We start from the raw sequence: 57,671 nt of genomic DNA on the forward strand, positions 1-57,671 counted from the left end.
TGCAGCACGGTCGAGCCGGTGGTGGCGGGGTAGGCGCTGCGGGCGCGGTGGAGGTAGGTGGCCAGGGCGTGGTGGTCGATGACCACACCCTTGGGGCGTCCGGTGGAGCCGGAGGTGTAGATCATGTAGGCGGCGTGGCGGACCGACCAGGCCGTCCGCCGCTCGGTGTCGGTGACCTCCGCATCCGGCAGTCCTGCATAGGCGCCGTGCGGCACGGGTTCGGTGAGGGTGAGGGCGGGGGCCGCGTCGCTGAGGATGTGGGTGATGCGCTCCTCGGGGTAGTCGGGGTCGACGGGCAGGTAGGCCGCTCCCGTCTTCAGTACCGCCAGCAGGGTGACGACGGCGTCGAGTGAGCGGGGCAGCACCACGGCGACGAACTGCTCGGCGCGTATGCCCTGGCCGATCAGGTGGCGGGCCAGCTGGTTGGCGCGGCCGTTCAGCTCGCGGTACGTCAGGCTCTGCCCGTCACCGGCCAGCGCCACCGCATCCGGTGTGCGTGCGGCCTGCCGGGCGACGAGCTCGTGCACGGGGACGTCCGGCAGCTCGGTCGCCGTGCCGTTCCACTCCACCAGCACCCGCTCGCGCACCGCTGGTTCCAGTGTGTCGAGGCGGCCGACGGGCAGGTCGCCGTCGGAGACGAGCGCCTCCAGCACCCGCAGCATGCGGTCGGCCAGCGACCGGGCCAGGGTCTCGTCGCAGACGTCGGCCCGGTGGTCGAGCCGCAGGTGCAGGGCCGCGTCCCTCGTGTGTGCCACCAGGTTGGCGACGAAGTCGGTGTGCTCCACGGCCTGGAACCCGGCGACGCGCAGACCGTCGAGGTCGGGGCTCGTCGCCTCGGCGCTGACCGGGTAGTTCTGGAACACCATTGCGGTGTCGAAGAGGTGGGGGTGTCCGGCCCAGGCCTGGATGTCGGCGAGGCCGGGCCACTGGTGGTCCAGGAGAGCGGTCTGTTCGTTCTGCAGGCGGCGGAAGAGGCCGGTGAGGGTTTCGGCGGGGTCCAGGCGCAGGCGGACCGGGAGGGTGTTGATGAACAGGCCGACCATGTGCTCGACGCCGGTGAGCTCGGGCGGGCGGCCGGAGACGGTGGCGCCGAAGACGACGTCGTCGCGGCCGGTGGCCTGGGCCAGGGCGAGGGCCCAGGCCCCTTGGACGACGGTGTTCATGGTCACGCCCCGCGACCTCGCCCACGCCGCCAGCGACTCGGTGGCCGACGGGTCCAGGCCGAACGCGACACTCAGCGGGGCTGCTTCGACCGCGCCGGCGCCGGGTGCGAGCAGGCAGGCCTCCTCCAGGCCGGACAGGGAGTGCCGCCAGGCGTCCCGGGCGGCGTCCCGGTCACGGGTGCCCAGCCAGGCCAGGTAGTCCCCGTAGGGACGCACGCGGGGCAGTGAGGAGGCGTCGCCCGCCGCCGCGTACAGCGTCGTCAGCTCCTGCCACAGCAGCGGCAGGGACCAGCCGTCGAGCAGGATGTGATGGTTGGTCATCACCAGCCGGACGTGGTCGGGCGACAGCCGCAGCGCGGTGAAGCGCAGCAGCGGCGGGCGGCCCAGGTCGAAGCGGCGGTCGCGGTCCTCGGCGGCCAGCCGGGCCGCCTCACGCTGCCGCTCCTCCGCCGGCAGGCCGCTCAGGTCCGCCTCACGCCAGTCGGGCTCGGCGTCGGCGGGGATCGCCTGCACCCATTCGCCCGAGGTGGTCTGGCGGAAGCCGGCCCGCAGGTTGGGGTGGCGGCGCAGCAGCGCGTGGACCGCCGTGCGCATGCGGGCGGCGTCGAAGGCGCCTTCGAGGTCGAAGGAGATCTGGCCGACGTAGACGTCGCGCGCCTCCTGGTCGTACAGGCTGAGGAAGAGGAAGCCCTCCTGGAGCGGGGTCGACGGGAGGACGTCCTGCAAGCCGGGTACGGCGCGCTCCAGCAGTTCGACCTCGTCCTGGCGCAGGCCGGGGTGGGCGAGGTCCGACGGGGTCAGTCCGGCGGCACCGGGCCGTTCGGACTCGGCGACCAGGTCGCGCAGGGCCCGGAACCAGGCGTCGGCGAGACGCCGGGCGTCCTCCGCGGTGACCAGGGAGGGCGCGTACGTCCAGGTCGCCCGCAGGCGAGTGCCCGAACCGGTGTCCAGTGCGACGGCGTTGAGGTCGACGGGGTGGGCCAGGGGCATGGCGCCGTCGATGCCGGCGACGTCGCCCCCGGCGATGGCCCAGGATGCACCGGTGCCGTCGTCCTGGCCGAGCCGCCCGAGGTAGTTGAAACCGAACTGCGGCTCGGGCAGCGCGGCCAGCGCCTGCTGAGTGCGGGCGTTGAGACGGCGCAGCAGACCGTAGCCGAGGCCGTCGCCGGGTACCGCGCGCAGCTGCTCCTTGACCGTCTTCAGCGCCCGGAACATCGGGGCGGTGGTGCCCTCGGCGCGGCGGGCGGCGAGCCGTACGGGGTACAGGGCGGTGAACCAGCCGGCGGTGCGGCTCAGTTCGCTGCCGGGCACGGCGTCCTCGTGGCGGCCGTGGCTCTCCAGGTCGACGACGACCGGGGCGTCCGGGTCGTCACCGCGGCCGCGCCGCCACTCGGCGACCGCCACCGCGAACGCGCTCAGCAGCACGTCGTTGACCGAGGCCCGGCACAACCCGGGGACCCGGGTGAGGAGTGCGCGGGTGGTGTCCGCGTCCAGCTCCGCGGTGATCTCGCCGGCCACCGCGTGCAGGTCGCGGGCACGGTCCAGGCGCGGGGTGTGCGGGGCGTCGCCGAGCACCGACCGCCAGTGATCCAGCTCGGCCTCGGTGCGCGGGTGTTCGGCCAGCTCCGCGAGCGCGCGCGCCCACTGCCGCCAGGGCGTGCCCACCGGGGCGAGGGCGCCGCCCTCGTACGCCGTGACCAGGTCGGGGACGAGGATGCGCCAGCTGACGCCGTCGACGACCAGGTGGTTGGCCACCAGGACGAGCAGTCCTTCGCTGCCGGGGCCGCGGTCGAACCAGACCGCCTGGAGCATCCGGCCGTCCGCCGGGGCCAGCCGGGCCCGTGCCGCGCGGGCCTGTTCCGTGACCGCCGCGTCCAGCGCCGGCGCGTCCAGGCCGGAGGCGTCGACGCGGGTCAGGCAGTCGGCGCCGGTGACGGAGCCGGGTTCGGGGACGGTGACCGTCCAGTCCTCGGTGACCCGCAGGCGCAGGGTGTCATGGTGGTCGAGGAGGATGCCCAGCGCGGCCTCCAGGGCGTCGCCGTCCAGGCCCGCCGGGGCCGTGAGGACGATCGACTGGTTGAACGGGGCGGCGTCCGAGCCGAGTTCGGCGAACCAGCGCATCATCGGGGTCACGGGCGCCGCACCCCACGGCGTACCGGAGACGGCCGCCGGGCCGTTGCCGTCCGCCGGGGTGCCGGTGGCGGACTCGGCGAGCAGGGCCGGCGTCTGATGCTCGAAGACGTCGCGGACCGACAGCGCCAGGCCGGCCGTGCGGGCCCTGCCGATCAACTGGATGGACAGGATGCTGTCGCCGCCCAGGTCGAAGAAGCCGTCGTCGGCGCCCACCTCCGCCACGCCGAGGGTCTGCGCGAACAGGTCGCACAGCAGTCGTTCGCGCGGCGTGGCCGGGCGGCGGCCGGAGCGCTGCGCGGTGTGGTCGGGCGCGGGCAGCGCCTTGCGGTCCAGCTTGCCGTTGATGGTCAGCGGCAGCGCGTCGAGCATGACGAACGCCGTCGGGATCATGTGGTCGGGCAGTGTCTCGCGCAGTGCGGCGCGCAGCCGGGCCGCGTCCGGGGTGTGACCCGGCTCCGGGACGACGTAGGCCACGAGCCGCCGGTCGCCCGGCCGGTCCTCCCGGACGATCACGGCGGCCCGGACGAGCTCCGCGCGTTCGGTCAGGACCGCCTCGATCTCGGTCGGTTCGATGCGCAGTCCGCGGATCTTGACCTGGTCGTCGGCCCGGCCGAGGTACTCCAGTTCGCCGTGCGGCAGCCAGCGCACCAGGTCACCGGTGCGGTACAGCCGGGAGCCCGGGGCGCCGAACGGGGCGGCGACGAAGCGTTCGGCGGTGAGCGCGGCCCGGCCGTGGTAGCCGCGGGCCAGGTGCGGGCCGGCCGCGTACAGCTCGCCGGGCACACCCGGCGGGACCGGGCGCAGCGAGCCGTCCAGGACGTAGACGGCGGTGCCCGCGACGGGGGAGCCGATCGGCGGGGTGACGGCGCCGGACAGCGGGCGGCTCATCGTGGAGCAGACCGTGGTCTCGGTGGGGCCGTAGGAGTTGAGCATGGTGCGGCCCGCGGACCAGCGCTCCACGAGCTCCGGCGGGGTGGTCTCGGCACCGACCACGAGGGTCGTGCCGGCAGGCAGCGAACCCTCGGCCATCAGGCCCAGGACGCCGGGCGTCAGGCTCAGATGGGTCGCGGCGTGGCGCGTCGCCAGTGCGGCCAGCTCCGGCCCGGGCGTGATGTCCTGCGGGGCCACGACCAGGGTGGCGCCGGTGAGCAGGCCCATCGCCAGTTCCCAGAACGCGGCGTCGAAGCCGGGGGAGAGGTGCTGCAGGATCCTGCTGCCCGGCCCGGCCTGGCAGTCGCGGACGAAGATGTCGAGCAGGCCCGGCAGTCCGGTGTGGGTGACGACGACGCCCTTGGGGCGGCCCGTGGTGCCCGAGGTGTAGATCATGTACGCCGGGTGCTCGGGCCGCAGCGGCACCGGTCGCTCGGCGTCGGTGACGTCGTGCGCGGGCAGCCGGTCCAGGACGTCGGCGGTTGCCGGGTCGTCCAGCAGCAGCCGCGGCTCGGGCCCGTCGGGCAGGTTCCCGGCGACGTCGGCGGAGGTCACCACGACGACCGGTGCGGCGTCGGCGAGGACGTGGGCGACGCGTTCGGCCGGGTAGGCCGGGTCGACGGGCAGATAGGCGGCGCCCGCCTTGAAGGCGGCGAGGGCGGCGACGACCAGGTCGGCGCCGCGCGGCAGGGCGGCGGCGACGAACCGCTCCGGTCCGGCGCCCAGGCGCAGCAGCCGGCGGGCCAGCCGGTTGGCGCGCGTGTTGAGCCCGGCGTAGTCGAGCACCTGCCCGGCGAACTCGACGGCGGGCCGCTCCGGCGCCTCGGCGGCGTGCCGTTCCACGTAGGCGGCGAAGGTGAGGGTCTCGGCGGGCCGGGGCGTGTCGTTCCACTCGGTCAGCACCTTTTGGCGCTCCGCCTCGCCGAGCAGGTCGACGTCCCCGATGCGCCGGTCGGGTGCGGTGACGAGCGCGGTGAGCAGGCGCAGGAACCGGTCGGCCAGGGCCCGGACGGTGTCCTCGTCGAAGAGGTCGGCGCTGTACTCGGCGGCGCCCACGAGACCGGCCGGGGCTCCGTCGGTGTCCCGGTGCTCGGCGAGTTCCAGCGCGAGGTCCAGCTTGGCGACGCCCGTCCAGACCGTCAGCGGGGTGGCCCCGAGGCCGGTCGCCGCCAGGGCGCCCAGCGCGTCCTGCTGGGTGGTGTCGAGGCTCAGCAGCACCTGGAAGAGCGGGTTGTGCGACAGCGACCTGGCCGGGGAGAGCACGTCCACCAGGTGCTCGAAGGGGAGGTCCTGGTGGGCGTAGGCGGTCAGGTCGGTCTCCCGGACCCGGTCCAGGAGTTCGCGGAAGGTCGGGTCGCCGCCGGTGTCCGTGCGCAGCACCAGGGTGTTCACGAAGAAGCCGACGAGCTGGTCGACGGCGTCGTCGGCGCGGCCCGCCACGGGCGTGCCGACCGGGATGTCGTCACCGGCGCCCATCCGGGACAGCAGCGCGGCGAGAGCAGCCTGCACCACCATGAACAGAGTGGCCCGGGACTCCGCGGCGAGGGCGACGGCGGCGCGGTGGACCTCCGGCGGCACGGCCAGCGGCACGCGCCCGCCGCGATGCGAGGCGACGGCCGGCCGGGGCCGGTCGGCGGGCAGTTCGAGGTGTTCGGGCAGCCCGTCCAGGGCCTGCCGCCAGTGCGCGAGCTGACGGCCGGCGAGGGACGTCACGTCCCGCGCGTCGCCGAGCGTGGCGCGCTGCCACAGCGCGAAGTCGGCGTACTGGGCGGGCAGCGGTGCCCAGGCGGGCGCCTCGCCGTCGGTCCGCGCGGTGTAGGCGGTGGCCAGGTCGCGCATCAGGGGACCCAGGGACCAGCCGTCACCCGCGATGTGATGGATCATCAGCAGCAGGACGTGCTCGGCCGGGTCCACCCGGAACAGCTCGGCGCGGACGGGCAGGTCGCGCTCCAGGTCGAAGCAGTGCCGGGCGGCCCGTTCCAGCCGGGCGTCCACCTCGTCCGCGGCGGTGTCCACGACCGGCAGCGGGAAGCGGACGCCGGCGGGGTCCAGCACGATCTGCCGGGCCCCCGGCTCTTCCTGCGCGAAGACCGTGCGCAGGCTCTCGTGCCGTGTGACGACGTCGGCGAAGGCGGCCCGCAGCGCCTCGGTGTCGAGCGCGCCGGTCAGCCGGAGCGCGCCGGTGATGTTGTACGTCGGCGCGGGACCGTCGAGCTGGTGCAGGAACCACAGCCGCTGCTGGGCGTACGACAGCGGCAGCCGGTCCGGGCGCGGCCCCGCCGTCAGCGGCTCCCGGGTGTGCTCGGCGTCGTGCAGGGCGGCCGACAGACCGGCCACCGTGGGAGTGTCGAACAGCTGCCGCACCGACAGCTCCGCACCGAGCGCGGCGCGGATCCGGGCGGCGAGCCGGGTGGCGAGCAGGGAGTGGCCGCCCAGATCGAAGAAGCTGTCGTCGACGGTGACCCGGGGCACCGCGAGGACCTCGGCGAACAGCGTGCACAGCATCTCCTCGCGCGGCCCGCGAGGAGCGCGGCCGGCGGCGGTCGCCGCGTAGGCGGGTGCGGGCAGCGCCCGGGTGTCCAGCTTGCCGTTGGGGGTCAGCGGCAGCGCGTCGAGGGCGACGAACGCGGACGGCAGCATGTGCTCCGGCAGCCGGGCGGCGGCGTGGTCGGGCAACGTCCGGTCGGGCAGGGGACCGTCGGTGACCACGTAGGCGACCAGGCGTCGGTCTCCGGGGGTGTCCTCGCGCAGCCGCACGGCCACGTCCCGCACGGTGGGGTGGGCCGCGAGCACGGCCTCGATCTCGCCGGGCTCGATGCGGAAGCCGCGGATCTTGACCTGGTGGTCGGCGCGCCCGAGGTAGTCGAGGCCGCCGTCGGCGCGGCGCCGGGCCAGGTCGCCCGTGCGGTACATACGGGCACCCGCCTCGCCGAACAGCGCGGCGTGCGGGTCGGCGGGGAACCGGTCCGCGGTCAGCCCCGGCCGGCCCAGATAGCCCTGGGCGAGACCGGCCCCGGCGACGTACATCTCACCGGTGACACCGGGCGGCGCGGGCCGCAGCCGGGAGTCCAGGACGTACACGCGCAGGTCGGGGATGTTGACGCCGACGGTGCTCGCCGACGCGACGGCGGCGGTGACGCGGTCCAGCGGGAAGTGGGAGACGTGCACGGTGGTCTCGGTGATGCCGTACATGTTGACCAGCACCGGGGCGTCGTCGGCGTGCCGCTCGTACCAGTCGCCCAGCCGTGACAGGTCCAGCGCCTCTCCGCCGAAGACCACGTACCGCAGGGCGAGTTGCGCGGACCGTTCCCGGTCGGCGGCGGCCAGCTGGTGGAAGGCCGACGGGGTCTGGTTGAGCACCGTGACCCGCTCGCGCTCCAGCAGCGCCAGGAACGCGGCCGGGTCCCGGCTCACGCCGTGCGGGACGACGACGAGCCTGCCGCCGTGCAGCAGGGCGCCCCACAGCTCCCAGACGGAGAAGTCGAATGCGTACGAGTGGAACAGGGTCCACACGTCCCGCTCGTCGAAGCCGAACCAGTGGTCGGTGGCGGAGAACAGCCGCACGACGTTGCGGTGCGGCACGGCCACGCCCTTGGGACGGCCGGTGGAGCCCGACGTGTAGATGACGTACGCGATGTCCTGCCCGTCGAGCGGCCGGGTCCGCTCGCCCGGCGCGAGGTCGTCCGCGGGCCGGCCGTCCGCCTCCCCCGCGCCCATGACAAGCGTCGGCACCTCGTGCGCGGGCAGCCGGGCCGCAGCCTCCTCGGTGGTCAGCAGGACCGCGGGAGCCGAGTCGGACAGCGCGTGCGCCAGCCGTTCGGCCGGGTAGCCCGGGTCGAGCGGCACGTAGGCGGCGCCGGACTTGACCACCGCGAGCAGGGCGACGACCAGCTCCAGCGAGCGCGGCAGGGCCAGCGCGACCAGGTCACCGGGGCCGGTACCGCGCTCCGCGAGCAGCCGGGCGAGCCGGTTGGCGCGGGCGTTGAGCTCGGCGTACGTCAGCGTGGTGTCCTCGTAGGTGACCGCCGGGCGGTGCGCGTGCCGGGCCGCCTGCCGCTCGAACAGCTCCGGCAGCGTCGCCCGCGGCGCGGGGACGGCGACGGGGGAGCGGTTGGCGTCCACCAGCAGGGTCCGCTGCTCGCCCGCCACCAGTACGTCCAGGTCGGCCAGCCGCCGGTCCGGGTCCGCGACGGCCTGGGCCAGCAGGCCCAGCAAACGCTCGGCCAGGGCGCGGGCGGTCGGGGCGTCGAAGAGCCCGGTGCTGAACTCCACGGCGAGGTCGATGCCCGCGGCGGCGCCGTCGGCGTCCCGGCGCTCGTCGAAGGCGAACGCCAGGTCGAACTTGCTCAGACCCGTGTGCACGGGCATCAGCTCGGCGCGCAGGCCGGGCAGCCGGCCCAGCTCGCCCAGGGCGTCCTGCTGGGTGGTGTCGAAGGTCAGCATGACCTGGAACAGCGGGTGGTGGCCGGCGCCGCGGTCGGGGTTGACCGCCTCGACCAGCCGCTCGAACGGCAGGTCCTGGTGAGCGTAGGCGGCCAGGTCGGTGTCGCGGACCCTGCCGAGCAGCGCGCGGAACGTCGGGTCGCCGCCGGTGTCGGTGCGCAGCACCAGCGTGTTGACGAAGAAGCCGACGAGGTTCTCCACGGCCGCGTCGGTGCGTCCGGCGATGGTCGAGCCGATCGGCACGTCCTCCCCGGCGCCGAGCCGGGTCAGCAGTGCGGCGAGCGCGGCCTGCAGCACCATGAACACACTGGTTCGGCTCTCCGCGGCCAGCCCGGCCAGCTCCTGGTGCAGGCCGGCGGGCACGCGCAGGTCCAGCCGGTCGCCGGAGTTGTCGCGGCGGGCCGGACGCGGCCGGTCGGCGGGCAGCTCCAGCCGCTCGGGCAGACCGGCCAGGACCTGCCGCCAGTGCGCCAGTTGCCGGCCGCCCTCGCTGTCGGGGTCCCCGTCGGCGCCCAGGAGTTCGTGCTGCCACAGGGTGTAGTCGGCATACTGCGCGGGCAGCGGCTCCCACGCGGGGGCCGTCCCCGCCAGCCGGGCGCGGTAGGCGGTGCCCAGGTCGCGGGCGAGGGGGGCCAGCGACCAGCCGTCGCCGGCGATGTGGTGCAGCACCAGCATCAGCACGTGCTCGTCCGGGGCGGTGCGCAGCAGGGCGGTGCGCAGCGGCAGGTCGCGGGCCAGGTCGAAGGGGGTGCGGGCGATCCGGGCGACGGCCGCGTCCAGGTGCCCGGCATCGGTGTCGGTGACCGGAAGACGGATCGCCGCGTCGGCCACGGGCAGGACGACCTGGTGGGGCCCGTGTTCGTCCTCGGCGCAGACGGTGCGCAGGCTCTCGTGGCGAGCCACCACGTCCCCGAGCGCCGCCCGCAGGGCCGCGGCGTCCACCGGGCCCGTCAGCCGCAGAGCGGCCGGGATGTTGTACAGCGGCGAGGGTCCCTCGTACTGGTGCAGGAACCACAGCCGTCGCTGGGCGAAGGACAACGGCAGCCGCTCCGGCCGCACCCGGGCCGTCACCGCCGTACGCGCCCGGCCCTCGCCGGCCACGGCGCGGGCCAGCGCCGCCACGGTCGGGGACTCGAACACCTGCCGGATCGGCACCTCGACGCCCAGGGCGGTGCGGATGCGGCTGATCAGCCGGGTGGCGAGCAGGGAGTGGCCGCCCAAGTCGAAGAAGCCGTCGTCGATGCCGACCGCCTCGACGCCGAGGACCTCGGCGAACAGCGCGCACAGCAGCTCCTCGCGCGGGGTGCGCGGGGCGCGCCCGCCGCCGCGCGCGGGCGCGTCCGGGACGGGCAGGGCCTTGCGGTCCAGCTTGCCGTTCGGGGTCACGGGCAGCTGCGGCAGCGTGACGAACGCCGAGGGCACCATGTAGTCGGGCAGCGCCGCGCGCAGCCGAGCGGCCAGTGTGTCCGCGTCGGCGGCGCTCTCGCCGGCCGGCACGGTGTAGGCGACCAGACGCTGGTCGCCGGGCCGGTCCTCGCGCAGCAGCACCGCGGCCCCGGCGACCTCGGGCTGCCGGGTCAGGGCGGCCTCGATCTCGCCGGGTTCGATGCGGAAGCCGCGCAGCTTGACCTGCTGATCGGCGCGGCCCAGGTAGTCCAGGCTGCCGTCCGGGTTCCAGCGCGCCAGGTCGCCGGTGCGGTACATGCGGCTGCCCGGCGCGCCGTGCGGATCCGCGGTGAAACGCTCGGAGCTGAGCCCGGGCCGGCCCAGATAGCCACGGGCCAGCTGGACGCCGGCGATGTACAGCTCGCCGCGCACCCCGGCGGGCACCGGGCGCAGCGCGGAGTCCAGCACGTACATGCGGGTGTTCCACACCGGGCGGCCGATCGGCACCGGCCGCGAGCCGGTGTCCTCGGCGCAGTTCCAGTGGGTGACGTCGACGGCGGCCTCGGTGGGACCGTACAGGTTGTGCAACGGCACGTCGGCCGTCGCCCGGAACCGGGCCCGCAGTTCGGCGGGGAGGGCCTCGCCGCTGCAGAAGACGCGGCGCATCCCGGACAGCGCGCCGGCGGACGGCTCGCGCAGGAACACCTCGAGCATGGACGGCACGAAGTGGGCGGTGGTGATGCGTTCGCGCCGGATCGTCTCGGCCAGGTAGGCCGGGTCGAGGTGCCCCTCGGGCCGGGCGACCACCAGCGTCGCGCCCTGCAGCAGCGGCCAGAAGAACTCCCACACCGACACGTCGAACCCCGACGGCGTCTTCTGCAGCACCCGGTCGTCGGGGCCGAGCCGGTAGGTGTCCTGCATCCAGGCCAGCCGGTTCACGATCGCCCGGTGCGAGACGACCACGCCCTTGGGACGTCCGGTGGAGCCCGAGGTGAAGATGACGTACGCGGGATGGCTCGGGTCGAGGGGCGCGGCGGGCGCGGCGGGCACGGACGGGGCGGTGGCTGCGCCGAGGTCGTCGAGCAGGAGGCGCGCGGTGCCGTCGGCGGGCAGCCGGTCCTCGGTGTCGCGGGTGGTCAGCACCAGCGACGCGCCCGCGTCGCGCAGGACGTGGCCGATGCGGTCCGCCGGGTATCCGGGGTCGACGGGGACGTAGGCGGCGCCCGACTTCAGCACGGCCAGCAGGGCGACGACCAGCTCCACCGAGCGGGGCAGCGCCACGGCCACGAACTTCTCCGGGCCGGCCCCCCGTTCGGCCAGCAGCGCGGCGAGCCGGTCGGCGCGGGCGTGCAGCTCGGCGTAGGTCAGGGAGGTTCCCTCGAAGGCCAGCGCCTCCCGTTCGGGGCTGCGGGCCGCCTGCCGGTCCAGCAGCCCGGTGAGGGTGTCGTCCGGCACGTCCCGGCCGGTGTCGTTCCACTCGCTCAGGACGCGGTGGCGCTCCTCGGCGGTGAGCAGTTCGGAGCGGCCCACCGGAGTGTCCGGGTGGGCGGCGAGGTCCTCCATCAGCCGCACGAAGCGTTCCTGGAGACCGGCCAGCTCCGCGGCGCCGTACACCTGCGGATTGCCCTCGAAGTCGACCCGCAGCCCCGACTCGGGGGTGCCCGTCAGCACGAAGTTCAGATCGGTGGTGGGACCGGACCCCAGGCTGCGCATCCGCCCCAGCGGTCCGCCGAAGTCCACGGGCCGGGTGTAGGGCAGCACGTTCACCGTCGGGCCGAGGGCGCCCGCGCCGCCCAGTTCGCGGTTGAGCTCCTCGCCCCGGTAACGGCTGTGCGCCATCAGGCCGCGCAGCCCGGTGGAGACCTCCTCGACCAGGGCGGCGAAGCTCGCCCCGGGGTCCACCGTCAGGCGCAGCGGCAGCTGGTTGGAGACCATGCTCGGTGTGGTCCGGGCGTTGGCGCCGTGGCGGCCGGTGACCGGGACGGAGACCACGATGTCCCGGGCGTCGGTCATCCGGTGCAGGAACGCCGCCACCGCGGCGATCACCACCCGTGCCCAGGACGAACCGGCCGACTGCGCCGCCTCCTCCAGCACCCGGGTGCGTTCGGGCCCGAGCCGCACGCTGGCCAGGGTCCCGGCCAGGGCGTGCGCGCTGACCCGGCCGGTGAGCGAGACCGGCTCGGGCCGGTCGCCGAACAGCCCGGTCCAGTAGGCCCGGTCGCGCTCGTGCCGGGCCGAGGCGCGGTAGGCCTCCTCACCGGTGACGATCTGGTCCATGCTGCCGAAGGAGCAGTCCGGGGCGTCCTGACCTCGCGTCAGGGCCCGGTAGATCTCGGCGAGCCGCTCGTAGAACAGGGTCATGCTGGTGCCGTCCAGCACGATGTGGTGGACGCCCAGGTAGTACATGTGCCGGCCCGGCGCGAGCGTGAACAGCGCGTGGCGGCTGATGTCCGGCTGGTCCAGGGCCACGGGCGTCGCCCGGTCGCGCTCCATCCAGGCGATCGCCTCGGCCTCGGGGTCCGGGCGCCCGGTCAGGTCGAGGTGCGGCAGCCGCGCCGGGGTGTCCGGGCAGTGTTCCCGGTAGGGCTCACCCCGCTCGTCGGTGAGGAAGCGGGAGCACAGCGTCTCCGTCTCGGCCAGGGTGCGCCGCAGGGCCTCGGTCAGCACGGCGTGGTCCAGCGGGCCGTCGATCTCCAGGCAGGAACCGGTCTTGTAGCTGGTGCCCGCCGGGTCCAGCTGCTGGCCCAGCCACACTTCGCGCTGGGCGGCGGTCAGTTCGTGCCGAAGAATCGAGAGCTCGGACACCTGTCTCCTCACAATCATCCGCCGGAATGCTCCGGCCTTTTCCGTGCCGCGCCGCCGAGAAAACATCGGAGCGTTGGTGAGACGTCGTCGAATTAAAGCCGATCGGGGACGCTAGCAGGGCTCCCGAGGGCCGGTCAATACAGTTATCTGAAAACGGTAGCTGCACGTCAGAGGCTTGATATCGAGCCGATAGCGAGGTTATACGGGTTATTTGTAGAGTGTTCTTCGCTGCCCTTCCCAGCCATCCGTCGGCGTGACCCCGGCATGATTTCCGGGACGGAATTTCCGACGGTGTTTTCCGCCTTCTCCCGTCCCTGTATTGGAGAGCCCCCATGCCGCCCCATGCCATTGCCTACGCCGAGCTGTACGTCGCGGACGACCGGGAGGCCGCGGGGTTCCTCACCGGCAGCCTCGACTTCGAGCCGGTGGCGGTGGCGGGCCCCGCCACCGGCACGCCCGACCGGCGCTCCACCGCGCTGCGCAGCGGCGAGGTCACCCTCGTCGTCACCCAGGCGCTGGCCGGGGGCACCGCCGTGGCCGACTACGTCGAGCGCCACGGCGACTCCATCGCCGACCTCGCCTTCAGCTGCTCGGACGTCCGGTCCGCCTTCGACCGGGCCGTCCTGGCCGGCGCCGCCGCGCTCCGGACACCGGTCCCCTCCCCGGCCGACGAGTCCTGGTACGCCGCGGTGTCCGGCTTCGGCGACCTCCGGCACACCCTCGTCACGGAGGGCGAGGGCCTCCTCCTGCCGCCCGACCGGGAGTGGGCGCTGCTCCCCGCCGCCACCGGCACCGGCGGCCCCCGACCGGCCCTCGACCACGTCGCCGTCTGCCTGGAGCCCGGCACCCTGCGCAAGACCGCCGCGTTCTACGAGGCGGCCTTCGACACGCCCTACTACTCCTCCGAGTACATCGAGGTGGGCGGCCAGGCCATGGACTCCATCGTCGTGCGCAACGCCGACGGCGGCATCACCTTCACGCTGATCGAGCCCGACGACACCCGGCTGCCGGGCCAGATCAACCGCTTCCTGGAGTCCCACGGCGGCCCCGGCGTCCAGCACCTGGCCTTCCTCGTCGACGACATCGTCGGCGCGGTGCGCTCCCTCGGCGACCGCGGCGTGGCCTTCCTGCGCACCCCCGGCACCTACTACGACCTGCTGACCGAACGCGTCAGCGGCCTGTCGGACCGCATCGCCGACCTGCGCGACACCAACGTCCTGGTCGACCGCGACGAGTGGGGCTACCTGCTGCAGATCTTCACCCGCTCCCCGTACCCCCGCGGCACGCTCTTCTACGAGTACATCCAGCGCAACGGCGCCCGCGGTTTCGGCAGTTCCAACATCAAGGCGCTGTACGAGGCCGTCGAGCGGGAGCGGGAAGTGGCCGGCCGATGACGGCTCCCGCCCTCCGGCCCCCGGGCGCGCCGGCCGCGCCGCAGTTGCTCACCGTGGCCGACTTCGCGGCCCGGGCCCGGGAACGACTCCCCGCCGAGGTCTGGGACTTCATCGCCGGCGGGGCCGGGCGGGAGCGGACCCTGGCCGCCAACGAGGCGGTCTTCGAAGCGGCACGGCTGCGCCCCCGGGCCCTGCCCGGCATCGAGGAACCCGACACCTCCGTCGAGGTCCTCGGCTCCCGCTGGCCGGCGCCCGTGGGTATCGCCCCCGTCGCCTACCACGAACTCGTCCACCCCGACGGCGAACCGGGCACCGCGCGCGCCGCCGGAGCCCTCGGCCTGCCCCTGGTGGTGAGCACCTTCTCCAGCCGGCGCCTGGAGGAGGTGGCCGCGGCAGCCACCGCCCCGCTGTGGCTGCAGCTGTACTGCTTCCGCGACACCGCCACCACGCTCGACCTGGCCCGCCGGGCGCGCGCGGGCGGATACCAGGCCCTGGTGCTCACCACCGACACCCCCTTCACCGGCCGCAGGCTGCGCGATCTGCGCAACGGCTTCCGGATCCCCGGGCACATCACCGCGGCCAACCTGAGCGAGACGGCCGCCGCCGGGGCGGCGACCCCGGGTGCGCACAGCCGGCACGCCTTCGACCGCTCGACCGGGTGGTCCGTCGTCGGCCGGCTGCGCGCCGAGAGCGGTCTGCCCGTGCTGGCCAAGGGCGTGCTCACGGCCCGCGACGCCGAGGCGGCCCTCGACGCCGGCGTCGCAGGCATCGTCGTCTCCAATCACGGCGGCCGGCAGCTCGACGGCGCCCCGGCCACCCTGGAGGCCCTGCCCGAGGTGGTCGCCGCCGTCCGCGGGCGCTGCCCCGTCCTGCTGGACGGCGGGATCCGCACCGGCGCGGACGTCCTCGTCGCCCTGGCCCTCGGCGCCCGCGCCGTCCTCGTCGGCCGGCCGGCGCTGTACGCCCTGGCCGCCGACGGCGCCGCCGGGGTGCGCCGGATGCTGACCCTGCTGACCGAGGAGTTCGCCGAGACGATGGTGCTCACCGGTCATGCCGCGCCGGACGCCATCGGCCCGGACACCGTCCTGCCGCCGGTCCCGCCGTACCCAGCCAGGAGCCATGGATGACGATCACCGCGGACACCACGGGCCACGCTGTGGCACTGCCCCGTACCGCCCTGCACCGCAGCCTGTCCGAACCGCTGCTCGACACGATGACCTTCCTCAACGAGGTGACCCTGCGCTACCCGCAGGCGGTCTCCTTCGCCCCCGGGCGCCCCCAGGAGACCGGCTTCGACGTCGCGGACGTGCCCGCGCTCATCGAGACCTACCTCGACCACCTGCGCGAGCGCGGGATGTCCGAGGCGGGCGTGCGCACGGCCCTCTACCAGTACGGCGAGACGGCCGGCCAGATCCGGGACCTCGTGGCCCGCATGCTGCGGGTGGACGAGGACCTGACCGTCGACCCGGCCGCCGTGGTGGTGACCGTCGGCTGCCAGGAAGCCGTCCTGCTCACCCTGCGGGCGCTGTTCACCGGCCCCGAGGACGTGCTGCTCGTCGACAGCCCCTGCTACGTCGGCATCACCGGAGCGGCCCGGCTGCTCGGGATCGACGTCGTCCCGGTGCCCGGCACCGCGCACGGCCCCGACCCGGAAGCCCTCCACCGCATCGTGCGGGAGCTGGGCGAGCGGGGCCGGCGGGCCAAGGCGCTGTACGTGGTGCCCGACTGCTCCAACCCCACCGGCGTCAGCCTGTCCGTGGAGGACCGCACGGCCCTGCTGGACGCCGCCCGGCGGCTCGGGCTGCTGCTCCTGGAGGACAACCCGTACGGCGTCTTCAGCACGGTCCGGCGGCCCACCCTGAAGGCGCTGGACACGACACGGAGCGTCATCTACCTCGGCTCCTTCGCGAAGATCGCCTTCCCGGGCGCCCGGGTCGGATTCGTCGTCGCCGACCAGCCGGTGGAAGGCGCCGACGGCGCGGCGCCCGGTCTGCTCGCCGACGAACTGGCCAAGGTCAAGAGCATGGTCACGGTCAACACCGCCACCCTCAGCCAGGCCGCCGTGGCCGGGCTGCTGCTGCGCGCCGGTGGCGGGCTGAGGGCGGCGAACGAACCGGCGGCCCGGCACTACCAGGCCACCATGCGAGCCCTGCGCGACACCCTCGCGCACGAACTGCCGCCCGGCGCGCCGGAGTCGGCCGGAGTGCGCTGGAACGACCCCGACGGAGGGTTCTTCCTCACCCTCGATGTCCCCTTCGCCGCCGACGAGGCGGCCCTGCACCGGTCGGCGGAGACCTACGGCGTGATCTGGACGCCGATGCGCTACTTCCACCTGGACGACGCGGGGGACCGGCGGATCCGTCTGTCCTGCAGCGCCGTCACCGTCGACCAGGCCGTCGACGGTGCCCGGCGGCTCGCCCGCTTCGTCGAGGACCGGGCGCGCCACGGCGACCGGGGCTGACCGGCGGGCCGTCCGGCCGGGCGAGCACCCGGCCGGACGGCCCCGCGCGTGTCGCGCTACCGCAGGTCGTCCTTGTTCACCAGCCCCGCCTCGTAGGCGATGATCGCCGCCTGCACCCGGTTGCGGACGCCGAGCTGGTTCAGGATCGCGCTGACGTAGGTCTTGATCGTGCCCTCGACCAGATGCAGCCGTTCGGCGATCTGTGCGTTCGACAGACCGGCGCCGAGCATCCCCAGCACCTCCTGCTCCCGCTTGGTCAGCAGTGCGGTCCGGTCGCCGGAGACGTCCGCGCGCGGAGTGGGGGCCCGGCGCAGCTCCGTCATCAGCCGGCGCGCCACCAGAGGGGACAGGCAGGCGCCGCCGGACGCCACGGCCCGCACCCCCGAGATCAGATCCCGTGGATCCGAGGCCTTCAGCAGGAAGCCGGCCACGCCCTGGTCCAGGGCCTGCTCGATGTACTTGTCCTCGCCGAAGGTCGTCAGGATGACCACGGCGCTGTCCGGGTTGGTGGCCCGGAGCTCCCCGGCGGCCGTCAGTCCGTCGATCTCCGGCATGCGAATGTCGAGCAGCACCACGTGCGGCCGGTGTCTGCGGGCCAGTTCCACCGCCTCACGGCCGTTGGTGGCCTCGGCCACGACCTCGATGTCCGGTTCCGTGGTCAGGATGGAGCGCACTCCGGCCCTGATGATCGTCTCGTCGTCGGCGAGCAGTACGCGAATCATCCGTTCCTTCACCATCGTTTCCGACTGAGGCGCCGTCACACCGGACGCGCCGCTCAACTGCTTTGTCACAAAGTGTCCTTGGCCACCAGGACATCATCCCTGAAGCACAGGCGGTACAGCGTGTCCGTGAACGTCAGGACACTGTCGCCGGACCGGTAGTACTCGCACACGGTCCCCGGCGGGGCGGGCGGTTCGGTGACGACCGGCGGCGGCTTGCGGATACGCCGCTCCGGCAGCACCGAGGCCAGCTCCGCGCGCGACTCGCCCAGGCGCATCCGTCCGTAGTCACCGGGGGACAGCGCGGTCATCGCCGAGGTGAAGACGTACAGGCCGACCAGGGACAGCACCAGCACCCCGCCGAACAGCACCGGCAGCAGTGCGGCCCGCCGGAGGTTGCGACGCACCCGGGTCCGGGCCCGCGCCAGCGCCGTCCCCGAGGCGTCGGCACCCTCGGCAGCACCGCCGTGCTCACCGGTGCCGGGCGACCGCCCGGCGCCCGGGCCGAAGCCGGGTCCGCCAACGGCGCCGGAAGCCCGCCCGGAGTCCGCGCCCAGCGCTCCCGCGCGCTCCGCGCCGAGCGCTTCCGCGCCGTCCGCACTGAGCGCTCCCGCGCCGTCCGCACTGAGCGCTTCCGCGCCGTCCGCGGCGACCGTCCGCGCATCCTCGGCCCTCTCGGCGCGTGCCCTTCCGGCACCCCGGCCGAAGAGCGCTTCCGCGTCCCCGTCCTCAGCCCCCCCGGCGGGCCGTACGCGGGCGGACGGCTCGTGCGGGAGTTCGGCGCGGACCTCGAAGCCGCCCGCGCGCCGGCCCGCGCGGAGCGTGCCGCCGGCCAGCCTGACCCGTTCGTCGAGGCCGATGAGGCCCGAACCGCTGCCCGGCGCCGCGGGACGGCCTTCCTCGGACGGCAGCCCGTTGAACACGGACACCACCGTCTCGTCCGCCCGGTGGCTCACCCGCACCGTGATGGGCGCGCCCGGGGCGTGCTTGGTCGCGTTGGTCAGCGCTTCCTGCACCACACGGTACGCGGCGAGTTCGCTGAGCAGCGGCGTCCGCGTGCCGGCACCCTCCTCCCGGAACCGCACCGGCATCCCGGACCGCTCGAAGCGCCGCACCAGTTCGGCGATCGACTCCTGCGCGGGACGCAGCGAGGGCGTGGAGTCCTCCCGCAGCAGCCCGATGACGTCGTGCAGCCGCTCCGTGGCCATGGTGCAGCGCTCGCGCAACTGCCCCATGGTCCGGCGCTGCTCCTCCGTCAGCCCCTGGGCCAGTTCCAGCCCGCCGGCCAGCAGCGCCATCACGCTCAGCTCGTGGCCCAGGGAGTCGTGGATGTCCTGGGCGATCCGCGCGCGTTCCTTGAGCCGGGCCTGCTCGGCGACGAAGCGGTTGCGCCACTCCATCTGCTCGGCCCGCTCCCATCCGGCCCGGGTCAGATCCGCGCGCTGCCGCCACCAACTGCCCGCCCACCACGGCAGGGCACAGGTGGAGAACTCGGTGATGAGCAGACTCAGCCAGTCCTTGGGTTCGGCGAACAGGGTGACCAGCAGCAGTCCGGCCGCCCCCACGGCGAGGAACACCGCGTGGGCGTACGCGATCCGGGTGACGCGGCGGCCGGCCACGAAACTCAGGACCACCGTGGCCGTCGCCGTCCACACGGCCGACCCGAGGGTGACGTAGAACAGCACGATCAGCCCCGCCAGCACCAGCGACAGCAGGGGCAGCGCCCGGCGCACCGCGACCCCGGCCATGATCAGCACGGTCACGGCCACCCAGCTGCCCGGCGAACCCGCCAGACTCTCGGCGCTGAACACCGACGGACTCAGCAGCGCCGCGAGCAGCAGCAGATCGCCGCGCCGGGTGAACGGGCGCTCGGAGCCCAGGGCATGGACCGTGTGTGCCACTCGTTGCCGGAAGGCCTGTAACAGCTGCATTCCTGCACGTTACAAGAGCCGGGGTGGGCCACGAACCTGCCGAAAGTCGAGTCACATCGTTGCCGAACGCCAGATGTTCGCGAAGCCGGTCCTTCCTAGTTTGGAGTTGTTACTGCGGAAGGAGCCGACAGGCAATGATCACTGTGGACCGACTGACCAAGAAGTATGGGGACAAGACGGCGGTGTCCGATCTCTCGTTCCAGATCAACCCGGGAAAGGTGACGGGTTTCCTGGGACCGAACGGCGCCGGCAAGTCGACGACCATGCGCATGATCGTCGGTCTCGACGAGCCGACGCAGGGCCGCGCACTGGTCGCCGGCAAGCGTTACGCACAGCTCAAGCACCCGCTGCGCGAGGTGGGTGCCCTGCTCGACGCGCGGGCCGGTCACCCCGGCCGCTCGGCTTGTCACCACCTGCTCGGCATGGCCCGCAGCAACGGCATTCCGGCCTCCCGCGTGGGCGAGGTGCTGGACACCGTCGGCCTCGGCGAAGTGGCCAGGAAGCGCATCGGCTCCTTCTCCCTGGGCATGGGCCAGCGGCTCGGCATCGCCGGGGCACTCCTCGGCGACCCCAAGGTGCTGCTGTTCGACGAACCCGTCAACGGCCTGGACCCCGACGGCGTGCGCTGGGTGCGGGAGCTGATGCGGCAGCTGGCGGCGGAGGGCCGCACGGTCTTCGTCTCCAGCCACCTCATGAGCGAGATGCAGGAGACCGCCGACCACGTGATCGTCATCGGCCGCGGCAAGGTCATCGCCGACGCCCCGATCGAGGAGGTCATCGCGAGCAGCTCCCTGAACGCCGTCCGCGTCCGCACCCCGCAACCGGACGTGCTGCGCCGCGAACTGCTCCAGCTCGGCATGACCGTGGAGCGCAGCGCCGGCGACGCCCCCGACGAACTCATGGTCGTCGGCGGCACCTTGGAGGAGATCGGCGACCTGGCCTTCCGGCACCGCGTGCCCGTGCACGAGCTGAGCCTGCGCAAGGCCAGCCTGGAGCAGGCGTACATGGAACTCACCGCCGCCAGCGTCGAGTACGGATCGCCCTCCCTCGCCCATGTCCCCGACACCCACGTCACCCCAGCCACGGATCCCCAGGAAGCGTAGACAGACATGACAGCGACAACGGCCCCCAAGCTCGTCGGACCCGTCTCCGGCGGCGGATTCAAAGGCGCCCTCGCCTTCGAGTGGACGAAGCTGTGGAGCGTGCGCGCGACGTGGTGGAACCTGCTCGTCGGTCTGGTGCTGACCGTCGGCTTCGCGGTCATCGTCGGCATGTCCGCCGACGCCAGCGCGAAGAAGGGCGTGGACGTCACCATGCCCGCCCCGCACGCCGCCTCCCAGGCGTTCCTGATCTCCCAGCTCACCGTGGTCGTACTGGCCACGCTCGCGCTGACCAGCGAGTACTCCAGCGGCTCGATCCGCACCACGCTGCAGAGCGTGCCCAGGCGCAGCCGGATGCTGCTGTCCAAGACGCTCGTCGTCACCGCCGTGGTGGCCGTGACGGGGTTCGTCTTCAGCCTGCTGGCCAGTCTGGCTGCCGCCTCCTTCATGGGCGAGTACGGGGAGTACACCAGCGGTGAGCTGTTCGGCACCGCCTTCGGCGCGGCGGCCTACCTGGCCCTGCTCGCCACCATGTCGATCGGCGCGGGCACGATCCTGCGCAGCGCCGCCGGCACCATCACCACGCTCATCATGCTGCTGCTGGCGCTGCCTCAGCTCATGGGCGTCGTCGGCGCCAAGTGGCTGACCACGGCCAGCGAGTACATGCCCAGCGAGGCCGGCACCGTGCTGATGACCCAGGACACCGACCCCTACAGCGGCGGAACCGCGCTCGTGGTGCTGCTGCTGTGGGCGCTCGCCACGGGCGTCGGCGGCTACGCGGTGCTGCGCCGCCGCGACGCCTGAGCCACCCACAGGTCCCGACGGCTCCCCCTTCGCCACCGGGTCCGCTTCCCTCCGTCGGCCTCCGGACCGTTCCACGGTCCGGAGGCCGACGTCGTGCGCGGACCGCCCTGCGGGGGGATAACCGCGCGATAGGGGCCCCATATCGCCGCTGGCGACATTAGGAGCACTTCCTGTCCGCTCTCCCGGAGGCCCCCATGCGTCGCCGCACGACCCTTTCCATGACCCTCGCCGGCTGTGCCCTGGCCGTCGGCATGTCCGCCGCCCCGGCGCAGGCCGTCCCGGCGGACAAGCCGCAGGTGCTGTCCTCCTTCACGCAGACCGGCGCGGCGAGCTACAACGCCTGGAACGCCGCCCGCCAGAACCAGGCCGCCTGGGCCGCCTACGAGTTCGACTGGTCCACCGACCACTGCACCCAGGCGCCCAACAACCCCTTCGGCTTCCCCTTCGAACTGTCCTGCGCGCGCCACGACTTCGGCTACCGCAACTACCGGGCGGCCGGCACCTTCGACGCCAACAAGGCGCGCGTGGACAGCGCCTTCCACGAGGACATGAAGCGCGTGTGCGCCGCCTACACCGGCGAGAAGAAGACGAACTGCAACAGCACCGCCTGGACCTACTACCAGGCCGTGAAGATCTTCGGCTGAGTCCCGCCGCGGACCGGCACCCGGCCGGTCCGGACGGCTGAGAAAGGACGACGGCATGCGCACCGCCGCCATCGTCGGCGCCGGACCGATCGGCTGTTCCGTGGGGCTCGCGCTGCGCCGGCACGGCGTGGCCACCCATGTGATCGACGCCGACCCCGAGGCCGCACGCAGGGCCGAGGAGCGTGGGGCGGGCGTCGCCGAGGCACCTGCGCAGCCCGCCGACATCGCTGTCATCGCGGTGCCGCCGGGACAGGTCGCTCCCGTGCTCGCCGAGCACCAGAAGCTCGGCACGGCCCGCGTCTACACCGAGGTCTCCGCGGTCAAGGTGCGGCTGTACCACGAGGCGTGGGCGCACGGCTGCGACCTGACCTCGCTGGTCGGCGGACACCCCGTGGTGGGCGAGGGCGGTTCCTGGCCCAGGGAGCCCCGCGAAGACCTCTTCGAGGGACGTCCCTGGGCGCTCAGCCCGACCGACGCCACCGACATCCTGGCCCTCAACCGGGCCCTGGAACTCGTGGCGTTGTGCGGTGCGGTCTCGGTGCTGCTCGACCCGGAGACCCATGACCGCGCCGCCGCCCTCGTGTCGCACGCCCCGTACCTGATCGCCAGCCTCGCCGCCGCCCGTCTGCTCGACGGCGACGAGTCCGCCGTACGGCTGGCCGGGCAGGACCTGCGCGCCGTCACCCGGATCGCGGACGGCAACCCGGATCTGTGGACGGACACCCTCACCGCCAACGCCGGCCCGGTCGCCGACCAGCTGGACGGCTGGGCCGCGCAAGCGGGGCTCCTGGCACGTGAGTTGCGGGACGTCGCCCGGTCCGGCGATCCGGCCCGCCCCGAGCGGCTGCGCGCGATCCTCCGCTCCGGAGCGGCCGGGCGGGCCCGGATCCCCGGGCCCTGGGACACCCCACTCGACTGACACCTCATCAGAAGGGCAGAGTGCCATGCACCGTGCCCCCACCCCCCGGCGACTGCTGCGCACGGCGTGCGTCACGGGGGCCGCCGCTCTGGCGGGCCTCATGGCGGCACCGCAGGCCGGCGCCGCCACGCCGGAGACCGCGTCGGCCTCCTGCACCACCGCCACCGACACGCGGTCCTTCGGCCGCGGCGAGATCACCCTGTGCGTCGGCGACGACGGCACGGCGCGCGTGACCGGCCGGGTCGAGGACCTGCTGCCCGGCGGCGGTCTCGGCGGCCCCGACGGCGGCTGTGCGGGCTGGTGGATCACCTGGCGGACGGCCGGCGGGCAGGAGCTGGACCTCGGCCCGTTCGTCTGCGGCCACTTCCACAGCCCCGACCGCCTGGACTTCGACTACGACCCGACCGCCGTGGAGGGCGGCCCCCGGGACATCACCGGCGTGGCGCAGGTGAAGCTCGGCACCGTATGGACATGACGGCACGTCCGTCGCACGGCAGGGCGTGACGGGCCGGCCGGACGACGAAAGCCCGGGCGGATCACCCGCCCGGAACGCCGGGCGTCGTGAATGTCGTCGACGAAGGTGGTGAAAGCGCGGGCGGCGCGCCCGGAACCCGTGTCCCGTCCCTAGCGTGATCGGTGTCCGGACTTTCCCGACGAAAGGGCGCCGATCGTGAAGCCGACAGGAACCGGGCGCGCCGTGCGCCGGTACGCCGTCCTCGTGGCCGCGCTGCTGTCCCTCGTCCCCGCCTGCGGACAGCCGTCCGCCCACACCCCGGGGGCCGCCGCCACGGCCCCGCCCGCCCTGCCCGGCCCGACCGGAGCGCGGCCGGTCGGGCTGCGGGTCCTCGAACTGCGCGACACCTCCCGCCGCGACCCCTGGGACCCGAGCCGGTCCCGCGAGCTGATGGTGTCGCTGTGGTATCCCGCACGGCACTCCACCGAGCGCGCGGCGCGCTACGTCACGCCGCGGGAGTCGCAACTGATCCTGCGCGCACAGCGGATCGAGGGCGTTCCCACGGACCTGCTGAGCCGGGTGCGGGTGCACGCCTCCCGCGATGCCCCGCCGGTCGCGGTGAGCGCTCCCGGACTGCCCCTGGTCGTCCTGTCCCCGGGTTTCTCGCTGCCCCGCACCTCCCTGACCGCGCTCGCCGAGGACCTGGCCAGCCGGGGGTACGCGGTGGCCGCCGTCGACCACGCCTACGAGGCGGCGGCCGTGAGCCATCCCGGCGGCCGGGTCACCGGCTGCCGGGCCTGCCAGGGCTCCCCGGACGGGCGGCGGGTCGCCGCCACCCGGGCCGCCGACCTCTCGTATGTGCGACGGCAGTTGCTCGGCCGTCCCGGCACGGCGGACGGCCGGCTGCCCCGGCTGGATCCGGCCCGGGTCGCCGCCGTGGGCCACTCCATGGGCGGCGCCGCCGCGTTCGAGGCACTGCGGACCGACCCGGGGTTCGCCGCCGGCGCCGATCTCGACGGCACCTTCCACAGCGCGGGCACCTCACGCGTGGACCGGCCCTTCCTGCTGCTGGGCGCGGACGAGCACGGCAGGCCCGGCGCGGACCCCACCTGGGAGCGCGTGTGGCAGCGGCTGTCCGGCTGGCGCCGCTGGTACTCGGTGACCGGTGCGGGCCATGCGTCCTTCACCGACTACGGACTGCTCGGCGAACGCCTGGGTCATCCGGCACCGGGGACCGCCCGGGACGCCGAGGACGCCCTGCGCATCACCCGCCGCCTGGTCGCGGCGTTCCTCGACGACCGGCTGCGCGGTGTCTCCACCCCGGGCCCGGACGGCGTCGCCCGGCACGACGAGCGCATCCGCAGGCACCGGCCGCGGGAGCGGCCGTAGCCGCCGGGCAGCTCCGAAAGCGAACCGATATCGGAGGGAAACGCCGGCTGCGTACGTTGGCCGGGATGGGAGCCAGGTTCCAGCGTCCCACGCAGTTCAGCCCGACGTTCCCGGAAGGAATGCGACGTGACCAATCCGTTCGAAGACGCAGACGGCCGCTACCTCGTGCTGGTCAATGACGAGGGCCAGCACTCCCTGTGGCCGTCTTTCGTGGAGGTGCCCGCCGGATGGACGGTCGCCTTCGGCGAGTCGGACCGTGAGTCCTGCCTGGAGTACGTGGAGAAGAACTGGACCGACATGCGTCCCAAGAGCCTCATCGAGGCCATGAACGCCGACGCCTGACCGGCCCGGCGACCCGCTCGGCCGCCGCGCCGAGCCGGTCCCCGTGCACGACGACCGCCCCGCCGGATTCCCCGGCGGGGCGGTTCGCCGTCCCGGCTCACGGACCGGCCGGCTCCGTGCTCACACCCCGAGACGGGCGCCGCACGGCTGTGCCGGCCGGGTGGTCAGGGCGTGCAGCCGTATCAGCTCCTGCCAGCGGTAGCGCATCTCGCCCCAGCGGCCGCGGCCCACCACTTCCAGCAGCTGGGCGTCCACCAGGGTCTCGATGAGGTCCTCGGCGTCCATCTGGTCCATGCCGAGGGCGTCGGCCGCGCCCGCGGCGCAGAAGTCGGTTCCGTCCAGCCGGCTCAGTTCGGCGTAGGCGCCGGCCGCCGTGCCGTCCAGCTCCCGCAGGCTGCGGTCGAGCCGGGCGCGCAGCGAGTCCTCGCCGATGCTCAGCTCCGCCAGCCGGTCGGCCGACCGTTCCAGCCGCCGGACGAGGTCGTGCACCTGCCAGTGCTGCTTGGTCAGCAGTCTGGCCCCGGCGGCCCGCAGCGACACCGGCGTGTTGCCGCACAGCCGTACCAGGCGCCGGGTGGTCTCCGGGGACTCGTCGGCCCTCGTGTCGCGCAGGACGCCGGCCAGCATCTCGTGCGACTCGTCGTCGGACAGCGTCCCGATGCGCAGCCGCAGCAGGCCCGGGTCCTGGAGGAGTTCGTCGAGGGTGGCGCAGCCGGTGATCAGCACCCGGCACCCGCCGTGCCCCGGCAGCAGCGGCCGGATCTGGGCGTACGACGAGGCGTGATCGAGAACGACCAGCACCCGTCTGCCCTCCAGGGCGGAGCGGTAGCGCTCGGCGGCCTCGGCGAGGTCCGAGGGCAACGGGCCCTCGACGCCCAGCCGGCGCAGGAACTGGTGGAGCACGTCGAGGGGGTCGCCGTACCGCAGATCGGCGAAGAGCCGGCCGTCGGGGAACCGGTGCGCCGACCGATGGGCCCAGTGCACGGCGAGGCTTGTTTTTCCTATGCCGGGGCTTCCCGTGATGTGCGCGATGGACGAGGAATTCTGCGTCGTCCGGCCGAGCAGGGAGTCGTCCAGGAGCCACTGTTCGCGCGTACGGCCGACGAAGTACGCGTCACTTTCAGGAAGTTGGGCGGGGGTGCAGTTCTGCGTACCCGGCTGTGCGACAGCAATCGCCGGGGCCGAGGGCTGCGGGACGTCGTCCCGGAGGATCGCGTTATGGAGTTCCTGGAGTTCCGCGCCGAGCTCCAGACCGATCTCTTCGACAGAATGACGCATTCCGTCGCGGAAGGTGGTGAGTGCCTCCGCTCGCCGCCCGGAGCGGTACTGGGCGAGCATCAGGTGATACCGCAACCGGTCGCGCAGGGGGCACGCGCTCACCAGGGCCTGCAGCTCCCCGAGAATGGCCTGGTGCTCACCGAGTTCGAGCCGCAGCGCCACCTGCTGCTCGATGGCCAGCATGCGCTGTTCGTCCAGGCGGGCCGCCTCGGTCTCGGCGAAGGGCGCGTAGACCCCGCCGAGCGCCGGGCCGCGCCAGAGCGCCAGCGCGTTCCGCAGGGCGCCGGCGGCTTCGGCGGTGCGGTGGTCGGCGGCCAGCCGGACGCTGTCGGCGACCAGTTGCTCGAAGCGGGTGGAGTCGAGTGAGTGGCCGACCAGGGAGAGCATGTAGCCCGGCGTGGCGGTGACGATGGTCTCCCGGTCCCAGCCGGCGGTGCGGAAGATCTTACGCAGGGCGGCGATGCAGATGGCCACCTGGGTGCGGGCGGTGCTGGGGGGCTGCCCGTTCCACACCTTCTCGATGAGCGAATCGAAGGAGACCACCTGATTCGCCGAGAGAAGCAGGGCCGACAGGACGGCGCGCTGCCGCGGTCCGCCGACGGTGAGTGTGCGGCCCTTCATGCGGACCTCGAGCGGCCCGAGTATTCGGAATTCCAGATTGTCCCCGCGTCGCGCTTCGTCCGGGGATCCGGATATTTCGTTGCTCTTTACTCGATGGATGGCCAGTGCTTTCCGCCAAACTCTCTCGTCTTCCTGGAATATGGTGCCTGATCGATATTCCATGGCTCTCTGAGACCCCCGTCGGTGATGTTCTGCTAATCGCGCAATTCCATTTCCTGAAGGCGGCTGGATCCAAATAAATTCTCCCATCGCTGTCAGGAGAAGTGGACGGATGGGTTCCGATTTCTTCGTTGCGGCCCATGTACGTGGTGGGATGTCCTCAAGATCACCGCGGGCAATCGTCCGGGACGGTGGAAGCGCTCGAGCGAACGTCGAACGTCGCGTCAAAGAGTCATCATCGGTCCCCCTTGCCTCTGTCGAATGATACATATCCCACCAGGCTCCAACACTCGACTTTCGACAGGTGTGGACTTGCCTTTCGTAGAGTGACCAGCACCGTTCATCGGGAGCCGCCCGACATGTGATCAGGCGAGTTCGAGCGATATTTAATGGCAGAACAGGAAATACCTGGTCGAGACCGTATTGGACTGAACCACCAGGGGCTTCGCGCGGCCCGCGGCCCCCGGGCCGGCGCTCCCGCGGCGGATCATGGCCGATGGCCGAGGTTGGCCGGAACGTGACGTTCGGCCGCGCGCCGCCGGGCGGAGCCGTTCGCGCCGGTTGGCATCCGGAACGGCGAAAGGGCCGCCCGGCGTTGTGCCGGGGGCCCTTCCTCTCACCGGGGCGGCCGGGGGAGTACCGCCGCGGTGGGCTCAGTCGGCGGTCTGCCGACGCCGTCCCAGGGCCCACACGGCCTCCAGGGCCAGCCCGGCCACCACCGCGGACGCGACCGCCGCGCCGGGCGCCGCCGTACCGACCAACTGCAGCTGGAAGAACTCCTGCAGATACGGCACCACCAGCACCACCACGAAGCCCAGCCCCATGGTCAGCACCAGCAGAATCCGCCACCAGGTGTACGGCCGGGCGATGATGGCCAGCGCCCACAGCGCGGTAAGGAACAGCGCCAGCGTCGCCGCCGAGGTCTCCGCGTCCAGGTTGTCGTCGTACACGGACCGCGCGATGAAGTACGACACCGAGGTGGCCGCGGCGGCCAGCGCACCGGCCGGCACGGCGAACCGCAGTACACGTCCCACGAAGTTCGGCCGAGCGCGTTCCTTGTTGGGCGCCAGGGCGAGGAAGAACGCCGGGATGCCGATGGTCAGTGAACCGATCAGGGTGATGTGCCGCGGCAGGAACGGATACGGCACCTGCGTCAGGACGACCACCACGGCCATCAGCACCGAGTACATGGTCTTGGTGAGGAACAGGTTGGCCACGCGCTCGATGTTCCCGATGACCCGCCGGCCCTCCGCCACGACCGACGGCAGCGACGCGAAGTTGTTGTCGAGCAGCACGATCTGCGCGACCGCCCGGGTGGCCGGGCTGCCGGAGCCCATGCCGACCCCGATGTCGGCGTCCTTCAGTGCGAGCACGTCGTTGACGCCGTCGCCCGTCATCGCCACCGCGTGGCCGCGCGACTGAAGGGCGCCCACCATGTCCCGCTTCTGCTGCGGTCCGACCCGCCCGAAGATGGTGTGCTTCTCGACCTCGTCGGCCAGCGCCTTCGGATCCTCGGGCAGGAACCGCGCGTCCACCGGGCTGTCCGCGCCGGGCAGGGACAGACCGGCGGCGACGGCGCCCACGGACACCGCGTTGTCACCCGAGATCACCTTGGCCGAGACACCCTGGTCCGCGAAGTACCGCAGCGTGGCGGGCGCCTCGGGCCGAATGCGCTGCTGGAGCACGACCAGCCCGCACGGCTCCACCGCGTCCGGCACCGCCGCCGGGTCCTCCAGCAGCGCGTCCAGCGGGCGTGACGTACGTGCCAGGAGCAGCACCCGCAGGCCCCGGGCGCCGTAGGAGTCGGCCGCGGCGAGCACCGAGTGTCCCGCGGGAAGCATCGTGTCCGGTGCCCCGAGCAGCCACGCCGAGCGCGCACCGGACGGTTCGGAGAACTCCGCCCCGCTCCACCGGCGCGCCGAGGAGAACGGCGCGACCGCGTGCCGGGTCCAGCCCTGCGGGGCCGGGTAGGCGTCGATGATGGCCTGCAGGCTCGTGTTGGGACGCTCGTCGGCGGCGCCCAGGGCACCCAGCACGTCCTCCACGAGCACGTTCTCCACCAGCGGCACCACCTCGCTGACGTCCATCGACGCCTCGGTGAGCGTGCCCGTCTTGTCCAGGCACACGGTGTCCACCCGGGCCAGACCCTCGATCGCCGGCAGCTCCTGCACCAGACACTGCTTGCGGCCCAGCCGGACCACGCCCACCGCGAAGGCCAGCGACGTCAGCAGGACCAGGCCCTCCGGCACCATCGGCACCAGACCGCCCACCATGCGGCGGATCGCCTCGGGAAGGTCGTCGTCGTTGACCATCAGCTGCGTGATGATCAGCGAGATGCCCGCCGGGACGATCGCGTAGGTGACGAACTTCAGGATCCGGTCGATGCCGTTGCGCAGCTCGGAGTTGACCAGCGTGAACCGCCGCGCCTCCTCGGCGAGCTGGGCGGCGTAGGCCTGCCGGCCGACCCGCGTCGCGGTGAACGAGCCGGAGCCCGCCACCACGAAGCTGCCCGACATCACCGCGTCGCCGGGCTGCTTGAGGACCGGGTCCGCCTCGCCGGTGAGCAGGGACTCGTCGACCTCCAGGTTGTCGGCCGCCGCGACGGTGCCGTCCACCGCGATCTTGTCGCCCTGGCCCAGGTCGATGAGATCGTCGATGACGATCTCCGAGGGCCGCAGCGAGACCCGGTTGCCGTCGCGCCACACCCGTGGCCGGCTCTCGCCGACGATGGCCAGCTGGTCGAGGGTCCGCTTGGCACGGACCTCCTGGATGATGCCGATCAGCGTGTTGGCGAGGATCACCCCGCCGAACAGCGCGTCCTGGATCGGGCCGACCACCAGGATGATCACGAACAGCACGCCGATGATGGCGTTGATGCGGGTGAAGAGGTTGCTCCGGACGATCTCACCGATGCTGCGGCTGGACCGGACCGGTACGTCGTTCACCCGGCCGGCGGCGACGCGCTCGGCGACCTCGGCCGCGGTGAGCCCTGTGCCGCCCCTGCCGTCGCCCGCCGTGAGCGGTGGCGGGGCGCTGCCCCCCGGTGCGACGGCCTCGGCGGTCACGCCCGGCTCGTCCAGCCGCTTGTCCATCCCTGGATTCCTCCGCATCCGTCGCCGCCGGCGCCCGCACGGGGCGGCGCCGGCCGTTCGTCCGTGACCCGACCGTAGAAGCAGGCGGACACGCGCCACCACGCACGAAGGACGTCTCCTGATCTGACTTTCGTCAGGGGCGCCGGGCGCCCGCGCGCGACTTCCGGCAGAAGCCCGGGCCCGAAGCCCGGCCCCGAGACGTCAGGCACCCCCGTGCCGCCGCACCCCGCCGACCGGAAAACGAATCGATATCGGAGAGAAACTGCCGGCTCCTAGCGTCAGGGCCCCAGAACGCCCCGGGGATCCCGGAGTTCGCCCGCCGGTCCACCACCTCCCAGGCCCGGCGGGCCCCCGCAGCCCACGCAGAGGAGAGCCTCATGCACGCCCAGACGAGCGGGTCCATCGTGTCAGGGGACGACATTCCGGGGCAGCTGGCGCAGCTCCGGCAGCTCCACCCGGAGCTGTATGCGCGCACCGACCCGCAGCGGATCGCCACGTGGCAGGCCACGCTCGGCAGGACGCTCGGACAGCACGACGACTTCGGGGACGACGCCGAAGGCGGCCGGGGCGTGGTCTACCTCAAGGCCCAGGCGCTGAACACCCGCGCCCGGGCCACCGGCATCCGCACCCTGCTGGACCTCGCCGCCCCGCGGCTTTCCGCCCGGGACGGCGAACGGCCCGTCCTGGTCGACCTGCTGGGCGGCGACGGACTGATCCGCAAGGTGGCCGGGGAGCTCGGCATCACCGACTTCGACGTCCTCACCTGTGACGCCTCCCCCCACATGGTCGCGGCGGCCTGGGCGGACGGCACGCCGGCCCTGCTGCAGCGCGCCGAGCAGCCGCTGCTGCGCGACGCGTCCGTCGACGCCGTGCTCCTCGCCTACGGCTCCCACCACGTGCCCCCCTCCGACCGGCAGACGGTGGCGAGCGAGGCGTACCGGATGCTGCGCCCCGGGGGCGCCTTCCTGCTGCACGACTTCCTCGTCGGCTCCCCCATGGACGTCTGGTTCGAGGAGGTGACCGACGTCCACTCGACGACCGGCCACAAGTTCCTGCACTTCACCCGGGACGAGATCGACGGCTACCTGGAGAAGGCCGGGTTCGAGCACCGCGAGGTCCTGGAGGTCGACGACCCCTACACCGTCACGGGCGCCACCCCGGAGGAGGCCGAACTGGCCGTCGGCCGCTACCTGCTGCACATGTACGGCCTGGTGAAGGTCTTCGACGGGCGGACCGAGCGGGAGGCCTACCGCTGGGTGGCCGACCGGGCGAAGTCCGTCTTCCGGTACGCCGAGGCCGACGGCTCGGTCACCGGCACCGCGCTGCGCCGCGACGGCGCCACGGGCGAGTGGCACATCACCGTCCCCCGGCGCGCGGTCGTCGGGGTGGGCCGCACGGCGGGCGCCGTCTGACGGCATCCCGGGAGTTTTGAAGTCTTCCGGCACGCCGACGCCCGGAAGACCACGTCACCGAACGGATCCACCACCGACACCGCAGACGAGGCGACGGTATGAGGCGCCTTCGTGGCGTGCGTCCCGGTGGACAGCGAGGCCGTGCTCAGCCGCGGCGAGCAGTCCGGACGGACCCCGCGCCGGCCCTGCCGAGGAAGGCGACATGACCACCCAACTCACCGAAGAACCCGCTGAGGTCACGGCCGAGGCGGCCCGGGCCACCCTGCCCGGCCGGGCCGCGGCGGCCACGCTGGGGCACACCCATGACGTGGTCCCGCTCTACCAGGAGTTCCTGGCCGACGGGGTCAGCCCGGTCACCGCGTTCGCCGCGCTGTGCGGACCGGACGAGCCCGGTTTCCTGCTGGAGAGCGTGCCCGTGTCGGGCGGGGTCGCCCGCTACTCCTACGTCGGCCACCGGCCCGCCCGCATCGCCCTGCCCGACGGCGACCCGCTCACCGCGCTGCGCGCCCGGCTCGCCCCGCGCGAGGCCCCCGTCGAGGGGCTCCCGCCCTTCCACGGCGGCGTGGTCGGCTACCTCGGCTACGAGGCGGCACGCCACTTCGAGGAACTCCCCGTCGCCGGGGACGCGACCGGCCTGCCGGAATCCGCGTTCCTGGCGGTGGACGACCTGGTGGTCTTCGACCACGCCACCCGCCGGGTCCTGCTGATCACCCTGCACCGGCCCGCCCTGGAGTCCTACGACACCGCCGTCGCCCGGATCGTGCGCCTCGGCGGCCGGCTGCGCGCCGCTGGCCCGGCGCCCGGCTTCTCCGGCCGCCCGCTGCAGCCCACCGACAGGGCGGCGGACGCGGACACCGCAGGCTGGACGGCCGACCTGACGGAGAGCGAGTTCACCGAGCGGGTCGAGCGGGCCCGGGCCCACATCGCGGCCGGGGACGCCTTCCAGATCGTGCTCTCCCGGCGGCTCACTCGGCGGCTGACCGTGCCGCCGCTCGACCTGTACCGGCACCTGCGGGCGACCAACCCGTCGCCGTACATGTACCTCCTGAGCCTGGGGCGGGGACGGCACGTCATCGGAGCCTCGCCGGAACTGCTGGTCAAGGCGGACGGCGACCGCGTGCAGACCCGCCCGCTGGCCGGCACCCGCCCCCGCCACCCGGACCCCGCGACGGACCTGGGGCTGGAGCGGGAACTGCTCGCCGACGAGAAGGAACGCGCGGAGCACGTCATGCTCGTCGACCTCGGGCGCAACGACCTCGGCCGGGTCACCGAGCCCGGCACCGTCCGCGTCGACCACCTCATGCGCGTCGAGCGCTTCTCGCACGTGATGCACCTGTCCTCGACCGTCTCCGGCCGGCTCGCCCCCGGCCGTACCGTGCTGGACGCCCTGCGGTCCACCTTCCCCGCCGGCACCCTGTCCGGGGCGCCCAAGATCCGCGCCATGGAGATCATCGCCGAGCTCGAACCCCAGCAGCGCGGCGTCTACGGCGGAGCCGTCGGCTTCGCCGGGTACGACGGCCTGGCCGACTTCGCGATCGCCCTGCGCACCATGGTCGTCGCCGACGGGCACGTGCACGTCCAGGCGGGCGCCGGGATCGTCGCCGACTCCGATCCCGCCGCCGAGTTCCGCGAGACCCTGCACAAGTCCGGCGCGATGATCGCGGCCGTGCACCGCGCGGAGCGGGAGGCCCGGTGACGACCGCCCCCGGCACCGCCCCGGACCGGTCCGCCCGCCCCCGGGTCGCGGTGATCGACAACTACGACTCCTTCACGTACAACCTCGTGCACTACGTCGCCGAACTGGGCGGCGCCCCCACCGTGTTCCGCAACGACGCCACCACGGTCGGCGAACTGGCCGACCACGACCTGCTGCTGATCTCACCCGGCCCGGGCACCCCCGACGGGGCGGGCATCTGCGTGGAGGCCGTGCGCGCCCTCAGCGGCCGGCTGCCGATCCTCGGCGTCTGCCTCGGCCACCAGTGCATCGCGACCGCGTTCGGCGGGACCGTGGCGCGCGGCACCCCCGTGCACGGCAAGACCTCGCCCGTGCACCACGACGGCAGCGGGGTGTTCGCCGGTCTGCCCGACCCCTTCACCGCCACCCGCTACCACTCCCTCGTCGTCGCACCGCACGACCTGCCCGGCGAGCTCCTCGCGGTGGCCGCCACCCCCGACGGCACTCTCATGGGGCTGCGCCACCGCGACCACCCCACCCACGGCGTCCAGTTCCACCCCGAGTCGGTGCTCAGCCCGGACGGGAAACAGCTGATCGCGAACTTCCTGGAGCTCAGCGATGATTGACGTACTGCGCAGCGTCGCGCGACGCCGGCTCACCGAGGACGAGGCCGCCGCGGCCATGCGGCTGATCATGCGCGGCGAGGCCACGCCCGCGCAGATCGCCGGCTTCGCCCTGGCCGTCACCGTACGCGGGGAGTCGGTGGACGACCTGACCGGAATGGCCCGCGCCGCCCTGGAGTTCACCACCCCGCTTCCCGTGGACGGCGACGTGCTGGACACGTGCGGCACCGGCGGCGACGGCCTGAACACCTTCAACATCTCCACCGCCGCCGCCGTCGTGGCCGCCGCGTGCGGCGTGCGGGTCGCCAAGCACGGCAACCGCAGCGCCTCCTCCGCCTGCGGCAGCGCCGATGTCCTGGAGGAACTCGGCGTACGCATCGACCTCGGCCCCGACGAGGCCGCCGCCTGTCTGTCCGCCGCCGGCATCACGTTCCTGTTCGCCCCCGTCTTCCACCCGGCGTTCCGGCACACCGCCGGCCCCCGGCGCGAACTGGGCGCCCGCACCGTCTTCAACCTCCTCGGGCCGCTGCTCAACCCCTCCGGGGCCCGGCTGCGCATCCTGGGCGTGCCCGCCCCGCACCTGGTCGAGCCGATGACCGAGGTGCTGCACCGCCTCGGCGTCAGCCGGGCCCTGGTCTTCCACAGCGAGGACGGCATGGACGAGCTGAGCACCACCAGCCCCGCCCACCTCGTCGAACTGCGCGACGGACACCGCACGGTGCAGCGCTTCGACCCCGCCGGACTGGGCCTGCGGCTGGCCCGCCCCCACGACCTGGCGGGCGGCGACCGCACCGTCAACGCGGCTATCATCCGCCGGGTGCTCACCGGCGAACCCGGACCGGCACGCGACGTCGTCCTGCTGAACGCCGCCGCCGCCCTGCGCGTCGCCGGCGCCGCCGGCACCTGGCACGAAGGGCTGCGCCAGGCCGCCCACGCCGTCGACACCGGCGCCGCCGACACCCTCCTGGCCCACTGGGCCCGCGTCTCCCACACCCCCACGGCAGCCCTGGAGATGCCGGTATGAGCGACATCCTCGCCACCCTCGTGACACAGGCCGAACGGCAGACCGCCCGGCGGCGCGCGGCCCGGCCCGCCGCCGAGACGGAGGCCGCCGCCGCCCTGGCACCGGCACCCCGGGACCTCACCGCGGCCCTGCGGGAACCGGGACTCGCCGTGATCGCCGAGATGAAGCCCCGCAGCCCCTCCAAAGGCCCGCTGACCGACGACTACCGACCGGCAAAACGCGCCCGCTCCTACCGCGAGGGCGGTGCCGCGGCCCTGTCGGTCCTCACCCACGAGGACGGCTTCGGAGGCAGCCCCGAACACCTCCGGGTGGCCCGCGCCGAGAGCGGACTGCCCGTCCTGCGCAAGGACTTCATCACCGACGAGTACCAGCTCCTCGAAGCCCGGGCGCTGGGCGCCGACGCGGTGCTGCTCATCGTGGCCGCCCTGCCCGCGACCCGGCTCGCCGAACTCCTCGCCCGCACCCGCGAACTCGGCATGGAGGCCCTGGTCGAGACGCACGACGCCGACGAGGTCGACACCGCCCTGGCCGCCGGCGCCACCGTCATCGGCGTCAACCACCGCGACCTGCGCGACTTCACCATCGACCGCACCCTGTCCGCACGGCTGCGCCCCCGGATCGGCTCCGGCCGGATCCTCGTCGCCGAGAGCGGCATCCGCGACGCCCACGACGCCCGCGCACTGGCCCGAGCCGGAGTGGACGCGGTGCTCGTCGGGGAGCTGCTGATGCGGGCCGACGACCCCGCCGCCACGATCAAGGAACTGACCTCATGACGCTGCTCCCCGCACCCCCCGTGATGACGCCCCAGGAGTCCTCCGCCCCGCCCCCGCACGGCTGGACCCCCACCTCCTGGCACGACCACCCCGCCGCCCAGCAGCCCGACTACCCCGACCCGCGGGCGCTGCGCCGCGTCACCGAGACACTCGCCCTGCAGCCCCCGCTGGTGCTGCCCGGCGAGATCCTCGACCTGCGGCGCGAACTCGCCGGTGTCGCGGCCGGTGACGGGTTCCTGCTCCAGGCCGGCGACTGTGCCGAGCGGTTCGGCTCCTGCACCGAGGACGGCGTGCGCGGCAAACTGCGGGTGATCCTCCAGCTGGCCATCGTGCTCACCTTCGGCTCCGGCCTGCCCGTGGTGAAGGTCGGCAGGATCGCCGGCCAGTTCGGCAAGCCGCGCAGCAGCCCCACCGAGACCGTCGACGGCGTCGAACTGCCCGCGTTCCGCGGCGACATCGTCAACGGCCCCGAGTTCGACCCGGCCTCCCGCCGGCCCGACGCCGACCGGCTGCTGCGCGCCTACCACCACTCCTCCGCCGCGCTGAACGTCCTGCGCGCCCTGACCCTCGGCGGCTTCGCGGACCTCGGCCAGGTCCACGCCTGGAACCAGGAATCCGTCCGGCGCAGCGCCGCCGGCCGGCGCTACGAGAAGGCGGCCGACGACATCAGCCGGGCCCTGCGGTTCATGTCCGCCTGCGGCGTGGACACCGGCGCCCAGCCCGTCCTGCACCAGACCCGCCTCTACACCTCGCACGAGGCGCTGCTGCCGGCGTACGAGCAGGCGCTGACCCGGTACGACGAACACCGCCGGGCCTGGTTCGGCACCAGCGCCCACCTGCTGTGGATCGGCGACCGCACCCGGCAGCTCGACGGCGCCCACGTGGAACTGCTCTCCGGCGTCGCCAACCCCCTCGGCGTCAAGGTGGGCCCCTCCACCACACCCGAGGACCTGCGCGCGCTGTGCGAGCGACTCGACCCCCACCGCAGCCCCGGCCGGCTGGTGCTGATCACCCGGCTGGGCGCCGGACGCTCCGGCGACCTGCTGCCGCCGTTGCTGCGGGCCGTCCGGGAGGCCGGTCACCTGCCGGTCTGGGCCTGCGACCCCATGCACGGCAACACCTTCGTGTCGCCCGCCGGGTACAAGACGCGCCGTCTGAGCGACATCACCGCCGAGATCGGGGAGTTCTTCGCCGCCCACGCCCAGGAGGGTACCCGCCCCGGGGGACTCCACCTGGAACTCACCGGCGACGACGTCACCGAATGCCTGGGCGGCGAACTCGACGAGATCGTCGACGCCCGCCTCGGCACGCGCTACGAGACCGCCTGCGACCCCCGCCTGAACGCCGCCCAGTCGCTCGAACTCGCCTTCCACAGCGCCGAGATCCTGCGCGCCCACCTCGGCGCCTGACACGGGCCGGCCGCTACCGGCGACTCGGCGAGGCCGGGATGCGCGACCGCTCCTCCCGCCCGCACGCCAGCCCGCGCCGCAGCATCCGCGGGCTCCGCGGGCGCCCCAGGCATCGACCGGGCCGGCTGCTCGCCGACCGCGGCTACGACCACGACACGTACCGGCGCGCTCTCCGGGCCCGCGGCATCACACCCAAGATCGCCCGACGCGGCGTCCCGCACGGCTCCGGCCCGGGCAAGACCCGCTGGGTCCTCGAGCGGACCTTCGCCCGGCTCCACCAGTTCGAACACCTGCGGACCCGCTGCGGGATACGCGCCGACCTCCACCTCGGTCTGCTCCGACTCGCCTGCAGCATCATCTGTTTGAGGAGCCTGCGAACCTCATTCTGAAACGATCAGTTAGCGAGGCGTTCGGCGGGGTTCCCGGCCGGGCGTTGCGCGGGGCCGGCGATCCCCACGGTTCCGGACCGGCGGCGGGGGCTTCACCAGAGCCCGAGTCCGAGTCTGCTTTCGCGTCCACGTTCGACCGAAAAGTCCCTGTCCGAACTGATCGGCGGCCCGTAGAAATGCCTTCTCGGCCTGACCGGCCGCCCGCGATCAGAAGGAGTCACCACAGATGCGTCGCCTTCGTTCCGCCTGTCTGGCCCTCACCGGCACAGCAGCGATGTTCGCCCTGTCCGCCGCGCCCGCCCAGGCCGCTCCCGGTGACGTCTCCACCTCCTGCGCGAGCGTCCTCACACCGGCCGGTTACGTCGACGTCAGCTGGGGCTACAGCAGCAGCTGCGGCACCCAGAGCTTCAGCCCGAACATCAAGCAGATAAAGCAGCTCACCGGTCTGCCGGTCGGCACCGTGGTCAATGCCTGCGCCTCCACCTACCAGCCCGCCGGCTGGGTCCAGACCAGCTCGTACTACACCAGCAGCTGCGTCTATTCCTCGGTCCCCAGCTTCAGCAACAACGCCTGGCAGCTGAAGCGCGTCTCCTGACCCGAAGGTGTGACGAGACCCCTCGTCGAGCGGGGTGAGCACGAAGGCGCCCGCGGGGTGAGCGCGGGCGCCTTCCGGAGCGAAGTCGACGGCGAGGAAAGCGAAAGAACTCGTTTCAGGAAAGGAGTTGAGAAGGAAGTCCCTTCATGGCCTCGCCACGGTCAACGCTAGCACTCAGGCCGGGATCAGGTCGCGGAGATTTTCCGGTGTGATGATCCGGGAGTCCGGGTGCAGCCCCTCGGGGCGTTCGAGACCGATGTACAGCACCGGCTCGTCCGGGACCGGCTCACCGTCCCACAGGTCCACAGCCGTGGTGTCGCCGGACATGAGGCCGACCAGGTGGCGAACCGTCAGGTAATCGCGCTCGACCACGGCGCGCACCACCTTGGACACCGAGACCTGGTTCTCCTCCACCCGGTTGGCCGACGCGATGCCCCTCAGGTACAGGTGCAGCCACTTCGCGTGCCACCGGCCGTCGTCCTCGCGCCGGAACACCAGCGGCAGCGCCACCCGGCCCGCCCCACGGAGATCCGACTTCATCCGCACCGTGCGCGGCTCGAACGGGCGGCCCTTCTGCCCGCCGTCGCGCAGCATGAAACCGAAGAACGACTCCTCGACCTCCTCGAAGCCCTCGCCGGCGTAGATGTTGACCTGCGGAACGATGAAGGTGCTGCGAACCCGGTCCAGGGACAGGTCGATGAATTCCGAGGCTCCTTCGGGCGCCTCGGTGACATCGCCCGAGTGCTTGCCCCCGACGGCCGTCAGGGATGTGTAGGACAGCCAGGAGTCGGTGCTGTAGTCCGTGTGGAGGAGCAGCGCCGAGAGGTCGTAGTCGGTCCGCTGCTCGGCCTCCTTCCAGTACGTGAAGAAGCGCAGCTGTTCGCCCTCGACGGCCGAGACCGAACCGCGCGGCAGGACACCGAGCCCGGCCGCGGTCGCCCTGCCGCTGAGCGGGAGCGCCACGTCGAGGACGTCGGGGCCGAGCAGCAGCCGGCCCGGCGCGGGGAGCCGACGCCGTGTCTCGGCGTCGAGGGCGGCGATCAGACGCTCACGGTCGGCGGCGGGCACGGGCGGCCGTACGTCCGGGGCGACCCAGCCGCGGCCCCGGCGGTTGACGAAGATCCGGGGCTCGGCCGTCTCCCGCTCCCGGTTCTGGAAGTGCTCGCGGACCGAGAGCACGACCCGGCCGGAGACCCGGGGAGCGACCTCCACCGCGGCGGCCACCACCGCGTCCCGCTCCCCCTGGTCGGCGGCGATGCGCAGCAGGAGGTCCAGGGCGCGGAACAGCTTGCCGGGAGCGGACTTCAGCAGCCGCGTCGCACCGAGGACGTCGTAGTCGTCGAGCAGCTTCTCGAGACGGCTGTCGAAGGACCGGGCCTCCTTCTCGCCCCGTGCCACGGCGAACACGTCGGCGGCGTGCGGCCAGCGGGGGTACTCGTGCGGGTGGAGATGCTCACCGAGCCGTTTGAAGGGCTCGCGGTGCGCGTGCACGTCGGCCAGCTTGGCGGGGTTCGCCGCGACCACGGCGTCGAGGCCCGCGAGCAGCGCACGGCGGACCGGCCGCGACAGGGCACGGAACCGGGTCGGTTCCCGCAGCGTCACGTCGCCGCCCGACAGGGCGCACGCCAGCCGCAGCACATCGGTGACGGTGTCCAGCAGGAGGTCCGCGCCGACGGCGAGACGGGCTTCGTTGACCACCGCCCGGTTCTCCCGCACCGGGATCGACTCCGGCTGCAGGCCGAGGGCGCACCGCTCGGCGAGGATCCTGAGGTCGCCCAGGTGCTCCTCGCCCAGCGGCGTCGGGCTGCCCGCCAGGGCCAGGTACAGGTCCGTGAGTTCGTCGTCCAGGTCCCGCCCGAGGTGCAGGACGGTCACCCGGTCGCCGGCCGAGGCGATCAGTTCGTCCTGCGCCGCGAGCATCTCCTCGTAGGTGTGCTGGTAGCGGCCGTACACAGGAAGGCTGAGCAGGTCCAGCACTCCGTGCGCCAGCTGGGTCAGCACGTTCTCGCGCGAGGCGTCGTCGGCGAGCGCCTTCGTCACGCACCGCATCCAGAACTCCTCGGTGTCCGGCACGTTCGCCGGGAAGTCGATGAAGTACGTGTTGTGCCGGACGTGGTCGCCCACCATCTCGCTCACGGTGCGCAGCGTCCGCCTGGCCGTGTGCACGACCGCGGCCTCGGACAGCCTTGACAGCCGCTCCAGCAACTCCGACGACAGCTTGAAGCCCACGGACGCCAGCGCCGCGTCGAACTGCCGTGCGGCGGTGGCTCCTTCACCGGCGGAGCCCTTGGGAGAGGGAAGGCGGTGCGTGTGCCGGATGACCAGCGATTCGAGACGGTGCGCCATCCGGGGATGATCGCAGAGGTGTGCGAGCCGGTGCACGGGAGTTTTCCGCACGCCCCGTCCGCACGCCCCGTCCGGACGTCCTGGAACCGAACCGCTGACGGGTCCCGGTCGCCGCCGAGCGGGACGCCGTACGATCCGCGCCCGGGCAGCCGCATGCCTCCCGTGGGGAGCCGGGAGGTGCGGCGGGCCCGGCCGTCCACGCAGACCGGCACGGCCCAGCAAGGGGAGCCTCGCCCGGGGGCGTGACCCGCACTCCCACCATGCATCACGAACCAGCCGGCGGAATAGATCGCGGCCGAAAATAGTCGGTGTACGGGCCCCGGGGGATGGCCGGGCGCCGCACCTGGCCCGGTGCCCGTTGACGGAGTCGTTCCGAGTTCTGTCCGGCCGATCCTGCGACCACTGGGCTGCGCCGATGGAACGCCTGCCCGACGTGCCCGAGAGCTCCGCCCGGTCCGCAGGTCCTGCCCGGGTGAACGACTACGACAGTTTCGCCGAGGCCTACTCGGCGGAGAACGAGCACAACCTCGTGAACGCGTACTACGAGCGGCCCGCGATGTCGGCCCTCGCCGGAGACGTGACCGGCCGCCGGATCCTGGACGCCGGCTGCGGCTCGGGCCACCTGTCCGCCGCGCTCCACGACCGCGGTGCGGTCGTCACCGGCATCGACGCCGGCGCCGGGATGCCGGCGTCGGCCAGGAGACGGCTGGGGGACGACGCGGACCTGCACGTGGCCGACCTGAACGACCCCCTGCCGTTCGCCGACGGTGCGTTCGACGACGTGGTCGCGTCGCTGGTGCTGCACTACCTGGAGGACTGGGGACCGGCGCCGGCCGAGATACGGCGCGTGCTCAGGCCCGGTGGCCGGCTGATTGCGTCGGTGGACCATCCTTTCGTCGCGTACACGATCACGGATCCTCGGCCAGACTGCTTCGCGACCACCGGCTGCACCTTCCACTGGGCCTTCAACGGGCAGTCCGTCCCCATGAAGTTCTGGCGCAAGCCGTTGCACGCGATGATCGACGCCTTCACCACCGCCGGCTTCCGCCTCACCGCCCTCAGCGAGCCGCAGCCCGACCCGGCCGCCCGGGAACTGTTCCCCGACGGCTTCCACGACCTTTCGGCCGGACCCTGCTTCCTGTTCTTCGTCGTCGAGGTACCGCCCACGACCTGCGGGCGCGTACGCCGGCCCTCGTGACCGTGGCCGGGAAGGCCGAGCACGCCGCACGGTACTGCGCATCATCATGCTCTCCGATGGCGCGGTCGTCCGACGAGATGGGTTTGGGTGCGATCGGGTGGTCCGTCGCCGGTACTGCAACTGCCGACCGTCCGAACCGCCTCCTGGACACCGGACGAACGCCGATGTTGGAGGTTGGTTGTATGCAGGAGTGGAACTACTCACCGACCGCCGTGACGGTGCCTCAGCTGATCCTGGACCCCTACCGCTGCGGTGTCGATGCGAACACGACTCTCGACGGAGCGGACACGGGTGGGCAGTGGGGTGACGAGGACTGGCGGGTACCACCCCGGGCGCGGGCCGAGGGGAAGGAGGAGGCACCGTCGCGTGCCCCCGAACCGAGCCGGCCGTCACCCCTGCCTCCGGCCGACTGCCGCCGTCTGGAACTGCACGCGGCACTCGTCCGGGCAGGAGTCGCGCCCGCGCCCGGAGACCTGCACGCCGTGGAAGCGGTGAGCGCCCTGGACGACACCGTCAACGACGCCGTCCGACGCTGGATCGCGGCGCACTGAGCCCAGTCGCGAACGCGGAGCCGGTTCGGGCCGGCAGTGGCTCCGAACGAGTCCTTCTCCGGCCGGTGGGCGCCCACGCCGCGGTGGTGGTGGACGCGCTCCTCCTTCCCGGCTCCGTACCCCGGGCGCACGGACAGGGGACAGGGCCACCTCGGCGACGTTGGTCCTGCTCGGTCGGAACGGCCGGACACCGAGAATGACGCATCTCCCCGGGGACCTGCTCCTCGAGGACGCCTGACCCCGGCCGTCTCCGGCGGAGCCGGACCGCCGAGGCGAGGTGCGGCCACGTCGATTCTCCGTTAGGGAAGACGCCCGCCTCGGTCCGGAGCGGTTGCATAGGATCTCCGGCATGGCACTGCGACCTGTTCAGGTGAACATCAAGGCTCTTGACGACGAGGCGGTCGGCCGGTTCTGGGCGGAGGCGCTCGGCTGGAGTCTTTCCAGCGAGGGACCCGGCGTGACCAACGTCCAACCCGGCGGCGACTTCGTCTGGCCGGACCCGGTCGCCGTCTGTATGGACGTGGTCGCCGTTCCGGAGCCCAAGACGGCGACGAAGAACCGTGTGCACCTCGATCTCGCCACCACCTCCGCGGCCCATCAGGCGGAGTGGGTCGCGCGTCTGAGGGATCTCGGTGCGACGCCCGTCGACGTGGGTCAGGGCGAGGTGCCGTGGACGGTGCTCGCCGACCCGGAGGGCAACGAGTTCTGCGTGCTGGAGCCCCGGGAGATCCACCGGGACACCGGGCCGATCGCCGTGGTGGTGGTCGACTGCGCGGACCCGCGGGCCATGGCCCGGTTCTGGGGTGCGGCGACGGACTGGACTCTGCACGAGGTGACCGACGACCACGCGGTGCTGCGCTCCGCCCAGGGTGTCGGCCCCTACCTCGAGTTCCTGCGCACGTCCGGCGCGAAGACCGTGCCGGACCGCGTCCACCTCGACCTGCTGCCCTACCCCGGTGACGACAAGGCTGCGGAGGTCGCCCGGCTGCGGGCCCTCGGTGCCACCGACCTCGACCTCGGCCAGGGCGACGTGCCCTGGACCTGCCTGGCCGACCCGGAGGGCCACGAGTTCTGCGTCCTGGGCTCGTCCTGACGCGGAGCCTCGGCGAGCCGCTGGTGCCGAAGGCGGAGTGAAGGTCCTGGCAGCACGGCGGTGGCACCAGCGGGATGCAGCTCCGCCCCGTGCACGCCGTCGGGGAGCCCGTGCACGCCGTCGGGGAGACGGCCGGCAGCGACCTGCCCCTCCTGCCCGGCCCGGCGAGGAGACCGGTGCGGGCCCGAAGGTGGTGGGCGATGGCACGGCAGAGGGGAACCGCGGTGCCGTCGGCAGCCACCACCCGCGGGTACCCGGCGTGCGGACGGCCCGGCAGAGCCTCATCTCGCAGCCCCGACGTGGTGCCCCTCGCCGCCGGACGGCCCTGCTCGGCGATGTCCGGAAGCAGCGGGGCCGCGACCACAGCCGCGGGGAACACAGCGGCACCGTGACCGTGACGGGCGGCACGATCCGGTTCGTACCAGTGGGGACGGCCCGGTACGGCACCCCGGTCCACCGCGTCGGCCTCGGCCGGCACGGCAGCGTCCTCGTACGGGGCCGCCACCCGCCGGCCGAGCCCGACGAGGCCCGGGAAGCCGTTCCGTCACGCCGACGGAGTCCTGCTAGCGGTTGACGGCTCTCATCCCCGCCTCGTCGTACCGCTCGCCCGCCGCCTCGGGCAGCTCCGCGTCGATGCGGGCCAGGTCGTCCTCGGTCAGCACGATGTCGACCGCGGCAGCGTTCTGTTCGAGGTAGGTGCGGCGCTTGGTGCCCGGGATCGGCACCAGGTCCTCGCCCCGGGCCAGCACCCAGGCGATGGCCAGCTGGGCCGGGGTCACCTCCTTCTCGGCGGCGATCTCCTTCACCTTCGCCGCCAGCCGGAGGTTCGCCTCCAGGTTGGCTTCCTGGAAGCGCGGGTTCTCGCGGCGCCAGTCGTTCGCGTCCAGCTCGTCCGGTGAGGTGAACCGCCCGGCGAGGAAACCGCGGCCGAGCGGCGAGTACGGCACGAAGCCGATGCCCAGCTCACGGCAGGTCGGCAGCACCTCGGCCTCCACGTCCCGTGACCACAGCGAGTACTCGCTCTGCACCGCGGTGACCGGGTGCACGGCGTGCGCGCGCCGGATGGTCTCCGCGCTCGCCTCGCTCAGGCCGATGCACCGCACCTTGCCCTCGGCGACCAGCTCGCCCAGCGCGCCGACCGTCTCCTCGATCGGTACGTTCGGGTCGACCCGGTGCTGGTAGTACAGGTCGATGTGGTCGGTCCCCAGACGCTTCAGGGAACCGTGGACCGAGCTCCGGACGTGCTCGGCCGAGCCGTCCTGCGGGCCGACCGTGCTGATGTCGCCGGGTACCGCGTCGTCCATCCGGTAGTTGAACTTCGTTGCGATCACGTACTCGTCGCGATGCCCCCGGATCGCCTCGCCGACGAGCGACTCGTTGGTGAGCGGCCCGTACATCTGGGCGGTGTCGAGGAAGTTCACCCCGAGGTCGAGGGCGCGCCGGACGGTCGCGATCCCCTCCTCCCGGTCGGTGGATCCGTAGAAGGCGGACATGCCCATGCACCCCAGGCCGATGGCCGATACCCGGAGGTCCCGCAGACTGCGCTTCCGCATGCCGTGTTCCTGCCTTTCCCTGCGCACTCGTTCGTCGTTCGTTGTCCGTCGTCGGGGCGGCACGAAGCCCCGCATCCGTCCAGCGACGGATTCCACCGTCCGGCATCCCGTGAGGAGTTCCGGCCGGGACGGGCTCCGCGCGCCGCGGTGTCTGCGACGCTACGACCTGGAGCGCACTCCAGCGCAAGTCGACTGTTCAGCCGGACCGGGCCCCCGCCGGCCACAGGGCGGTGGCGGCGCGGACCAGCCCCGCGACCGCCGACGGGCGGCTGTGCGGGGGCCGGGCGATGACCGCGGTGACGCGGGGCGCGTCAGGGCCCGGTACGGCGATGAGGCCCTCGCGCAGCCCGGTGCGGCCCGGCTCCGGGACGACCGCGCAGGCCCGGCCGACGGCGATGAGCCGGGGGAGCCGGGTGTGGTCGCGCACCTGCGGGCCGAAGCCGTTCGGGAAGGTGCCGTCGGGACGCGGCCGACGGGGGAGGGACAGGCCGGGAAGACCGGTGACCTCGGCGAGCCGCAGGCGGGGGCGCCCGGCCGCGGCGCGGGCGGCCCGGCGGGTGCGCCGCTCGGCCGCCTCCACGGCGTCCAGCGCCGCCCGCGCCCCCGCAGCAGTACCGCCCCGGTCTCGGTCAGGGTGACGCCCCGGCTGCCGCGCTCCAGGAGGGCGGCGTCCAGGCACCGTTCGAGCCCTACCGGCCGTCCGTGACAGCGGGGGCTGGGCGATCCCGAGCCGCCGCGCGGCCCGGCCGAAGTGCAGCTCCTGGGCGACCGCGGCGAATTACCGCAGCTCACGTGTTTCCGCCCCGTCGGCGCAACCGGCCGGCCGCGGGACGGCACCCGGGCGGTGTCGCCGCCCGCCTGATCGGACTCGGACGCCCCGCCGGGTGCGGGAGAAGGAACGACGTCATGAGCGAGACGAACATCGTGAAACGACAGAAGGTCGCGCTGGTGACCGGCACCCGCACCATCTCCTCGGCGCCGCCGGGCCTGGTGGCACGGAAGTGGAGGCGGACGCCGCCGGCCGGGCGGCACACCGCCTCCCCGGCCTCCGGGTGCATCTCCCCGCGGTGGGCGTTGACGTCGTCGGTCTCCACCTGGAAGGCCGCGATCCGCCAGGCGGCGGAGTCGCTGCCGGTCATCTGCCGTTCGGCGGCTCGGACACCGCCGTCGGCCCACGGCATGGTAACGGCTGTTACCATGCCGGTATGGCAAAGACGCAGTTGGGTGCACGCGTGGACGAGGACGTCGCGGAACTCGCGAAGAAGCGCGCCGCCGACCTGGGGCTGAGCATCGGGGACTACCTCGCCAGGCTGGTGCAGGACGATGCCAGCGGCCTGCGCGCACGTGCGGTGGACGCGGCCGCCCACTTCCTCGCCGAACACCAGACGGTCTTCGACGAGGCCGAGGACGCTCAGCAGTCCTCTCGGGGAGCGCGCGCCGCCTGATGGATCTGCACATCGACGTTCCCTGGATCCTTCAGGTCGCCGAGGCGGCCGGCGCCGACGACCCGGCTCCCGACGACTACGGTGTGCCCGCCTCGGCGGTCGCCCGCCATCGGGCCCGACTGTTCGAGCAGCCCGTCTACGACGGGCCCTACGCCAAGGCGGCCGCCCTGGTGCACACGCTGGGCCGCTGCCGCTGGCTGGAGCGCTCCAACATGGCCGTCGCCGCCGCCACCGGCGTCATGTACCTCGAGGCCGCGGGAATTCCCGTCAAGCCCGTCCGTGAGGACGCCGTCGCCCTCAAGGACCTGCTCCTCGACCCCGCCTGCACCGCCGGGAAGATCGCGGCTCTGCTGCGGACCTGGCCCACCGCCACCTGACGGCCGCCTCCGGTTTCGTGCGCGGCCGTCGCGCCGGCCCGCCTTCCGCCCCCCGGCGGCGAGATCACCGGGCGCCCGAAAGGCGCCTTTTGTCCCTCATGTTGGGCTTGGTTGGCACCCGCCCGGATACCCGGCCGGCATGGTACGGACACTGAGAAGACACGGCAGGCACGGCATACGCACCGAGGCCGACCGCGAGGCCGAGGCCGGGCGCGAGGCCGAGGCCGGGCGCGAGGCCGAGACCGGGCGGGGTACGGGTGCCGGGACGGATGGGCAGGCGGAACGGAGGGCGCCGGACACCCCGACGGACATGCCCAAGCGCTCCTGGAAGGCGGTGCTCGAAGGCACCCTCGAGGAGTTCAAGAAGGACGAGCTGACCGACCGGGCCGCAGCACTCACCTATTACGGGATCCTGGCGCTGTTCCCCGCGCTCCTGGCGCTGGTCTCCTTGCTCGGGATCGTCGGGCAGTCGGTGACGCAGCAGGTGCTGGACAACATCCAGAAACTCGCCCCGGGCGCGGCCCGGGACGTGCTGCGCAACGCGGTGCAGCAGATGCAGGGCAACGGCGGCCTCGGCTCCCTCGTGGCCGTCGTCGGCCTGGCGCTCGCGATCTGGGCGGCGTCCGGCTACGTCGCCGCCTTCATCCGGTGCGCGAACGCGGTCTACGACGTCCCCGAGGGGCGTCCGGTGTGGAAGGTGCTGCCGGTTCGGGTCGGGGTGACCGTCGTGCTGATGGTCATCGCCGTCATCAGTGCGGTGATCGTGGTCTTCACCGGCAGTCTGGCGCGACAAGTGGGCACCACGCTGGGTGTCGGGGACACCTTCCTGACGGTGTGGTCGATCGCGAAGTGGCCGGTGCTCGTGCTCCTGGTCACGATCATGATCGCGATCCTGTACTGGGCGACGCCCAATGCCAAGGTGCGCGGCTTCCGCTGGGTCACGCCCGGCAGCTTCCTGGCCCTGCTGATCTGGATGATCGCCTCGGCGGGGTTCGCGTTCTACGTGGCGAATTTCGGCTCGTACAACAAGACCTACGGTGCTCTCGCCGGCGTGATCATCTTCCTGGTGTGGCTGTGGCTCACGAATCTGGCGATCCTGCTGGGGCTGGAGTTCGACGCGGAGATGAACCGCCGGCGCGCCGTCACGGCAGGCCATCCGGCCGAACAGGAGCCCTACGTGGAGCCGCGCGACACCAGCAAGTGGGACGAGGAGGACCGCCGCCGTCTGGACTCCTGAGGCGGTCCCCTTCCGTGAGGGACGGTCCTCTCGGGGCCGCCGGGGCGTCGCTCGTCGGCGGTCCGCGGTTTCACGGGCGTCGCGGCACAAATTCTGTCGCCGTCGACGCAGAAATCCGATTCATGTGCGGTGAGGGTATGTCGGTGGACGGCCCGAGAAACGGCGGCGGTTTTTGTCGGGGCTCGCTCGGGCGGTTATTCCGTGCTACGGTTCTTCCAGTTGCAGTTGTGGTTCCCGAAAACTTCAAGTGCTCCTGCCGTCCTCCAGATCGGCAGGTGCGCTTTTTAATGCCGGTTTTTATTCCGGACGGGGTCATCATCACGGCGACGCGGGACATGCACAGTGCGGGTCCCACGGGTAATGCCCCAAAGGAGATATGACATGGCTACTGGCACCGTGAAGTGGTTCAACGCGGAAAAGGGCTTCGGCTTCATCGAGCAGGACGGCGGCGGCGCCGACGTCTTCGCCCACTACTCGAACATCGCCGCCTCCGGCTTCCGTGAGCTGCAGGAGGGCCAGAAGGTGAGCTTCGACGTCACGCAGGGCCAGAAGGGCCCGCAGGCGGAGAACATCGTTCCCGCCTGATCGCGGCACGCACGTAACGGCTGGGCCCGCACCGATCGGTGCGGGCCCAGCCGTTTGCCGGCTGCTCGGCGGATCCGTGGAGCGGTCGATTCGTCCGCGCAATCGAAAATTCCGCTCCGGTAAAATCTGAATCCGGATTTCGTGTTACCGTCCCATTGAATTCACTCGGTGCTCCGCAAGTGTCGGGCGCGATTCGGCGCCTGTGTCCTCGGTGTGTCGGCGTGCGGTGTGAGACATCCGCTGCACATCTGACCGGCTGCGACAGGGAGGGAAGAAATGGCGACTGGCACGGTGAAGTGGTTCAACGCGGCACGGGGTTTCGGTTTCATCGAGCAGGACGGCAATGGCGCGGACGTGTACGCCCACTACTCCTACATCGCCGATCACGGGCTCGTGGGCCTCCTGGCGGGCCAGAGGGTGACGTTCGACGCCGTGTACGGACGGAAGTGCCCGTACGCGGAGAACATCGTCACCTGAGGGCTGCGAGGCCACGCCGCCACGGCCGGCACCGTCGTCGACGACCCGTGTGCGATCCGCTCCACCGGTGCCACCGCCCCCGGTGATCCGCGCCGCCAGGTCCTTCGTCGATTCGCTCACCGCCGATCAGAGGTCGGCCGCCCTCTTCGACGTCGACTCCGGCCAGTGGCTCGACCGGACCGACGTCGACTCCAACGACCGTGAGGGCGTCGTCCCGCGCGACCGCCTCCGTGAGCCCGGATCCGGTCCGCACTCACGGAGGCGGACCGGTTGCCGCCCTCGACGCGGAAGGGCACCGCTCGGCAGCGGGCGGCGCGGCCCCTCAGGTGCGGTTCTGTGCCGGTGCGGGCAGTGATGCCGGTTCCGGCCCGGTGATCCGCGCCGTCGCGCGGCGGGGGAGCAGCAGCGGAGTCGCCAGCAGCAGTACGCCGGCCAGGCCGATGGCCGTCCGCGGGCCCAGCAGGCTTCCCAGCACACCCCAGACCGCCGTCAGGAGTGCGATCGAGGCCTTGGTCGTCACCGCCCAGGCCGACAGCGTGCGGGCGACCCGGCCGGTCGCGGTGCGCTCGAGCCGGCAGGTCGCGTGGACGGGATTGAAGACCCCGCAGCAGAAGATGAGCCCCAGTTCGACGCCCATCACCAGCAGCAACCCTGCGGTGCCAGGCCCCAGGAGGGCCAGGCCGACGGGCCACACCGCACGCAGCGTCCCGAACACGAGCAGGACCTGCCGCTGCCCGAACCGCGTGACCAGCGGTGGCGCCAGCCGCGAACCGAGCAGCCCGCCGACCGAGGGCACCGCGAAGGCCAGCCCGTACTGCCACGGAGCGAACCCGAGCCGGCCGAGCATCAGGACGGCCAGCAGCGGCGAGACGGCCATCACCAGGCCGTTGAACAAGGCGGTGTTGAGGAACAGCGGACGCAGCGTCGCGTCGGCGAGGATGTACCGCCAGCCGTCGAGCAGGTCCCCGGCCCGCATGCGCGCGGTCTCCCGGCGCTCGGGCCGGAGCTCGTGCCCGCCCATCGCGCGGAGGCCGAGGGCCGACAGCAGGTAGCTGACCGCGTCGGCCACCACCGTCGCCACCGGGCCGAGGAGCCCGATCGCCGCGCCGCCCAGCGGCGGTCCGACGATCGTGCTCGTCCAGGCCGTCGACTCGAAGCGGGCGTTGGCGACGAGCAGGTCCCCGGCCGGCAGCAGCGTCTTGAGGTACGCGCCGGAGGCGGCGCGGAAGGTGATGTCGGCCGCCGCGACGACGACCGAGACCAGCAGGAGCTGAAGGAGGGTGAGCACGCCGAGCGCGAATGCCGCGGGGATCGTCAGCAGCGCCGCGAACCGCACCAGGTCCGTCGCGATGAGCACCGGCCGCTTGCGCCGGAACTCCACCCACGGGCCGAGCGGCACCGCCACCGCCGCGCCCACCGCCGCCCCCGCGGAGGCGAGTGCCGCGACCTCGGCCGGCCCGGCGTGCAGCACCTGGACGGCGATCAGCGGGAACGCGCCGAAGGCGAGCCATGTGCCGAGCGTGCTCGTTGCGTAGGCCCCCCAGAGCCACCCGAACCGCCGCCCCAGCCGGTGCCCGCTCTCCACGTCCGACGCCCCCACCCCTCATCCGCACAACCGACAAGCGATCGGATGCATCAAAGCGAAGCCGCCGACCGAGAATCAAACAACGGGCGGGCCATCAGTCACAACCAGACGTTGTGGCTCTAGGGTGTCGGCATGGATCTCGACACCGTCCGGACGTTCGTCGCCGCCGCCGACGCGGGACAGTTCCGGGAGGCCGCCACCGAGCTGGCCGTCACCCAGCAGGCCGTCTCCAAGCGCATCGCCGCGCTGGAGCGCACCCTCGGAGTACGGCTGTTCACCCGGACCGCGCGCGGAGCCGAGCTCACCATCGACGGGCAGGCGTTCCTGCCCCACGCGCGCGAACTGCTGCGCGTGGCCGAGCGCGCGGTCACATCCGTGCGCACCGGCCGCCGTCCACTGCGCGTCGACATCATCGCCTCACGCGGCGCGGCGTCGGGACTCATGCGCGGCTTCCACCGCGCGCACCCCGAGATCGATCTCGACGTGGTGATGCTCCTCGACATCGAGACCGCCGTCGCCGCCGTCCGCTCCGGCACGATCGACGCGTCCTTCCGCGCGGTCGCCGCGCCCGGCAGGCCCCTGCCGGAGGACATCGAGTCGGTCCGAGTGCTCGACGAGCCGCTCCAGCTCCTCACCGGCCCCGCCCACGCGCTGGCGGGCGCCCGGTCGGTGAACCTCGCACGACTCGCCGGACACCGGATCTGGATGCCCGGCATCGTCCCCGGCACCGAGTGGGCCGCCTACTACGACGACCTCGTGGCCGAGTTCGGCCTCACCATCGAGGCCACCGGCCCCAACTTCGGCTCCGACGCCCTCCTCGACACCGTCGCCGACACCCCGGCCCTGGCCACCTTCATGGGCGGACAGACACGCCTGGTGTGGCCCTCGGGCCACGGCCTGCGCCGCATCCCGGTGACCGATCCGACGCCCGTCTATCCGCACTCGCTCCTGTGGCACCGCGACAACCCCCACCCGGCGCTGGGCACCCTCCGCGCCCACCTCACCGCCACCGCGGCCGGCCACGACGCCGCCGGGACCTGGACGCCCGGCTGGGTGCTTCCGCACTGACCGCCGCCGTGACCTCGCTCACGTCGCCGAACGGGCGGACGGGCGGACGGCGCTTTGTCCGCCGCCGCGAGCAGGAGCGCGACGGCTCACCGCCCGCCTCATGCGGCACACCGGCGGCCCGGCGCGGCAGGACCCGCCCGACGTCCCGTGGAGAGGAGCCGGACGGACCTCAGCTCCGGGACGCCTCCGGCCGGGGTGCGGCGGCGGGCTCCAGCCGGACCACGATCCCCTTCGACGTCGGCTGGTTGCTCTTGTCGGCCACGCTCTCCAGCGGCACCAGGACGTTGGTCTCCGGGTAGTAGGCGGCGGCACAGCCGCGCGTGGTCGGGTACGGCACCACGCGGAAACCCGCGGCGCGGCGCTCGGCGTTGTCCTGCCACACACCGACCAGGTCGACGTACTGCCCCTCGGCGAGGCCGAGACCGGTGATGTCCTCCGGGTTGACGAGCACCACCCGCCGGCTGCCGTGGATGCCCCGGTAGCGGTCGTTCGACGTGTAGGGCACCGTGTTCCACTGGTCGTGCGAGCGCATGGTCTGCAGCAACAGGTGCCCTTCGGGGGCGTGCAGCATCTCCCAGGCGTTCCGGGTGAACAGCGCCTTCCCCACGGCGTTGTGATAGACGCCCTCGTTGACCGGGTTCGGCAGCTGGATGCCGCCGGGACGTGTCACACGCCGGTTGAAGTCGTGCAGCCCGGGGACGACGCGGGAGATGCGGTCGCGGATCGTGCCGTAGTCGGCCTCGAACTCCTCCCACGGGATGTCGGCCCTCGCCTTGCCGAGGGTGCGGCGGGCGAGCCGGCACAGAATGGCGACCTCGCTGAGCAGCAGGGGAGACGCGGGCTGGAGACGGCCGCGGGAGGTGTGCACCTCGCTCATCGAGTTCTCCACGGTGACGAACTGCTCCCCGTCGGCCTGGATGTCCCGTTCGGTGCGACCCAGGGTCGGCAGGATGAGCGCGGTCTCGCCGCAGACGGTGTGCGAACGGTTGAGTTTGGTGGAGATGTGGGCGGTCGTACGGCAGCCGCGCATGGCCTCCTCGGTGACCTCGCTGTCCGGGGCGGCGCGGACGAAATTGCCGGCCAGTGCCAGGAAGAACTTGATGCGGCCTTCGCGCATCGCCTTGATCGAGTCGACGGAGTCCAGTCCGTGGGCGCGCGGCGGATCGAAGCCGAACTCCTCCCGGAGCGCGTCGAGGAAGTCGTCCGGCATCTGTTCCCAGATGCCCATGGTGCGGTCGCCCTGCACGTTGCTGTGCCCGCGCACCGGGCAGGCGCCGGTGCCGGCCCGGCCGAGGTTGCCGCGCAGCAGCAGGAAGTTCACGATCTCCCGGATGGTGGGGACGGCGTGCTTGTGCTGCGTGATCCCCATCGCCCAGCAGACGATGACGCGGTCGCTGCGCAGCACCTCGTCCCGGACCTGCTCGATCTCCTCGCGCGTCAGTCCGGTCGCGGCGAGGATGTCCTTCCACTCGATGGTGCGGGCGTGCTGGGCGAACTCCTCGAAGCCCTCGGTGTCGGACTCGATGAAGTCGTGGGCGAGCACCTGGCCCGGCCGGGCGTCCTCGGCCTCCAGCAGCAGCCGGTTGATCCCCTGGAACAGCGCGAGGTCGCCGCCGTTGCGGATGTGGAGGAACCGGTCGGCGATCCCGACCCCCTGCCCGATCACCCCGCGGGGCTTCTGCGGGTTCTTGAACCTCAGCAGGCCGGCTTCCGGCAGCGGGTTCACCGCGATGACACGGGCACCGTTGCGCTTGGCCTCCTCGAGTGCGGACAGCTGCCGGGGGTGGTTGCTTCCGGGATTCTGCCCCACCAGGAAGATCAGGTCGGCGTGGTGGAGGTCGTCGAGGCTGACCGTTCCCTTGCCGGTGCCCAGGGTCTCGTGCAGGGCGAACCCGCTGGACTCGTGGCACATGTTGCTGCAGTCGGGCAGGTTGTTGGTGCCCAGGGCCCTGGCGAACAGCTGGAAGACGAACGCGGCCTCGTTGCCGGCCCGGCCGGAGGTGTAGAACACGGCCTCGTCGGGGGAGTCGAGCGACGTCAGCTCCGAGGCGAGCAGGCCGAGGGCGTCGTGCCAGCTGATGGGCTCGTAATGGTCGGATCCCGGCCGCTTGACCACCGGTTCGGTGAGCCGCCCCTGCTGGTTCAGCCACGCGTCGGAGCGCCGGCCCAGCTCGGACACCGAGTACGTGCGGAAGAAGTCGGCGGTGATGCGCCGCGTCGTCGCCTCGTCGTTGATGTGCTTGGCGCCGTTCTCGCAGTACTCGTTGCGGTGCCGGTTGCCCGGTGCGGGGTCCGCCCAGGCACAGCCGGGACAGTCGATGCCGCCCACCTGGTTCATGGCCAGCAGTGTGTGCCCGGCGTTACGGGGGGAGGTCTCCTCCAGGGAGTACTCCACCGCATGGACCACCGCGGGCACACCCGCGGCCCACTTCTTGGGCGGGGTCACGGTCAGTGCCTCGGTCGGCTCGTCGCCGGGGGCCTTCTTCATCAGGTTGCCTCTTCCTCACGCTGCCGCCGGGGCGCAGGTCAGCCGACGGGCCAGCGGGCCACCCGACTCCTGCGCGGCTTGGGTTCCTCGGGCCGCACCCGCCCGTCGCGGATGGTTCCCCGCCAGGCCCCGGTCTCTTCTCCCAGGCCCTCGATGTACTCCTTGAAATGCCGCAGCTCGTCCCGCACGACACGGTCGGCCAGCCCGGGGACACCGGCGAGCACGCCGGTGACGCCGCGCGGCTCGATGCGGATCCGCACGGTCATCTCCGTGCCGCCCGCCGCGGTGGGCCGGAACGTCACCTCGCCCCGGTGGGCGGGATGCCGCTCGAGACTTCGCCAGACCACGTGCGAGTCCGGTTCCTGCTCCACGATCTCGGCCTGGAACTCACGGCGCACCGGTCCGGCCGCGACGGTCCACGTGGTCAGGGCCGGCCTGACCTGGTCGACCTTCTTCACCACCGTCATGAACCGGGGGAAGACCGTGAACTGCGTCCACTGGTTGTACGCGGTACTCACCGGAACCGCGATCCCGATCGTTTCCTCAACGCTGTGCATGACCCACCCATCGTCAGCCGCCGCTCGCCCCAGTCTCACCGCACGCCCGGCCGGTCGCCACACGTCGGCCCGCACGCAGCCGGCCGCCGGGGCCGCGCGGCCGGCCCGCTCCGCCGGGCGTCCGACTACCCCTCACGCAGGGCGCCTAACGCAGGGCGCCTCACGCAGGGCGCCTCACGCGAGGCGAGTGGCGACCGGGCGACGAGGCTGCCTTCGCGGACAGGACCGACACCGACGGGTCCCCCCCGCCGGACTGCGTAATCTCAGGCCACGGCGGGCACCCGTCACCGATGACCTCGGCTGATTTCCTGTTCGCCCTGCTCGGAGCGGGTGCGCTGGGGGCGGCGGTGCTGCCCCGTCTGGTGGCCGGCCGGCCGCTGTCGGCGCCGCTCGTGTTCCTGGCCTGCGGTGGCATCCTGCCCTTTCTGCCCTTGCCCCTGCCGGACATCGACCCCGTCGGTGACCGAACATGGGTGGAGCACCTCACCGAGATCTGCGTCATCGTCTCGCTGATGGGGGCGGGGCTCGCCCTGAACCGGCCCTTCGGCCGCCGCCGGTGGAGCGCCACCTGGCGGCTGCTCGGCATCACGATGCCCCTGACCGTCGCGGCGACGGCGCTCCTCGCCCGGGGACTGCTGGACTGGCCGCCGGCCGCCGCACTGCTCCTCGCCGCCGTGCTCGTACCCACCGACCCGGTGCTCGCCTCGGAGGTCCGGGTCGGTGCGCCCACCGACTCCGAGCACGACGAGGACGAGGTGCGGTTCGCACTGACCAGCGAGGCGGGACTCAACGACGGGCTGGCCTTCCCCCTGGTCGCGGCAGCGATGGCGCTGGCTGCCACAGCCGGTACGGGGATGTCCGGGGGCTGGGTCGGGCACTGGCTGCTGGTCGACCTCCTGTACAAGTGCGCCATGGGCGTGGCCTGCGGCCTGGCCGTGGGAGCGCTGCTGGGCTGGCTGTTCTTCCGTGCCGGCCGGCGGACGATGCGGTTGTCCGAGCACGGCGAGGGCTTCGTGGCCCTGGGAGCCACGTTCCTGGCCTACGGTCTGACCGAAGTCGCCCACGGCTACGGCTTCCTGGCCGTGTTCGTCACCGCCTGCCGCCTGCGGTCCGCCGAACGCGCCCACGGCTACCACACGGTGATGCACGACTTCGTGGAACAGGTCGAGCGTCTTCTGACCGCCGGCCTGCTCCTGCTGCTCGGCGCCTGCCTCGGGCAGGGGGGCCTGTCCGAGCTGACCTGGCAAGGAGTCCTCGTCAGCCTGTCGCTGCTGTTCGTCATCCGCCCCCTGACCGGCTGGCTCGCCCAGCTCGGCTCGGCCGCGGGACCCCGTGAACGCCTGGTGACCGCCTTCTTCGGCATCCGCGGCATCGGCTCGCTCTTCTACCTCTCCTACGCGCTCGGCACGCAGACGTTCCACGTCCCGGCCGGGGAACTGTGGGCGGTGGTGGCCTTCACCGTCCTCGTCTCCGTCGTCCTGCACGGGATCACGGCCTCGCCCGTCATCTCCCGGCTGGACCGGCTGCGCCTGCTCCGGGCGAAGCGGGACCCCGCCACGGGACCTGAACCGGACGAGGTCGACATCGCGAGTCAGCGGCTGTGAGCGAGCGGGAGCACCGGTTCGGCCTGTACGGCGCCCTCAACGTGCTGTTCTTCGTGATCACCGGTGTGCTCGGCGGCGTTCTCCTGGCGGCGATGCGGCAGCAGGACTCGTTCGACCCGCGCTCGCGCCCGGCGGCGTCGGCCTTCCGCTCGTGTCGGGCGTGGGCCCGGCACTGACCGAGCGTGAGCCCCTGCCCAGAAGGCGGGGTCGGGGATGCGTTGCCTTGTCCGGTCGCGCGGGCCGGGCCGTGGGCGCCGGCGGGAGGGTCAGAGGCGGATGACCACGAGTGCGGTGTCGTCGGTGTTGCCGCTGGAGGGGAGCAGGTCGGTCAGGAGGCCGTCCGCCAGGATCTCGGGGTCGGCCTGCCCGTGGCGGGCCAGGGAGTCGGCGAGCCGGGCGAGACCGGTGCAGATGTCCTCGGTCCGGCGTTCGACGAGGCCGTCGGTGTACAGGACGAGCGTGGCGCCCTCGGCGAAGGGGACGGCTGCCTCGGAGCGTAGGACGTGCTCGGGACTCACGCCCAGCGGAGGGTCGGTGGCCCGGTCGAGGAAGGTCACTGTCCCGTCGGGGGAGAGCAGGGCGGGCGGCGGGTGGCCCGCGCAGCTGTAGGTGAGGGTGCGGCTGTCCCAGTCGATGAACGTCTTCGCCACGGTGGTCGATTCGGCGCCGTCGACGGAGCGGGCGTAGAGGCCGAGGGCTTCCAGGGCCTGGGCCGGACCGTCGGCGACCCGGGCGGCCGCGCTCAGCGCGCTGCGCAGCTGGCCCATGACACAGGCGGCGGCGAGCCCGTGGCCCACGACATCCCCGACGGCCACCGCGATGCGGTCCCCGGGCAGGGCGACCAGGTCGTACCAGTCGCCGCAGACGTTCAGGCCACCGATCGCGGGACGGTAGCGCACGGCCGTCCGGTGATGCCCGACCGGGTCCGGAGCGGGCAGCATCGCCGCTTGCAGGGTCAGGGCCACCTCCCGTTCCCGGGCGTGCGCCCTGCGCAGGCGCTCATTGAGTTCCTGCAGTTCACGGGCGCGGGTGTAGAGCTCGGCCTCGAGCACCCGGGCCCGGTCGCTGTCGCCGCGGCCGCCACGGGCGCGGATGAGTTCGGTGACCTCCTCCACCCGGTGGACGATCAGGACCACTTCGCCGTCGGGGCCGAGGAGCGGCGCGTTGACCGGGCTCCAGAAGTGTTCCTCCCAGTGGCCGGGCCGCCCCGGATCCTCGATGTCGTAACGGAGCAGCGCCATGGTGTCGCGCTCGCCCGTCTCCAGCACGCGCACCATCGACTTCCGCGTCTCCCGCATGCCGGCGGCGGCCGGTTCACCAGGGTTCTCCGGGAACACGTCGAAGATGTAGCGGCCGAGCAGCTGCTCGCGGGAGCGCCCGGTCAGCTGGGCGAAGTCCTCGTTGACGTCGGCGTACGCCAGATCGGGGGTGAGCAGCGCC

At 72.8% G+C, this 57,671-nt stretch carries 40 protein-coding genes and 2 pseudogenes (1 of these 42 running past the window's edge); 29 read left to right on the plus strand and 13 right to left on the minus strand.

Features of this window, described 5'->3' with window-relative positions; genetic code table 11:
• A partial coding sequence (locus ACIP5W_RS23705) for an amino acid adenylation domain-containing protein (protein WP_401476934.1) occupies window positions 1–12,860 on the minus strand: 12,860 nt, incomplete at its 3' end.
• Between the two features lie 332 nt (window positions 12,861–13,192).
• On the opposite strand from ACIP5W_RS23705, the gene hppD reads away from it, so the two are divergent.
• The 3 genes from hppD to ACIP5W_RS23720 are packed head-to-tail and all read left to right on the plus strand — an operon-like array spanning window position 13,193 to window position 16,715.
• Window positions 13,193–14,254, plus strand: coding sequence for a 4-hydroxyphenylpyruvate dioxygenase (gene hppD, locus ACIP5W_RS23710; RefSeq protein ID WP_401476937.1), 1,062 nt, complete (start codon window positions 13,193–13,195; stop codon window positions 14,252–14,254).
• Window positions 14,251–15,381, plus strand: coding sequence for an alpha-hydroxy acid oxidase (locus ACIP5W_RS23715; protein ID WP_401476940.1), 1,131 nt, complete (start codon window positions 14,251–14,253; stop codon window positions 15,379–15,381). Before hppD ends, ACIP5W_RS23715 begins: the two co-directional genes overlap by 4 nt.
• A complete protein-coding gene (locus tag ACIP5W_RS23720) occupies window positions 15,378–16,715 on the plus strand; it encodes a PLP-dependent aminotransferase family protein (protein ID WP_401476943.1) in 1,338 nt (445 codons plus the stop codon). The genes ACIP5W_RS23715 and ACIP5W_RS23720 overlap by 4 nt, the downstream gene beginning before the upstream one ends.
• A gap of 56 nt (window positions 16,716–16,771) precedes the next feature.
• On the opposite strand, the gene ACIP5W_RS23725 is transcribed toward ACIP5W_RS23720, so the two are convergent.
• Both ACIP5W_RS23725 and ACIP5W_RS23730 read right to left on the minus strand, forming a co-directional pair.
• A complete protein-coding gene (locus ACIP5W_RS23725; RefSeq protein WP_401476946.1) occupies window positions 16,772–17,437 on the minus strand; it encodes a response regulator in 666 nt (221 codons plus the stop codon).
• A 65-nt stretch (window positions 17,438–17,502) separates the two neighbouring features.
• Entirely contained in the window at window positions 17,503–19,365 is a 1,863-nt protein-coding gene (locus ACIP5W_RS23730) for a sensor histidine kinase (protein ID WP_401476949.1), read from the minus strand.
• Between the two features lie 134 nt (window positions 19,366–19,499).
• Between ACIP5W_RS23730 and ACIP5W_RS23735 the strand changes: the two genes are divergently transcribed.
• From ACIP5W_RS23735 to ACIP5W_RS23765, 7 genes are all read left to right on the plus strand, one after another.
• Window positions 19,500–20,468, plus strand: coding sequence for an ABC transporter ATP-binding protein (locus ACIP5W_RS23735; RefSeq protein ID WP_401476952.1), 969 nt, complete (start codon window positions 19,500–19,502; stop codon window positions 20,466–20,468).
• Window positions 20,469–20,474: 6 nt separating this feature from the next.
• Window positions 20,475–21,269: an ABC transporter gene (locus tag ACIP5W_RS23740; RefSeq protein ID WP_401476955.1), complete on the plus strand. Its 795-nt coding sequence runs from the start codon at window positions 20,475–20,477 to the stop codon at window positions 21,267–21,269.
• A gap of 194 nt (window positions 21,270–21,463) precedes the next feature.
• A complete protein-coding gene (locus ACIP5W_RS23745; RefSeq protein ID WP_401476958.1) occupies window positions 21,464–21,913 on the plus strand; it encodes a phospholipase in 450 nt (149 codons plus the stop codon).
• A gap of 55 nt (window positions 21,914–21,968) precedes the next feature.
• Window positions 21,969–22,832, plus strand: a complete 864-nt coding sequence (locus ACIP5W_RS23750; protein WP_311680677.1) for a prephenate dehydrogenase — start codon at window positions 21,969–21,971, stop codon at window positions 22,830–22,832.
• A gap of 25 nt (window positions 22,833–22,857) precedes the next feature.
• The gene (locus ACIP5W_RS23755) at window positions 22,858–23,307 is read left to right on the plus strand and encodes a hypothetical protein (protein WP_401476961.1); all 450 of its coding nucleotides are present in this window, start codon (window positions 22,858–22,860) and stop codon (window positions 23,305–23,307) included.
• Between the two features lie 195 nt (window positions 23,308–23,502).
• Window positions 23,503–24,675 carry an alpha/beta hydrolase family protein gene (locus tag ACIP5W_RS23760; RefSeq protein ID WP_401476964.1) on the plus strand — a complete coding sequence of 391 codons (1,173 nt, stop codon included), beginning with the start codon at window positions 23,503–23,505 and terminating at the stop codon, window positions 24,673–24,675.
• Between the two features lie 126 nt (window positions 24,676–24,801).
• The gene (locus ACIP5W_RS23765) at window positions 24,802–25,017 is read left to right on the plus strand and encodes an MbtH family protein (protein WP_344534590.1); all 216 of its coding nucleotides are present in this window, start codon (window positions 24,802–24,804) and stop codon (window positions 25,015–25,017) included.
• Between the two features lie 120 nt (window positions 25,018–25,137).
• On the opposite strand, the gene ACIP5W_RS23770 is transcribed toward ACIP5W_RS23765, so the two are convergent.
• Together ACIP5W_RS23770 and ACIP5W_RS23775 are read right to left on the minus strand one after the other, a co-directional pair.
• Window positions 25,138–26,916 (minus strand): BTAD domain-containing putative transcriptional regulator, encoded by a 1,779-nt coding sequence (locus ACIP5W_RS23770; RefSeq protein ID WP_401476967.1) that lies wholly within the window; start codon window positions 26,914–26,916, stop codon window positions 25,138–25,140.
• Window positions 26,917–27,728: 812 nt separating this feature from the next.
• Complete coding sequence (locus ACIP5W_RS23775) at window positions 27,729–30,167, minus strand: HAD-IC family P-type ATPase (protein ID WP_401476970.1); 2,439 nt, start codon at window positions 30,165–30,167, stop codon at window positions 27,729–27,731.
• Between the two features lie 377 nt (window positions 30,168–30,544).
• Here ACIP5W_RS23775 and ACIP5W_RS23780 point away from each other — a divergent pair, with 377 nt between their 5' ends.
• From ACIP5W_RS23780 to ACIP5W_RS23815, 8 genes and pseudogenes are all read left to right on the plus strand, one after another.
• The gene (locus ACIP5W_RS23780) at window positions 30,545–31,579 is read left to right on the plus strand and encodes a class I SAM-dependent methyltransferase (RefSeq protein ID WP_401476973.1); all 1,035 of its coding nucleotides are present in this window, start codon (window positions 30,545–30,547) and stop codon (window positions 31,577–31,579) included.
• Window positions 31,580–31,781: 202 nt separating this feature from the next.
• Window positions 31,782–33,275 (plus strand): anthranilate synthase component I family protein, encoded by a 1,494-nt coding sequence (locus tag ACIP5W_RS23785; RefSeq protein ID WP_401476976.1) that lies wholly within the window; start codon window positions 31,782–31,784, stop codon window positions 33,273–33,275.
• On the plus strand, window positions 33,272–33,880 hold the full coding sequence (locus ACIP5W_RS23790; RefSeq protein WP_401476979.1) for an anthranilate synthase component II: 609 nt from the start codon (window positions 33,272–33,274) through the stop codon (window positions 33,878–33,880). Before ACIP5W_RS23785 ends, ACIP5W_RS23790 begins: the two co-directional genes overlap by 4 nt.
• Window positions 33,873–34,901 (plus strand): anthranilate phosphoribosyltransferase, encoded by a 1,029-nt coding sequence (gene trpD, locus ACIP5W_RS23795; protein ID WP_401476982.1) that lies wholly within the window; start codon window positions 33,873–33,875, stop codon window positions 34,899–34,901. The genes ACIP5W_RS23790 and trpD overlap by 8 nt, the downstream gene beginning before the upstream one ends.
• Entirely contained in the window at window positions 34,898–35,674 is a 777-nt protein-coding gene (gene trpC, locus ACIP5W_RS23800) for an indole-3-glycerol phosphate synthase TrpC (protein WP_401476985.1), read from the plus strand. The genes trpD and trpC overlap by 4 nt, the downstream gene beginning before the upstream one ends.
• A 23-nt stretch (window positions 35,675–35,697) precedes the next feature.
• Window positions 35,698–37,083: a class II 3-deoxy-7-phosphoheptulonate synthase gene (locus ACIP5W_RS23805; RefSeq protein ID WP_401477254.1), complete on the plus strand. Its 1,386-nt coding sequence runs from the start codon at window positions 35,698–35,700 to the stop codon at window positions 37,081–37,083.
• 83 nt (window positions 37,084–37,166) lie between these two features.
• Window positions 37,167–37,472, plus strand: a pseudogene (locus tag ACIP5W_RS23810) (IS5/IS1182 family transposase); the annotation flags it as partial.
• A 226-nt stretch (window positions 37,473–37,698) separates the two neighbouring features.
• Window positions 37,699–38,067, plus strand: coding sequence for a hypothetical protein (locus ACIP5W_RS23815; RefSeq protein WP_401476988.1), 369 nt, complete (start codon window positions 37,699–37,701; stop codon window positions 38,065–38,067).
• Between the two features lie 174 nt (window positions 38,068–38,241).
• Here the strand turns inward: ACIP5W_RS23815 and ACIP5W_RS23820 are convergent, their stop codons facing one another.
• A complete protein-coding gene (locus ACIP5W_RS23820; protein WP_401476991.1) occupies window positions 38,242–40,413 on the minus strand; it encodes a hypothetical protein in 2,172 nt (723 codons plus the stop codon).
• Window positions 40,414–40,828: 415 nt separating this feature from the next.
• Between ACIP5W_RS23820 and ACIP5W_RS23825 the strand changes: the two genes are divergently transcribed.
• The 3 genes from ACIP5W_RS23825 (at window position 40,829) to ACIP5W_RS23835 (ending at window position 43,255) form a co-directional block, all read left to right on the plus strand.
• Complete coding sequence (locus ACIP5W_RS23825; protein WP_401476994.1) at window positions 40,829–41,611, plus strand: class I SAM-dependent methyltransferase; 783 nt, start codon at window positions 40,829–40,831, stop codon at window positions 41,609–41,611.
• Window positions 41,612–41,793: 182 nt separating this feature from the next.
• Window positions 41,794–42,162: a hypothetical protein gene (locus tag ACIP5W_RS23830; RefSeq protein WP_401476997.1), complete on the plus strand. Its 369-nt coding sequence runs from the start codon at window positions 41,794–41,796 to the stop codon at window positions 42,160–42,162.
• A gap of 349 nt (window positions 42,163–42,511) precedes the next feature.
• Window positions 42,512–43,255 (plus strand): VOC family protein, encoded by a 744-nt coding sequence (locus ACIP5W_RS23835; protein WP_401477000.1) that lies wholly within the window; start codon window positions 42,512–42,514, stop codon window positions 43,253–43,255.
• A 563-nt stretch (window positions 43,256–43,818) separates the two neighbouring features.
• Here ACIP5W_RS23835 and ACIP5W_RS23840 read toward each other — a convergent pair.
• The 3 genes and pseudogenes from ACIP5W_RS23840 to ACIP5W_RS23850 form a co-directional block, all read right to left on the minus strand.
• The gene (locus ACIP5W_RS23840) at window positions 43,819–44,808 is read right to left on the minus strand and encodes an aldo/keto reductase (RefSeq protein ID WP_401477003.1); all 990 of its coding nucleotides are present in this window, start codon (window positions 44,806–44,808) and stop codon (window positions 43,819–43,821) included.
• A 196-nt stretch (window positions 44,809–45,004) separates the two neighbouring features.
• A pseudogene (locus tag ACIP5W_RS23845) lies at window positions 45,005–45,595 on the minus strand (LysR family transcriptional regulator).
• A 1-nt stretch (window position 45,596) separates the two neighbouring features.
• The gene (locus tag ACIP5W_RS23850; RefSeq protein WP_401477006.1) at window positions 45,597–46,007 is read right to left on the minus strand and encodes a hypothetical protein; all 411 of its coding nucleotides are present in this window, start codon (window positions 46,005–46,007) and stop codon (window positions 45,597–45,599) included.
• 6 nt (window positions 46,008–46,013) lie between these two features.
• Here ACIP5W_RS23850 and ACIP5W_RS23855 point away from each other — a divergent pair, with 6 nt between their 5' ends.
• The 5 genes from ACIP5W_RS23855 to ACIP5W_RS23875 all read left to right on the plus strand — a co-directional run bounded on the left by ACIP5W_RS23855 (window position 46,014) and on the right by ACIP5W_RS23875 (window position 48,929).
• Window positions 46,014–46,253 (plus strand): hypothetical protein, encoded by a 240-nt coding sequence (locus ACIP5W_RS23855; protein WP_401477009.1) that lies wholly within the window; start codon window positions 46,014–46,016, stop codon window positions 46,251–46,253.
• Window positions 46,253–46,630: a fic family toxin-antitoxin system, toxin component gene (locus tag ACIP5W_RS23860; RefSeq protein WP_401477011.1), complete on the plus strand. Its 378-nt coding sequence runs from the start codon at window positions 46,253–46,255 to the stop codon at window positions 46,628–46,630. Before ACIP5W_RS23855 ends, ACIP5W_RS23860 begins: the two co-directional genes overlap by 1 nt.
• Window positions 46,631–46,769: 139 nt before the next feature.
• Window positions 46,770–47,867 (plus strand): YihY/virulence factor BrkB family protein, encoded by a 1,098-nt coding sequence (locus ACIP5W_RS23865; RefSeq protein WP_401477014.1) that lies wholly within the window; start codon window positions 46,770–46,772, stop codon window positions 47,865–47,867.
• 381 nt (window positions 47,868–48,248) lie between these two features.
• Entirely contained in the window at window positions 48,249–48,452 is a 204-nt protein-coding gene (locus ACIP5W_RS23870) for a cold-shock protein (protein ID WP_033176667.1), read from the plus strand.
• A gap of 276 nt (window positions 48,453–48,728) precedes the next feature.
• Window positions 48,729–48,929, plus strand: coding sequence for a cold-shock protein (locus tag ACIP5W_RS23875; RefSeq protein WP_401477017.1), 201 nt, complete (start codon window positions 48,729–48,731; stop codon window positions 48,927–48,929).
• A 322-nt stretch (window positions 48,930–49,251) separates the two neighbouring features.
• On the opposite strand, the gene ACIP5W_RS23880 is transcribed toward ACIP5W_RS23875, so the two are convergent.
• Window positions 49,252–50,529 (minus strand): MFS transporter, encoded by a 1,278-nt coding sequence (locus ACIP5W_RS23880; RefSeq protein ID WP_401477020.1) that lies wholly within the window; start codon window positions 50,527–50,529, stop codon window positions 49,252–49,254.
• Window positions 50,530–50,646: 117 nt separating this feature from the next.
• Between ACIP5W_RS23880 and ACIP5W_RS23885 the strand changes: the two genes are divergently transcribed.
• Window positions 50,647–51,582 carry a LysR family transcriptional regulator gene (locus ACIP5W_RS23885; protein WP_401477023.1) on the plus strand — a complete coding sequence of 312 codons (936 nt, stop codon included), beginning with the start codon at window positions 50,647–50,649 and terminating at the stop codon, window positions 51,580–51,582.
• A gap of 169 nt (window positions 51,583–51,751) precedes the next feature.
• Here ACIP5W_RS23885 and ACIP5W_RS23890 read toward each other — a convergent pair whose 3' ends face one another.
• Together ACIP5W_RS23890 and ACIP5W_RS23895 are read right to left on the minus strand one after the other, a co-directional pair.
• A complete protein-coding gene (locus ACIP5W_RS23890) occupies window positions 51,752–54,070 on the minus strand; it encodes an FdhF/YdeP family oxidoreductase (protein ID WP_401477026.1) in 2,319 nt (772 codons plus the stop codon).
• A 38-nt stretch (window positions 54,071–54,108) separates the two neighbouring features.
• Window positions 54,109–54,627, minus strand: coding sequence for an SRPBCC family protein (locus ACIP5W_RS23895; protein ID WP_401477029.1), 519 nt, complete (start codon window positions 54,625–54,627; stop codon window positions 54,109–54,111).
• A 290-nt stretch (window positions 54,628–54,917) separates the two neighbouring features.
• On the opposite strand from ACIP5W_RS23895, the gene ACIP5W_RS23900 reads away from it, so the two are divergent.
• Entirely contained in the window at window positions 54,918–56,231 is a 1,314-nt protein-coding gene (locus ACIP5W_RS23900; protein ID WP_401477032.1) for a cation:proton antiporter, read from the plus strand.
• The gene (locus tag ACIP5W_RS23905) at window positions 56,228–56,407 is read left to right on the plus strand and encodes a hypothetical protein (RefSeq protein ID WP_401477034.1); all 180 of its coding nucleotides are present in this window, start codon (window positions 56,228–56,230) and stop codon (window positions 56,405–56,407) included. Before ACIP5W_RS23900 ends, ACIP5W_RS23905 begins: the two co-directional genes overlap by 4 nt.
• Window positions 56,408–56,497: 90 nt before the next feature.
• Here ACIP5W_RS23905 and ACIP5W_RS23910 read toward each other — a convergent pair whose 3' ends face one another.
• Window positions 56,498–57,671, minus strand: partial view of a PP2C family protein-serine/threonine phosphatase gene (locus ACIP5W_RS23910; protein ID WP_401477037.1) — the 3' portion only. Its footprint extends 56 nt past the window's final position; the window shows 1,174 of its 1,230 coding nt (coding positions 57–1,230); its start codon lies off the right edge, out of view — the gene reads right to left on this strand; the stop codon is at window positions 56,498–56,500.

The sequence above is a fragment of the Streptomyces sp. NPDC088766 genome, assembly GCF_044750845.1.
Taxonomy (GTDB): Bacteria; Actinomycetota; Actinomycetes; order Streptomycetales; family Streptomycetaceae; genus Streptomyces.

Coding starts and splice junctions, on each gene's coding strand:
- hppD (WP_401476937.1), top strand. CDS start 13,193: ATGCCGCCCCATGCCATTGCCTACGCCGAGCTGTACGTCGCGGACGAC.
- ACIP5W_RS23715 (WP_401476940.1), top strand. CDS start 14,251: ATGACGGCTCCCGCCCTCCGGCCCCCGGGCGCGCCGGCCGCGCCGCAG.
- ACIP5W_RS23720 (WP_401476943.1), top strand. CDS start 15,378: ATGACGATCACCGCGGACACCACGGGCCACGCTGTGGCACTGCCCCGT.
- ACIP5W_RS23725 (WP_401476946.1), bottom strand. CDS start 17,437: ATGATTCGCGTACTGCTCGCCGACGACGAGACGATCATCAGGGCCGGA.
- ACIP5W_RS23730 (WP_401476949.1), bottom strand. CDS start 19,365: ATGCAGCTGTTACAGGCCTTCCGGCAACGAGTGGCACACACGGTCCAT.
- ACIP5W_RS23735 (WP_401476952.1), top strand. CDS start 19,500: ATGATCACTGTGGACCGACTGACCAAGAAGTATGGGGACAAGACGGCG.
- ACIP5W_RS23740 (WP_401476955.1), top strand. CDS start 20,475: ATGACAGCGACAACGGCCCCCAAGCTCGTCGGACCCGTCTCCGGCGGC.
- ACIP5W_RS23745 (WP_401476958.1), top strand. CDS start 21,464: ATGCGTCGCCGCACGACCCTTTCCATGACCCTCGCCGGCTGTGCCCTG.
- ACIP5W_RS23750 (WP_311680677.1), top strand. CDS start 21,969: ATGCGCACCGCCGCCATCGTCGGCGCCGGACCGATCGGCTGTTCCGTG.
- ACIP5W_RS23755 (WP_401476961.1), top strand. CDS start 22,858: ATGCACCGTGCCCCCACCCCCCGGCGACTGCTGCGCACGGCGTGCGTC.
- ACIP5W_RS23770 (WP_401476967.1), bottom strand. CDS start 26,916: ATGAAGGGCCGCACACTCACCGTCGGCGGACCGCGGCAGCGCGCCGTC.
- ACIP5W_RS23775 (WP_401476970.1), bottom strand. CDS start 30,167: ATGGACAAGCGGCTGGACGAGCCGGGCGTGACCGCCGAGGCCGTCGCA.
- ACIP5W_RS23780 (WP_401476973.1), top strand. CDS start 30,545: ATGCACGCCCAGACGAGCGGGTCCATCGTGTCAGGGGACGACATTCCG.
- ACIP5W_RS23785 (WP_401476976.1), top strand. CDS start 31,782: ATGACCACCCAACTCACCGAAGAACCCGCTGAGGTCACGGCCGAGGCG.
- trpD (WP_401476982.1), top strand. CDS start 33,873: ATGATTGACGTACTGCGCAGCGTCGCGCGACGCCGGCTCACCGAGGAC.
- trpC (WP_401476985.1), top strand. CDS start 34,898: ATGAGCGACATCCTCGCCACCCTCGTGACACAGGCCGAACGGCAGACC.
- ACIP5W_RS23805 (WP_401477254.1), top strand. CDS start 35,698: ATGACGCCCCAGGAGTCCTCCGCCCCGCCCCCGCACGGCTGGACCCCC.
- ACIP5W_RS23815 (WP_401476988.1), top strand. CDS start 37,699: ATGCGTCGCCTTCGTTCCGCCTGTCTGGCCCTCACCGGCACAGCAGCG.
- ACIP5W_RS23820 (WP_401476991.1), bottom strand. CDS start 40,413: ATGGCGCACCGTCTCGAATCGCTGGTCATCCGGCACACGCACCGCCTT.
- ACIP5W_RS23825 (WP_401476994.1), top strand. CDS start 40,829: ATGGAACGCCTGCCCGACGTGCCCGAGAGCTCCGCCCGGTCCGCAGGT.
- ACIP5W_RS23830 (WP_401476997.1), top strand. CDS start 41,794: ATGCAGGAGTGGAACTACTCACCGACCGCCGTGACGGTGCCTCAGCTG.
- ACIP5W_RS23835 (WP_401477000.1), top strand. CDS start 42,512: ATGGCACTGCGACCTGTTCAGGTGAACATCAAGGCTCTTGACGACGAG.
- ACIP5W_RS23840 (WP_401477003.1), bottom strand. CDS start 44,808: ATGCGGAAGCGCAGTCTGCGGGACCTCCGGGTATCGGCCATCGGCCTG.
- ACIP5W_RS23850 (WP_401477006.1), bottom strand. CDS start 46,007: ATGGTAACAGCCGTTACCATGCCGTGGGCCGACGGCGGTGTCCGAGCC.
- ACIP5W_RS23855 (WP_401477009.1), top strand. CDS start 46,014: ATGGCAAAGACGCAGTTGGGTGCACGCGTGGACGAGGACGTCGCGGAA.
- ACIP5W_RS23860 (WP_401477011.1), top strand. CDS start 46,253: ATGGATCTGCACATCGACGTTCCCTGGATCCTTCAGGTCGCCGAGGCG.
- ACIP5W_RS23865 (WP_401477014.1), top strand. CDS start 46,770: ATGGTACGGACACTGAGAAGACACGGCAGGCACGGCATACGCACCGAG.
- ACIP5W_RS23870 (WP_033176667.1), top strand. CDS start 48,249: ATGGCTACTGGCACCGTGAAGTGGTTCAACGCGGAAAAGGGCTTCGGC.
- ACIP5W_RS23875 (WP_401477017.1), top strand. CDS start 48,729: ATGGCGACTGGCACGGTGAAGTGGTTCAACGCGGCACGGGGTTTCGGT.
- ACIP5W_RS23885 (WP_401477023.1), top strand. CDS start 50,647: ATGGATCTCGACACCGTCCGGACGTTCGTCGCCGCCGCCGACGCGGGA.
- ACIP5W_RS23890 (WP_401477026.1), bottom strand. CDS start 54,070: ATGAAGAAGGCCCCCGGCGACGAGCCGACCGAGGCACTGACCGTGACC.
- ACIP5W_RS23895 (WP_401477029.1), bottom strand. CDS start 54,627: ATGCACAGCGTTGAGGAAACGATCGGGATCGCGGTTCCGGTGAGTACC.
- ACIP5W_RS23900 (WP_401477032.1), top strand. CDS start 54,918: ATGACCTCGGCTGATTTCCTGTTCGCCCTGCTCGGAGCGGGTGCGCTG.